This is a genomic window from Novacetimonas pomaceti (assembly GCF_003207955.1).
Classification (GTDB): Bacteria; Pseudomonadota; Alphaproteobacteria; order Acetobacterales; family Acetobacteraceae; genus Novacetimonas; species Novacetimonas pomaceti.
On the sequence record NZ_NOXG01000015.1, the window covers coordinates 1 to 57,671 of the forward strand.

At 62.1% G+C, this 57,671-nt stretch carries 51 protein-coding genes and 1 riboswitch (1 of these 52 running past the window's edge); of the genes, 17 read left to right on the forward strand and 34 right to left on the reverse strand.

Annotated features, from left to right (window positions below):
- Window positions 1-113 precede the first annotated feature (113 nt).
- From CFR71_RS11240 to CFR71_RS11260, 5 genes are all read left to right on the forward strand, one after another.
- Window positions 114-713 carry a gluconate 2-dehydrogenase subunit 3 family protein gene (locus CFR71_RS11240; RefSeq protein ID WP_207781374.1) on the forward strand — a complete coding sequence of 200 codons (600 nt, stop codon included), beginning with the start codon at window positions 114-116 and terminating at the stop codon, window positions 711-713.
- Between the two features lie 4 nt (window positions 714-717).
- The gene (locus CFR71_RS11245) at window positions 718-2,496 is read left to right on the forward strand and encodes a GMC family oxidoreductase (protein ID WP_110531142.1); all 1,779 of its coding nucleotides are present in this window, start codon (window positions 718-720) and stop codon (window positions 2,494-2,496) included.
- A gap of 10 nt (window positions 2,497-2,506) precedes the next feature.
- The gene (locus tag CFR71_RS11250) at window positions 2,507-3,838 is read left to right on the forward strand and encodes a c-type cytochrome (RefSeq protein WP_239020380.1); all 1,332 of its coding nucleotides are present in this window, start codon (window positions 2,507-2,509) and stop codon (window positions 3,836-3,838) included.
- Between the two features lie 3 nt (window positions 3,839-3,841).
- On the forward strand, window positions 3,842-4,489 hold the full coding sequence (locus CFR71_RS11255) for a GlcG/HbpS family heme-binding protein (RefSeq protein ID WP_239020381.1): 648 nt from the start codon (window positions 3,842-3,844) through the stop codon (window positions 4,487-4,489).
- Window positions 4,490-4,762: 273 nt separating this feature from the next.
- Window positions 4,763-6,001, forward strand: coding sequence for a cupin domain-containing protein (locus tag CFR71_RS11260; RefSeq protein ID WP_110531143.1), 1,239 nt, complete (start codon window positions 4,763-4,765; stop codon window positions 5,999-6,001).
- 135 nt (window positions 6,002-6,136) lie between these two features.
- On the opposite strand, the gene CFR71_RS11265 is transcribed toward CFR71_RS11260, so the two are convergent.
- The 21 genes from CFR71_RS11265 to CFR71_RS11370 all read right to left on the reverse strand — a co-directional run bounded on the left by CFR71_RS11265 (window position 6,137) and on the right by CFR71_RS11370 (window position 30,259).
- The gene (locus tag CFR71_RS11265; protein WP_239020382.1) at window positions 6,137-7,366 is read right to left on the reverse strand and encodes an MFS transporter; all 1,230 of its coding nucleotides are present in this window, start codon (window positions 7,364-7,366) and stop codon (window positions 6,137-6,139) included.
- A 39-nt stretch (window positions 7,367-7,405) separates the two neighbouring features.
- The gene (locus CFR71_RS11270; RefSeq protein WP_110531145.1) at window positions 7,406-8,482 is read right to left on the reverse strand and encodes an alpha/beta fold hydrolase; all 1,077 of its coding nucleotides are present in this window, start codon (window positions 8,480-8,482) and stop codon (window positions 7,406-7,408) included.
- 529 nt (window positions 8,483-9,011) lie between these two features.
- Window positions 9,012-9,512, reverse strand: coding sequence for a CBS domain-containing protein (locus CFR71_RS11280; RefSeq protein WP_110531149.1), 501 nt, complete (start codon window positions 9,510-9,512; stop codon window positions 9,012-9,014).
- Window positions 9,513-9,554: 42 nt separating this feature from the next.
- Entirely contained in the window at window positions 9,555-11,009 is a 1,455-nt protein-coding gene (locus tag CFR71_RS11285; RefSeq protein WP_110531151.1) for an NADH-quinone oxidoreductase subunit N, read from the reverse strand.
- A complete protein-coding gene (locus CFR71_RS11290) occupies window positions 11,006-12,517 on the reverse strand; it encodes a complex I subunit 4 family protein (protein ID WP_110531153.1) in 1,512 nt (503 codons plus the stop codon). The genes CFR71_RS11285 and CFR71_RS11290 overlap by 4 nt, the downstream gene beginning before the upstream one ends.
- The gene (nuoL, locus tag CFR71_RS11295) at window positions 12,514-14,412 is read right to left on the reverse strand and encodes an NADH-quinone oxidoreductase subunit L (RefSeq protein ID WP_110531227.1); all 1,899 of its coding nucleotides are present in this window, start codon (window positions 14,410-14,412) and stop codon (window positions 12,514-12,516) included. Before nuoL ends, CFR71_RS11290 begins: the two co-directional genes overlap by 4 nt.
- Window positions 14,405-14,728 (reverse strand): NADH-quinone oxidoreductase subunit NuoK, encoded by a 324-nt coding sequence (gene nuoK / locus CFR71_RS11300; protein ID WP_110531155.1) that lies wholly within the window; start codon window positions 14,726-14,728, stop codon window positions 14,405-14,407. Before nuoK ends, nuoL begins: the two co-directional genes overlap by 8 nt.
- A 1-nt stretch (window position 14,729) precedes the next feature.
- Window positions 14,730-15,233 (reverse strand): NADH-quinone oxidoreductase subunit J, encoded by a 504-nt coding sequence (gene nuoJ / locus CFR71_RS11305; RefSeq protein WP_110531157.1) that lies wholly within the window; start codon window positions 15,231-15,233, stop codon window positions 14,730-14,732.
- Between the two features lie 5 nt (window positions 15,234-15,238).
- A complete protein-coding gene (gene nuoI, locus CFR71_RS11310; protein ID WP_110531229.1) occupies window positions 15,239-15,751 on the reverse strand; it encodes an NADH-quinone oxidoreductase subunit NuoI in 513 nt (170 codons plus the stop codon).
- A gap of 26 nt (window positions 15,752-15,777) precedes the next feature.
- The gene (gene nuoH, locus CFR71_RS11315; RefSeq protein ID WP_110531159.1) at window positions 15,778-16,734 is read right to left on the reverse strand and encodes an NADH-quinone oxidoreductase subunit NuoH; all 957 of its coding nucleotides are present in this window, start codon (window positions 16,732-16,734) and stop codon (window positions 15,778-15,780) included.
- On the reverse strand, window positions 16,731-19,481 hold the full coding sequence (gene nuoG / locus CFR71_RS11320; RefSeq protein ID WP_110531161.1) for an NADH-quinone oxidoreductase subunit NuoG: 2,751 nt from the start codon (window positions 19,479-19,481) through the stop codon (window positions 16,731-16,733). Before nuoG ends, nuoH begins: the two co-directional genes overlap by 4 nt.
- The gene (nuoF, locus tag CFR71_RS11325) at window positions 19,478-20,785 is read right to left on the reverse strand and encodes an NADH-quinone oxidoreductase subunit NuoF (RefSeq protein ID WP_110531163.1); all 1,308 of its coding nucleotides are present in this window, start codon (window positions 20,783-20,785) and stop codon (window positions 19,478-19,480) included. Before nuoF ends, nuoG begins: the two co-directional genes overlap by 4 nt.
- On the reverse strand, window positions 20,782-21,273 hold the full coding sequence (gene nuoE, locus CFR71_RS11330) for an NADH-quinone oxidoreductase subunit NuoE (protein WP_110531165.1): 492 nt from the start codon (window positions 21,271-21,273) through the stop codon (window positions 20,782-20,784). Before nuoE ends, nuoF begins: the two co-directional genes overlap by 4 nt.
- Complete coding sequence (nuoC, locus tag CFR71_RS11335; protein WP_110531231.1) at window positions 21,260-23,026, reverse strand: NADH-quinone oxidoreductase subunit C/D; 1,767 nt, start codon at window positions 23,024-23,026, stop codon at window positions 21,260-21,262. Before nuoC ends, nuoE begins: the two co-directional genes overlap by 14 nt.
- 4 nt (window positions 23,027-23,030) lie before the next feature.
- The gene (locus CFR71_RS11340; protein WP_110531167.1) at window positions 23,031-23,666 is read right to left on the reverse strand and encodes an NADH-quinone oxidoreductase subunit B; all 636 of its coding nucleotides are present in this window, start codon (window positions 23,664-23,666) and stop codon (window positions 23,031-23,033) included.
- Window positions 23,663-24,088: an NADH-quinone oxidoreductase subunit A gene (locus tag CFR71_RS11345; protein ID WP_110531169.1), complete on the reverse strand. Its 426-nt coding sequence runs from the start codon at window positions 24,086-24,088 to the stop codon at window positions 23,663-23,665. Before CFR71_RS11345 ends, CFR71_RS11340 begins: the two co-directional genes overlap by 4 nt.
- Before the next feature lie 494 nt (window positions 24,089-24,582).
- Window positions 24,583-25,341: an ABC transporter ATP-binding protein gene (locus tag CFR71_RS11350; RefSeq protein ID WP_110531171.1), complete on the reverse strand. Its 759-nt coding sequence runs from the start codon at window positions 25,339-25,341 to the stop codon at window positions 24,583-24,585.
- Window positions 25,338-26,345 (reverse strand): FecCD family ABC transporter permease, encoded by a 1,008-nt coding sequence (locus CFR71_RS11355; protein ID WP_207781375.1) that lies wholly within the window; start codon window positions 26,343-26,345, stop codon window positions 25,338-25,340. Before CFR71_RS11355 ends, CFR71_RS11350 begins: the two co-directional genes overlap by 4 nt.
- Window positions 26,342-27,187 carry an ABC transporter substrate-binding protein gene (locus CFR71_RS11360; protein ID WP_110531173.1) on the reverse strand — a complete coding sequence of 282 codons (846 nt, stop codon included), beginning with the start codon at window positions 27,185-27,187 and terminating at the stop codon, window positions 26,342-26,344. The genes CFR71_RS11355 and CFR71_RS11360 overlap by 4 nt, the downstream gene beginning before the upstream one ends.
- 1 nt (window position 27,188) lies before the next feature.
- Window positions 27,189-29,288 carry a TonB-dependent receptor plug domain-containing protein gene (locus tag CFR71_RS11365; RefSeq protein WP_110531175.1) on the reverse strand — a complete coding sequence of 700 codons (2,100 nt, stop codon included), beginning with the start codon at window positions 29,286-29,288 and terminating at the stop codon, window positions 27,189-27,191.
- Window positions 29,289-29,407: 119 nt separating this feature from the next.
- Window positions 29,408-29,625: riboswitch (cobalamin riboswitch) on the reverse strand.
- Window positions 29,626-29,677: 52 nt separating this feature from the next.
- Window positions 29,678-30,259 (reverse strand): TetR/AcrR family transcriptional regulator, encoded by a 582-nt coding sequence (locus CFR71_RS11370; protein WP_110531177.1) that lies wholly within the window; start codon window positions 30,257-30,259, stop codon window positions 29,678-29,680.
- A 111-nt stretch (window positions 30,260-30,370) separates the two neighbouring features.
- On the opposite strand from CFR71_RS11370, the gene CFR71_RS11375 reads away from it, so the two are divergent.
- The 3 genes from CFR71_RS11375 (at window position 30,371) to CFR71_RS11385 (ending at window position 34,574) form a co-directional block, all read left to right on the forward strand.
- Window positions 30,371-31,693 carry a carotenoid oxygenase family protein gene (locus tag CFR71_RS11375; protein WP_110531179.1) on the forward strand — a complete coding sequence of 441 codons (1,323 nt, stop codon included), beginning with the start codon at window positions 30,371-30,373 and terminating at the stop codon, window positions 31,691-31,693.
- Entirely contained in the window at window positions 31,693-32,292 is a 600-nt protein-coding gene (locus CFR71_RS11380; RefSeq protein ID WP_110531181.1) for a hypothetical protein, read from the forward strand. The genes CFR71_RS11375 and CFR71_RS11380 overlap by 1 nt, the downstream gene beginning before the upstream one ends.
- A gap of 113 nt (window positions 32,293-32,405) precedes the next feature.
- Window positions 32,406-34,574 carry a prolyl oligopeptidase family serine peptidase gene (locus CFR71_RS11385; protein ID WP_239020383.1) on the forward strand — a complete coding sequence of 723 codons (2,169 nt, stop codon included), beginning with the start codon at window positions 32,406-32,408 and terminating at the stop codon, window positions 34,572-34,574.
- Between the two features lie 60 nt (window positions 34,575-34,634).
- On the opposite strand, the gene CFR71_RS11390 is transcribed toward CFR71_RS11385, so the two are convergent.
- On the reverse strand, window positions 34,635-36,050 hold the full coding sequence (locus CFR71_RS11390; RefSeq protein WP_110531183.1) for a PQQ-dependent sugar dehydrogenase: 1,416 nt from the start codon (window positions 36,048-36,050) through the stop codon (window positions 34,635-34,637).
- A 309-nt stretch (window positions 36,051-36,359) separates the two neighbouring features.
- Between CFR71_RS11390 and CFR71_RS11400 the strand changes: the two genes are divergently transcribed.
- Window positions 36,360-38,423, forward strand: a complete 2,064-nt coding sequence (locus CFR71_RS11400) for a S46 family peptidase (RefSeq protein WP_239020384.1) — start codon at window positions 36,360-36,362, stop codon at window positions 38,421-38,423.
- A 176-nt stretch (window positions 38,424-38,599) separates the two neighbouring features.
- Here CFR71_RS11400 and CFR71_RS11405 read toward each other — a convergent pair whose 3' ends face one another.
- The gene (locus tag CFR71_RS11405; protein ID WP_110531189.1) at window positions 38,600-40,021 is read right to left on the reverse strand and encodes a hypothetical protein; all 1,422 of its coding nucleotides are present in this window, start codon (window positions 40,019-40,021) and stop codon (window positions 38,600-38,602) included.
- On the reverse strand, window positions 40,018-40,872 hold the full coding sequence (locus tag CFR71_RS11410; RefSeq protein WP_239020385.1) for an ABC transporter ATP-binding protein: 855 nt from the start codon (window positions 40,870-40,872) through the stop codon (window positions 40,018-40,020). Before CFR71_RS11410 ends, CFR71_RS11405 begins: the two co-directional genes overlap by 4 nt.
- 221 nt (window positions 40,873-41,093) lie before the next feature.
- Between CFR71_RS11410 and CFR71_RS11415 the strand changes: the two genes are divergently transcribed.
- Window positions 41,094-42,305: a DUF2075 domain-containing protein gene (locus CFR71_RS11415; RefSeq protein WP_110531191.1), complete on the forward strand. Its 1,212-nt coding sequence runs from the start codon at window positions 41,094-41,096 to the stop codon at window positions 42,303-42,305.
- A 122-nt stretch (window positions 42,306-42,427) separates the two neighbouring features.
- Here the strand turns inward: CFR71_RS11415 and CFR71_RS11420 are convergent, their stop codons facing one another.
- Together CFR71_RS11420 and CFR71_RS11425 are read right to left on the reverse strand one after the other, a co-directional pair.
- Entirely contained in the window at window positions 42,428-43,012 is a 585-nt protein-coding gene (locus CFR71_RS11420; RefSeq protein ID WP_110531193.1) for a hypothetical protein, read from the reverse strand.
- Between the two features lie 282 nt (window positions 43,013-43,294).
- Window positions 43,295-44,239: a LysR family transcriptional regulator gene (locus CFR71_RS11425; RefSeq protein WP_110531195.1), complete on the reverse strand. Its 945-nt coding sequence runs from the start codon at window positions 44,237-44,239 to the stop codon at window positions 43,295-43,297.
- Between the two features lie 125 nt (window positions 44,240-44,364).
- On the opposite strand from CFR71_RS11425, the gene CFR71_RS11430 reads away from it, so the two are divergent.
- Both CFR71_RS11430 and CFR71_RS11435 read left to right on the forward strand, forming a co-directional pair.
- Window positions 44,365-45,417 (forward strand): aromatic ring-hydroxylating oxygenase subunit alpha, encoded by a 1,053-nt coding sequence (locus CFR71_RS11430; protein ID WP_110531239.1) that lies wholly within the window; start codon window positions 44,365-44,367, stop codon window positions 45,415-45,417.
- A 12-nt stretch (window positions 45,418-45,429) separates the two neighbouring features.
- A complete protein-coding gene (locus CFR71_RS11435) occupies window positions 45,430-46,374 on the forward strand; it encodes a PDR/VanB family oxidoreductase (protein ID WP_110531198.1) in 945 nt (314 codons plus the stop codon).
- Between the two features lie 58 nt (window positions 46,375-46,432).
- Here CFR71_RS11435 and CFR71_RS11440 read toward each other — a convergent pair whose 3' ends face one another.
- The 7 genes from CFR71_RS11440 to CFR71_RS11470 all read right to left on the reverse strand — a co-directional run bounded on the left by CFR71_RS11440 (window position 46,433) and on the right by CFR71_RS11470 (window position 52,336).
- On the reverse strand, window positions 46,433-47,029 hold the full coding sequence (locus tag CFR71_RS11440; RefSeq protein ID WP_110531199.1) for an NAD(P)H-dependent oxidoreductase: 597 nt from the start codon (window positions 47,027-47,029) through the stop codon (window positions 46,433-46,435).
- A 54-nt stretch (window positions 47,030-47,083) separates the two neighbouring features.
- Window positions 47,084-48,295: a PepSY-associated TM helix domain-containing protein gene (locus CFR71_RS11445; protein WP_338065940.1), complete on the reverse strand. Its 1,212-nt coding sequence runs from the start codon at window positions 48,293-48,295 to the stop codon at window positions 47,084-47,086.
- Between the two features lie 250 nt (window positions 48,296-48,545).
- Window positions 48,546-48,680, reverse strand: a complete 135-nt coding sequence (locus CFR71_RS17155) for a hypothetical protein (protein ID WP_275405113.1) — start codon at window positions 48,678-48,680, stop codon at window positions 48,546-48,548.
- 74 nt (window positions 48,681-48,754) lie between these two features.
- Window positions 48,755-48,886 (reverse strand): hypothetical protein, encoded by a 132-nt coding sequence (locus CFR71_RS17160; RefSeq protein ID WP_275399379.1) that lies wholly within the window; start codon window positions 48,884-48,886, stop codon window positions 48,755-48,757.
- 182 nt (window positions 48,887-49,068) lie between these two features.
- Complete coding sequence (locus CFR71_RS11460; RefSeq protein ID WP_207781377.1) at window positions 49,069-50,271, reverse strand: lytic transglycosylase domain-containing protein; 1,203 nt, start codon at window positions 50,269-50,271, stop codon at window positions 49,069-49,071.
- Between the two features lie 163 nt (window positions 50,272-50,434).
- Window positions 50,435-51,376 (reverse strand): 2-hydroxyacid dehydrogenase, encoded by a 942-nt coding sequence (locus CFR71_RS11465; protein WP_110531207.1) that lies wholly within the window; start codon window positions 51,374-51,376, stop codon window positions 50,435-50,437.
- A gap of 30 nt (window positions 51,377-51,406) precedes the next feature.
- Window positions 51,407-52,336, reverse strand: coding sequence for a LysR substrate-binding domain-containing protein (locus CFR71_RS11470; protein ID WP_110531209.1), 930 nt, complete (start codon window positions 52,334-52,336; stop codon window positions 51,407-51,409).
- 120 nt (window positions 52,337-52,456) lie between these two features.
- Between CFR71_RS11470 and CFR71_RS11475 the strand changes: the two genes are divergently transcribed.
- The 4 genes from CFR71_RS11475 (at window position 52,457) to CFR71_RS11490 (ending at window position 56,646) form a co-directional block, all read left to right on the forward strand.
- A complete protein-coding gene (locus CFR71_RS11475; RefSeq protein WP_110531211.1) occupies window positions 52,457-53,338 on the forward strand; it encodes a pirin family protein in 882 nt (293 codons plus the stop codon).
- Between the two features lie 180 nt (window positions 53,339-53,518).
- Window positions 53,519-54,088 carry an NADPH-dependent FMN reductase gene (locus CFR71_RS11480; protein WP_110531213.1) on the forward strand — a complete coding sequence of 190 codons (570 nt, stop codon included), beginning with the start codon at window positions 53,519-53,521 and terminating at the stop codon, window positions 54,086-54,088.
- A 339-nt stretch (window positions 54,089-54,427) separates the two neighbouring features.
- On the forward strand, window positions 54,428-55,213 hold the full coding sequence (locus tag CFR71_RS11485) for an alpha/beta fold hydrolase (protein WP_110531215.1): 786 nt from the start codon (window positions 54,428-54,430) through the stop codon (window positions 55,211-55,213).
- Window positions 55,214-55,962: 749 nt separating this feature from the next.
- On the forward strand, window positions 55,963-56,646 hold the full coding sequence (locus tag CFR71_RS11490) for a sulfotransferase family 2 domain-containing protein (protein ID WP_110531243.1): 684 nt from the start codon (window positions 55,963-55,965) through the stop codon (window positions 56,644-56,646).
- Window positions 56,647-56,877: 231 nt separating this feature from the next.
- On the opposite strand, the gene CFR71_RS16555 is transcribed toward CFR71_RS11490, so the two are convergent.
- The gene (locus CFR71_RS16555; protein WP_165832097.1) at window positions 56,878-57,042 is read right to left on the reverse strand and encodes a hypothetical protein; all 165 of its coding nucleotides are present in this window, start codon (window positions 57,040-57,042) and stop codon (window positions 56,878-56,880) included.
- A 416-nt stretch (window positions 57,043-57,458) separates the two neighbouring features.
- Between CFR71_RS16555 and CFR71_RS11495 the strand changes: the two genes are divergently transcribed.
- A protein-coding gene (locus tag CFR71_RS11495; protein WP_110531218.1) for a membrane-bound PQQ-dependent dehydrogenase, glucose/quinate/shikimate family crosses the window boundary here: on the forward strand, window positions 57,459-57,671 show its start. It continues 2,247 nt past the right edge of the window; the window shows 213 of its 2,460 coding nt (coding positions 1-213); it begins with the start codon at window positions 57,459-57,461; its stop codon lies beyond the right edge, outside the window.

Genomic DNA, 57,671 nt, shown 5'->3' on the forward strand with positions numbered 1-57,671 from the left:
GCATCGGGTTTTCTTATAGCTTACGAAAATTTCTTTTGTGCAAAACAGACTTTTTCATAATCTAACCCGATGTACAACCCTTCTGTGAGATTTCCGCGTCGACGGCCTGGGCGGTGCCGGGGCAGCAGACGCCTTATCGTCCAACATTCTTTACTGCCGCTGAATGGATGTTCATCAATGCGGCTGCCGACCGGCTTATTCCGTCCAATGAAGACGGGCCGGGGGCGGTTGAGCTGGGCGTTCCCGAATTCATCGACCGACAGATGGAAAGCGGTTACGGTCATGGCGAATTCTGGTACATGAGCGGCCCATTCGTAACGGACGTGGATTTTACCCTCGGGTATCAGCTTCAGTTCACGCCGCGCGAATTTTATCGCGCCGCAATCGCGGATATTGATCAGGCATGCGTGAACATGCACGGACATGTGTTTGCCGGGCTGGATGCGGCAACGCAGGACAGTGTGCTTGAAAAACTGCAGGCAGGCGCGCTCACGCTTGCGCATATTGCGAAACCTGCCGAATTTTTCATCCAGTTACTGGCGAATACAAAAGAAGGTTACTTTTCTGACCCGATGTATGGCGGCAATCGCCATATGGGAAGCTGGAAAATGATCGGTTTCCCCGGTGCGCGCGCGGACTTTGCCGACTGGATGCTTCAGCCGGGCAGGGTCTATCCGCTGGGACCGGTTTCCATACAAGGCGAAAAAGCATAATCCCATGACGACAACACTGAAATCCGTTGATGCGGTGGTCATCGGTCTTGGATGGACCGGTTCGATCCTCAGCATGGAACTTGCAAGTTCCGGCCTTTCCGTTGTGGCGCTGGAACGCGGCGCCTATCGCGATACCTCGCCGGACTGGACCTATCCCAGGGCAGCCGATGAACTGAAATATGGTATCCGGGGCGAACTGTTCCAGAGACTGTCAAAGGATACGGTAACCATCAGGCATGCGATCGATGGCACGGCGGTTCCGTATCGACAGCTTAATGCCTTTCTGTTGCCCAATAACGTGGGGGGCGCTGGCGTTCACTGGAACGGGCAGCATTATCGTCCGTCACCGGAGGATCTGAAATTCTACAGTCATAATGTCGAACGTTATGGTGCGAAATTCCTTCCTGAAGATATGACGATCCAGGATTACGACGTAACGTATGATGAGCTGGAGCCCTATCTTGACCAGTTCGAACGGTTATGCGGGACCTCGGGACAGGCTGGCAATATCGGCGGAAAGATCATCGCCGGGGGCAATCCGTTCGAAGGGCCGCGGTCACGCGGGTATCCCACGCCGCCGCTGCCCGATACGGAAGGCGCGCTGCGTTTTGCGGCTGCGGCGAAACAACTGGGCTATTCCCCTTTTCCGCAACCCGCCGCCAACTGCTCCCAGCCATGGACCAATCCGTATGGCGTCCGGTTGGGGCCATGTAACCTGTGCGGATACTGCGAACGGTATGGATGTTACCTTTATTCCAAGGCATCCCCGCAGACGACAATTCTGCCGGCGCTGCTGCAGAAATCGAATTTCGAGATGCGCACCCACAGCACGGTGACAAAGATCAACATGTCCGCAGATGGAAAGCGCGCGACAGGCGTGACCTATGTCGATGCGGCAGGCAGGGAAGTCATCCAGCCGGCGGATCTGGTCATCCTTTCCTCGTTCCAGATCAACAATGTGCGGCTGCTGCTGCTGTCAGGGATTGGCAAGCCTTATGATCCCCGCACGGGGACGGGCGTCATCGGCAAGAATTTCGCCTATCAGATGATGAGTGAATCCGCCCTGTTCTTTGACAAAGATGCCGCGATCAATCCCTTTATCGGGGCCGGGGCGGGCGGTCAGCAGATCATTGATGAATTCAACGCGGATCATTTCGACCATGCGCCGCATGGATTTGTCGGGGGCGGCTACATCCTGGGGGGCACAACGGGTGGGCGGCCGCTGCAGCAGCTCAATGTCCCGCCGGGCACGCCAGCGTGGGGCGCGAAATGGAAGAAGGCGGCGAAGGAGACCTATCTCCATTCGACACGTGTCCAGACGCATGCATCCGTAATGTCCTATCGCGATGCCTATGTCGATCTCGATCCAACCTATCGCAATGCGCTGGGCCAGCCGCTGGCGCGCATTACCTTCGACTGGCATGAAAACGAATACAGGATGACCAGGTTCGTAACGGACCGCGCGCTTGAAATCGTGGCGAAGATGAACCCGAAATCGCACACGGTTACCATGCGCAGGCCCGGGGATCGTTTCAATACACGCCAGTACCAGACGACACATATCACAGGCGGGGCCATTACCGGTGCCAACCCGCAGACCAGCGCCGTCAACCGTTACTGCCAGAGCTGGGATGTATCGAACCTGTTCGTGTTCGGGGCTTCGGCCTTTCCGCAGAACCTTGGGTATAACCCGACAGGCCTGATCGGGGGACTGACCTACATGGGCGCGCATGCCATCCGGGAACAGTATCTCAAATCACCCGGCCCACTGGTTTCCGCCTGAGGACAATGTCATGAAAGCGACATTCAGAAGACCGGCGGCCCGCCTTGGCGGGGTTGCCTTTCTTGTGGCCATGGGGCTTGCGCTGCAGCCGGCAGGCCGGGGGCATGCACAGACGCCGGCCCAGGCGGATTCCGCGCTGATCGAACATGGCGCGTATGTGGCCGTGCTGGGTGACTGCATGGCCTGTCATACCGTGCCTGGCAGCACGTCCTATAGTGGTGGCCTGCCTCTCGCCACGCCGGTTGGAACAATATATTCCACGAATATCACGCCGGACAGGCAGACAGGCATCGGTGCCTACAGTTACGAGGATTTTGAACAGGCGGTCCGGCACGGAATCCGCAAGGATGGGAAAACGCTTTATCCCGCCATGCCCTATCCGGATTTTCGGCATATCGATGACGCGGACATGCATGCGCTTTATGCGTTTTTCATGTCGGGCGTAAAACCCGTGCATCATCAGGACAACGCACCTGCCATTTCATGGCCCCTGTCGATGCGGTGGCCGCTGGCATGGTGGCGCTGGATGTTCGTCCCCGGCACGAATGTCCCATCCGCGGCGGTCGAGCATGATGCCCTAGCGGATCGTGGTGCTTACCTTGTCGAAGGCGCCGGGCATTGTGGCACCTGCCATACGCCGCGTGGCTTCGCGCTGGAACAGAAGGCATTCTCCCCACAGGATGGTAGCGCTTACCTGGCCGGAAGCCGCATCGACCACTATACCGTAAGCAACCTGCGCGGTGGTGACATCGTGGGACTTGGTTCATGGAACGAGGACGATATTGTCCGCTTCCTGCAATCGGGGCGCAACCAGCATTCCGCAGTTTTCGGTGGTATGGCGGATGTCGTGTACCAGAGCACGCAGCATATGAGCGAAGCCGACCTGCGTGCAATTGCACATTTCCTGAAGACACTTCCACCGCCAGCGGATAATCGGAAGTTTTCCTATGACCCGGCAGTGAAGCAGGCCCTTTTCAGGGGGGACGTCACCGAACGCGGGGCCCTGGATTATCTCAATAACTGCGCTGCCTGCCACCGGAGTTCTGGCATGGGGTATGAGGATACGTTCCCGGCGCTTGCGGGTAATCCGGTTGTGAATGATCCCGATCCTGCCTCACTTCTTCATATCGTGCTGACAGGGGCCACCATTCCCGGTACCCATGTGGCGCCCACGCATTACACGATGCCATCTTTCGGGGACAGGCTTTCCGATCAGGAAGTCGCGGATATCCTGACCTTCATCCGTTCAGGCTGGGGCAATCATGCCTCCTCCATCGATGCGGAACAGGTTGGAAAGTTCCGGAAACTCATTGCGCCCACCAATGAAAAGAAAACATTGTAAGGTATGAAGGCGATGAACACATATCAGGCTGGTTTGCCAGATGTCCTTGATGATCATGCAGGGAAGATGACCATGACAGGCGACCAGAAATACCGGATGTCGGGACTGCGTCGTTTCATGAGCCGAGGATTGACGCCGCGACAGCATGATGCCCGCAAAGGCATGTCGCGTTTGGGATGCACCATGGCGGCGGCAGCGGTTTTCTGTATGACCCCGATTTGGGAAAGTTGGGCTGCCCCACCAGAACTTCCCACGCGTCCGGTCCTGACCCTGGCCGTGGCCCAGCGCATCGCGGCAGCGGCGCAGGGGGAGGCCGAGCGTATCCATGCGACAGGCGTCATTGCCGTTGTTGATGACGCGGGGGAAGTCATTGTCCAGATCCGGATGGATAATGCCTATATGCGTGCAAGTGGAAAGCTGGCGCCGGAAAAAGCCAGGTCTGCCGTGATGTTCCGTCGCCCGACAGCAGTCCTTGAGGCCGCCATAGCAGGGAAACGTCCTGCTCTGGCCACGGCCCGTGGCTTTGTCATGATGAAAGGCGGCGAGCCAATCTTTGTCGGGGATCAGCTGGTGGGTGGGGTCGGTGTCTCGGTGGATACGCCGGATCACGATGAACAGATCGCGCAGGCCGGGCTCGCTGCCATAAAATAGGGAAATCATGGAACGGAATAGGATTACATGTTTCCGTTTCTGCCGGGGTCCCATGTCCTGAAACGGGGCATGGGACCCTGCCGTATGGGAATGGCTTCATAAAATCATGAATATATCTTAATATATACAATAAAAATATCACATCCATATGATTTGTATTTTATATTTTATTTAAAATAATTGCATGATGTTATGAATATTCTGGTTTTGTATCGAAATCTGGACTGAAACCCATTCATCATACATAATTTATTCAGGGAAGGTCTTGCTACCATGGACCCACTTAAACGCCGGGGCTTTCTTTCTGTTGCGGGGGCATTGGGTTTCGCGGGCGCGGCGAACGCGGCGACGTTTGGAAATCCCGACAGGCCACAGGAAGGGAAAATCAACGCAAGACTGCCCTCCAGCCTGACGGATCCGGGGCCAAAAAATCCTGCCCTGCAATCGCAGTTTCCGTCATTTCAGGATCCACCGGCCACTGACGTCAACGGGATGCCGTTATTCTGGGCCTCGTTCAACAATGCGCACAAACGCTATCAGGACGGGGGCTGGGCACGGGAGGTCACGCGGGAGGATTTCGCGCTTTCCGAGGACATCGCGGGCGTGAACATGCGCCTGTCCGCTGGTGGCATCAGGGAAATGCATTGGCACCAGCAGGCGGAATGGGCCTATATGATTGCTGGCAACTGCCGGATCACCACGCTGGATGAACAGGGAATCCCGAGTGTGGAGGACGTGCGTGCGGGCGATGTCTGGTATTTCCCGGCAGGTCTTCCCCATTCATTGCAGGGGCTTGGGCCGGATGGCGCGGAATTCGTCCTTGCCTTCGATAATGGCATGTCTTCGGAATTCAATACCCTTCTGGTTACGGACTGGATTGCCCATACGCCACCGGAAGTCCTGGCAAAGAATTTCGGCGTTCCACAGGATGTATTTGCGAATATCCCTGTAGATAACAGATGGATATTCCAGGGGAAGGTTCCCGGGGATCTGTCCGTTGACCAGAAAAATGCCGGTGTCCGGGCAGGGGGGCAGAAGGTCGTTTATCATCTGTCGGATTCAATGCCGGTCGCCCGCAATGGCGGTGGTCAGGCACAGGTCGCGGATAGCCGTAACTTCCCCATCTCGAAAACGATTGCCGCGACAATCGAACTTGTCAGGCCGGGTGCAATGCGGGAAATGCACTGGCATCCCAATGCGGATGAATGGGCGCTTGTATTGGAAGGGCAGGCGAGGATGACCGTATTCAATACCGGACCACGCGCCCAGACGGCGGACTTCAAGCCGGGAGATATCTGGTACATCAAAAAGAGCCTGGGCCATTATTTTGAAAATACCGGGAATACGGATTTCAAGGCGATCACGATTTATAAATCCGACCGCTTTGCGGAGGTATCGCTGTCCGACTGGCTGACGCATATTCCGCCCGAGATGGTCGCGCAGACGCTTAATCTGCCCCTGGAGGTCGTGCGTCGGTTCCCGTCAAACCAGCCGCATTTCATGCCTGCCTGACGCGCATCATCCTTGCCTGTCTGCATGTCAGCATCGGTCACGGCATATGGGCACGTAAGGCCAGACCGGTGTGACACATGCCCACGGCAACGGTCCTTACCCGCACCCCGTCATCGCGGGACAGGACTTCATGGCTCAGGGCTTTGTGGCTGTTTTCAGCGGAATCGGTTTTTCATGGCCAAGCAGGATCTCCGCCGCGAAAAGCATCAGGGCGGCAAGACAGAGCAGTGCCGCGACCAGGGCAAAGCCCCACCATCCCCGGATGCTGTAAAGGGCCGCCCCGCCAGAAGATCCCGCCGCCCCGCAGAGGAACACCGCCGTCATGTAGGCGGCATTCAGGCGGCCCCGTGCCCTGTCATCAAGGCTGTAGATCACGCGCTGGCTGACGATCTGGTTGGTCTGCACGCCAGCGTCGAGAAGAATCGCCATGACCGCAAGAAGGACGAGCCAGTCGCCATTGACCGCCCAGCCGGACGCAAGTGACGCCAGACCGACGATGCCCATCGCGCCCCATGTCGCCACCCGTGTATGGCCGGCATCCGCCAGCCGCCCGGCCAGGGGGGCGGCCAGCGCGCCCCCGGCCCCCGCCAGCGCGAAAAGGGCGATCCCGCTCTGCCCCAGGCCAAAACGCGCATGCAGCATCAACGGGGCCGCCGTCCAGAACATGTTGAATACCGCGAACAGGATGCCGTGATATGCAATGCGTCGTCGCAACGGCGCATATTCGACCAGCAGATGCCCGATGGACCACAGCAGGGTCCGGTAACGCATGCGGTGTTCCGGCATGTAATCCGGCAGCACGCGCCACAGGACGCCGCATGTCATCGCCATCGTAACCGTCGAAATCCAGAAAACGGCACGCCAGCCAAATGCCGCCGCAATGGCATTGGCCAGAGGGCGGGAGAACATGATCCCGGTGATCAGGCCGCCCATGATGTTGCCGATGACGCGCCCGCGCTGTGCGGGCGGCACGAAATGCGTCGCCAGCGGCAGCAGGATCTGCGACCCCACGGAACACAGGCCGACCGCGACAGAACACAGCATGAAGAGTGCCACGGATGGGCTGAGCGCCGCCCCGGCAAGACTGAGCACAAGGCCGCCCATCGTCAGGAGAATGAGCCGCCGGTTATCCGACCGGTCGGAAAGCGGGACGATCAGGAACAGTCCGGCGCCATATCCCAGCTGGGTCAGCGTCACGATGATCCCGGCCCATTCAGGCGAAATCGCAAGGTCATGGGTGATCGGCCCGATCAGGGCCTGGGCGTAGTAGATATTTGCCACCGTCAGGCCGCAGACGGTGGCGAAAATGCCTGTCATCGTCGGGGATAAACGGAACGGATCGCGTGCCGGCATGTCCTGTTTCACGGTTTTATCCTGTCGATCTCATTGTGCCACCATTGGTAATCAGTCCGTGGGCCAGCCCGGAACCGTAAGCAAGAACGCCTTCAGCCCGGCTTCCCAGACATCCGTGTGCATCATGGTCATGTGCCCGTAAAGCTGCGACGGATCGCGGATCATCAGTTCGTGAACATTCGCCCGGGACGGAAGGTGCAGCAGTTCAGGCGGGTTCAGCATGTCATCCGCGAAATTGACCGCCAGGACGGGCGCGGTGATCCGGTCCGATCCGGGCCGGGGATCGTAATCATCCGAACTCTGGAACTGGCGCAGGATATCGCAGGCATTCAGCGCGTGTGCCTGCCTGTCGATCGCAGCCCTTTCAAAGGGGGCGGCATCTTTCCGGTCGGGGATCGCGGCCTGAAGGCGCTGCGCGTTGCTGGTCATCAGCGCGAACAGGGGCGAGGCCGTATAGAGCCACAGATGCGGCGGACGCGCCGGGTCAGGATGTCCTTTGTTCCAGTCCGGATCATGTGTGATCGCCTCCATGATCATCTGCCGCCACAGCATGTTGCGACCGCTGACTGCGGCGGGCGATGAAGATACGGCGACCAGGGCGTCACTGTCCGCTGGATAACGCTCCGCCCACTGCCAGACCTGCATGCCGCCCATCGACGTGCCCAGGACAAGCTTTTCATGCACGATTCCGATCCGCGCCAGCATCTCCCTGTCGAGGGCCAGCTGATCGAGATAGCCGTAATGCGGGAACGCATCGCACAGACCGTCGGAGGGTTTCGTGGAATCACCGGCACCCAGCCCATCCGGGGCCACGATATAGAAATGCCGGGCATCAAGGGGCTTGCCCGGTGCGAAAAGCCCGGCCAGTCCGGATGGCGACAGCGGTTCATGCGCCGTGCCCACCGTTCCATGCAGGATCAGCACGGCATTGGTGATATGGCCGTCCCTGTCGCGTATTGGCGTGCCGGTTGTCAGGTAATGCAACCGGACGGGCGCCAGCGTTTCCCCATCTTCCAGTTGGTAATGATCAAGCGCTACGGTGCCGTCGTGTGTTGGTGGCATCCCCCGGGCCAGCGCGGGAATGGACAGGATGCAGCCTGCCAGGACTGCAAGATGTCTCAGCCTCAATTGCGTTCTCCCGTTATTGTGATTTACCGTATTTCAATGGGATCGGAACGGACGGCACGGCAGACATGCCTGTCATGGAGAAAGGGGATGCCTGAATCCAATGGTGTCAAATAAAGGAACGGATGTCGACAGTCCCCTCATGAAATGTTCCGTGATCATAACGGCCGGATGGCATGGAGGTGGTCCGCTTATTGCGAGGCGCGCCGCAGGTTTTCGTTCCGAAAGTCAGGAAAGGAAATTTTTGACAAGGCAACCTTTGAAAACGGCACGCGCATGTGTCGAGACTGTGTGAAGATAACCTGAAGATAAAAAATAACAAAAGTTTTTGGGTGGCGCCTTTTTTCAAAAAGGCGACGTCTTTCGAAGCTTTTTATAAAAAGCTTCACCAAAAACTTTTCATCATTCCAGTGTGTTGCCTGATCAACCTTTTTAAACAGTCATCTTGGATGAGAAAGTTAAAATCCATGCTGCATGAATGTGTAGTTGTACGCCTTCGCAAGGCATTGCGGTGAAGGTGCCGACTGGCAGGTCAGCCTTCCTTGCCCCCGGCTGGCATGGGCGGTGCGTCATTGGGAAACTGAACGGCCGCGTGATCGGTGCCAGTCACGTAATTCTGCAGCTCACGTGCTTCCTGTTCGGCATTTTCAGCGCGCAGCTTGACGATATCGCCAATACTGACCAGCCCGACGAGCTTCGCGTTTTCCATGACGGGCACATGCCGGTTACGGGAATATGTCATGCGGCAGGCAACGTCATAAATGCTGTCGTCGGGGGTCGCGGTCGGCATATCCCTTGTCATGACATCCTTCGCCTTCAGGGTCACGATGTCCGCGCCGCGCTGGGATAAGGCATGGACGATCCCCTTTTCCGATACAAGGCCAAGCAGTTGCGCGTCCGGGCCAAGAACGGGGGCGCCGCCGATATTGTGTCGCGCCAGCGTGGTCGCGACATCCAGAATGGGATCATCTGCGCTGACGGTAATGACCGTGCCTCCTTTTTGCGCCAGAATGTGAAAGACACGAGAGGACATGGGAAAATCCTTTTCATGTTCGGATAATCGAAATTGGTCCCGTCAATGCACCGTTCCATCCCGCATTCCGGACGCAACGGCAGGGGAGGGAAGAAACGGATGGAGGGCGCGGGCGGGAAAAAGTCCCCCGATCACCACGATTATGGTCAGAACGATGACAAGGGCCGTCAGTTCCGGGCGAACGTGCCGTGTCACGCGGACGGGTGGCAACGATGGGACCGACATCATGACGCGGATAATGTTCAGGTAATAATACAGCCCGATGATACTGCCGATCACAAGGACACACAGCAGCACGCCGCGCTGGTGTTCGACCCCGGTCGCTGCAACCTCGAACTTTGCAAAAAATCCGATCCCTGGTGGAATTCCTGCAAGCGACAGCAGCATGAGCGACATGGCCGACGCCAGGAAAGGGTGGCTGAAAAACAGTCCCTTCCACTGTGCGATCACCGTGCCATCCGGCCCGGCCGTGGTGGCAAAGGCGGTCATGACCGCAAATACGCCCAGTGTACTGGCGGTATAGGCCGCAAGATAAATCGTTATGGCCCGTGACTGCAGATGGCCGGGACAAATAAAGGCGATCAGAAGATACCCTACATGCGCAATGGACGAACATGCCATAAGGCGTGTGAGGCTGACCTGACGCAATGCAAGCAGGTTGCCCCCCATGATGGTCAGGACAATGACGACATACAGGATGTCATTGACGAATACCGGCTGCTCCCCCGTCCCGAAATAGCGCACAAGTGAAGAAAAGATCGCGATTTTCGAGACAACGGCCACAAACGCCGCAACAGGAACAGGCGCGCCCTCCATCACGTCGGGCAACCACATATGAAAGGGAACAGTGGAAAGTTTGAAGAACATGCCGACAAGGATCATGACCGTCGCGACAACGGACAACGCGGTCGGCACATCCCTACCCGCCACGGGTGGCATGAACCGCAGCGATCCCGTAACGCCATAGGCCAGGCCAATGCCGAACAGAAGAATGGCCGAAGACACCCCCGACAGGATCAGGTATTTCATCGCCGCTTCATGCCCCGCCATGGCGGGGCGACGCCCAAAGGCCACAAGCCCCATGAGGGAGATGCCCAGTATTTCCAGTCCAAGGAAAAAAGGCATGTAATTCACGCTGAATACCATGCTCAGCGCGCCAAGCGTGCCCAGCATGAGCAACAGGGGATATTCGTCCACCGGTGCGTCCCTGTCATGCATTGCATCGCACCATGACATCAGCAGGATGCACAGGCTGGAAAATACGATCAGGATGGCCGTACAGGTCGTCCACTGATCCTGGATGAACAGGCTGCCACCATCCTCAGGCAGCGTGCCTACATGCCGCCCCACGGTTGCAATTACCAGCAGCAGTGTCCCCACCGCGCATGAAAAACTCCGCCCCACCGACCGTCGCCACGCCGTTACAGCAAGCATGACCATGAGTCCCGCGCAGATCACCAGAAATGGCGTGGGCAGGAAAAGATCATGCCCGGTCATGGCGCGGAACCTTCCGGGCGGGGCATGGCCGTAACGGACAGGGGGGCGGGGGTGGAAAACGCCATGAAAGGCTGCGGATAAAGGCCCAGCACGATCATGAAGGCCATGACGCAGGCGAAAACCGCCATCTGCCGTGCCGGAAAGTCTCGTACGGGGCGAAGGTCGGCCCGTGGCGCCGCAAGGAATATGCGATTGACCATCCTGAGTGCATAGATGGCTGCCAGGATCAGCCCGGTGGCCGCCAGCGTCGCGATGACGGGACTGGCATGCCATATTGCCAGCAGGACAAGGAATTCCCCGACGAAGTTACCCAGTCCCGGCATGCCGAGCGACGCCACGGCAAAGAACAGACCCGTTCCGGACAGGCGCGGCATGGCGGCCCACAACCCGCCAATGCGGCGCATGTCGCGCGTGTGCAGCCGGTCCTGAATGGCGCCCGCGATCAGGAAAAGCGCGCCCGTGCCCAGCCCGTGGGCCAGCATCTGCACGATCGCCCCCTGCATCCCCATGGCTGAACCGTCAAAGATGCCAGACAGCACGAAACCCATATGGCTGATACTGCCATAGGCGATCAGGCGCTTGACATCGTCCTGCATGCACGACATCCACGCCCCGTACAGGATCCCGACGACGCCAAGCGCCATGGCGACGGGCGCGAAACGGCTGGCCGCATCGGGAAACAGCATGACATCGAAGCGGATCATGCCATACCCCCCGGTCTTGAGCATGATGCCCGCCAGCAGCACGCTGGCCGCTGTCGGCGCCTGCGTGTGGGCGTCAGGCAGCCAGACATGGACCGGCACGACAGGCAGCTTGACGGCAAAGGCGATGAAGAATCCCAGCATCAGCAGCATGGACAGGGCAGGGGACAGCGGTGTGCGCGACAGCGTGAAGTAATCGAATGTCAGCACGCCGGTCGCCCGGTAATGCGCCATGACCAGCCCAAGGATGGAAAGCAGCATGACCAGCCCGCTGCCCTGCGTGAACATGAAGAACTTCATGGCGGCGCGCTGCCTGTCCTCATGCCCCCATGTGGCAATCAGCACGAACATCGGCACCAGCATCAGTTCCCAGAAAAAGAAAAACAGGAACAGGTCAGTGGCAAGGAATGTCCCGATAATGCCCGTAAGGGTCGCAAGGAACAGGAAATGAAACGTCCCGGCCCCGGTTGTGTCCTGCCGGGGGACAAGGAATGCGCACAGAAAGCACAGGACAAGCGAAAGCCAGATCATCGACAGCGAAAGCCCGTCAATGTCCAGCCTGAATGCAATTCCCATGACCGGGATCCACGGCGCGGCAAAGTGTTCCAGCCACGGCCCGGCATGGTCCGTGTGACGGAATGTGACCATCGCCAGTACCAGCGTTTCCCCGATCAGGGTCGCAAGCACCGTCCACCATGACGCATCGCGCGCGGACGGGCGGCCGGAATGCGGCCGGATGCGCGCGGCAAGCCATGCCAGTCCCCCGCCCGTGACGGGCAGCAGCACAAGGACGGGCAGGGGGTTCATGACAGGACCGCCAAGGCAAGGCCCGCGCACAGCCCGCCTGCGATCCATGCCGCGTACCGCCGCATGCGACCGTCGTGCAACCGCTCCAGCAGGCGGCCCGCCCGACCGGCAGACCGACCCGCCCATACGCCCAGCATGTCCAGAAAACCCGTCCGCGCCCTGAAAATAAGGGTGCTGGTCACCTGCGTCATCCGCCCGGTTCCCATGATGGCGCGCCCGGGGATGGCATGTTGCGCCAGCCACGCCAGCAGACGCATGGGCCGTCCGGGCATGTCGCGCATGACAGACGCGGACCGTCCCCACAGCACCCATGCGGCCCACACTCCGGCAAGGGGGGCGGCCGCGCCCGCCAGCACGGGCCAGAACGGTTCGTCCACATGCGGCAGCAATGACGCAGGGTCAATAAAGGCGCTGAACAGGTGGGGACGAGGAAGCGGGGCAGGTATTTCGATCATGCCCCCACAAACGGAGAGAACGCACAGATAGCCAAGGGGAATGCTTATCAGGCGCGATGTCCGGCCCGTTGCCGCGGTTTCCGCCTTCCCGCAAAAGACGATGAAGACGCAGCGGAAAATATAAAGCGCGGTCAGGAAGGCCCCCAGCAGTCCGATCCCCCATAACGGATGGCCACCTGCGCCCCAACCATGCGTCAGGCCGAAATGGGCGCGCCATACGCCCGACAGGATCATTTCCTTGCTGTAGAACCCGGCAGTCACCAGAGGCAGGCCGGCCAGCGCGGACGCCCCCGTGACAAAGGCGGCAGTCAGTCCCGGCATGGCATGGCGCAGGCCGCCCAGGCGGAAGATATCCTGTTCATGCCGGGCGCGCATGATGACGGCGCCCGCGCTCAGGAAAAGCAGCGCCTTGAAAAATGCGTGGGTCATCAGGTGAAACAGCGCCGCCTGCCATGCCCCGCACCCAAGGGCAAGGAACATGTAGCCAAGCTGGCTGATCGTGGACCATGCAAGGATACGCTTGAGGTCGGACTGCGCCAGCGCCATGCAGGCCCCCATCAGCAGCGTCAGCGCCCCCAGCGCGGCCATAAGCGCCATGACGGGTACCGCCATGGCGAACAGGCCATGCAGCCGCGCGATCAGATAGACGCCCGCCGTCACCATCGTGGCCGCGTGGATCAGGGCGGAGGTCGGCGTCGGCCCCGCCATGGCGTCCGGCAGCCATGCCTGGAACGGGATCTGCGCCGATTTGGCAAGCGCCCCCACCAGTATGAAAAATGCCGCCATATTGACCCCGGTGGAGGAAACCTGCCCATTCGCGACCGCCGCCAGCACGGTCCCGATGCGCAGCGAACCCGTCGCACCCGCCAGAAGCAGCATCGCGCACAGCAGTGCCACATCCCCCATCCGCGTCATGTAAAATGCCTTGCGCGCGGCGGCGGTATTGGCGGGATTGTCATACCAGAACCCGATCAGCAGGTAGGAACACAGCCCGACCCCCTCCCACCCGATGAACAGGCACAGCAGGTCGGATGACAGCACCAGGACCAGCATGGCGGCGACAAACAGCGTCATGCAGCCGAAAAAGCGCGCGATCCCCGGATCGTCGCGCATGTAACCCGCGGCATAGACATGGATCAGCAGGCCCACGATCGTGACGACAAGGATCATGAGCATGGAAATCCGGTCCAGCATGAAGGCGATGTCCGCCGAAAATCCCGCAACGCGCATCCATGGCCACAGCATCACCTGCAATGCCCCCGTCGCGGGGCCGCGCAGGAGGATGGCGGACACGACGACGCCAAGGACGGCGGAAATCCCCACCCCGGCGCAGGCAATTGCCCCGATGCCACCCGCGCCCACACGCCCGGCGCAGGCGAATGCGATCAGCGACGCCGCAAGCGGGCAGAGGACCAGAAGGGGAAGAAGGATTTCACCCATGTTCCGCCCCCCGCAGAAGGTTGCCGCCATCGGCGTCCAGCGTCGGGCGGCCCCGCGCATGCAGGCACAGGATGATGGCAAGCCCCACCGCCGTTTCCACGGCGGCCAGGGCAAGGATCATCAGGAACATCACCTGTCCCGTCGCATCATGCCAGCGCGCGCCCGCGCCCACGAAGACAAGGGCCGTGGCGTTGAGCATGATGTCCAGCGACATCAGCATGAACACCATGTTGCGCCGGACCAGAACGCCCGCCAGCCCGATCGAAAACAGGATGGTCGCCAGCAGCAGCGTGTCATTGAAGGAAAATGGGTCCATGTCAGTAATGTCCCGCCCTGCTGCGCCCGATATGAAAGGCGGAGACCAGTCCGGCCAGCAGCAGGAATGACACCAGTTCGACCATCAGCACATAGCGCCCGAACAGGCCGAGCCCCACGTCATGCGCCGTAATGGCGGCGGAAGGGCGCGTCTGGACCCCGGGAAATGGGCCGAGGCAATAAAGGAGCTCCGCACAGACAATGGCCGCAAGGATCGCCGGTCCCCGCCAGGCGCGCGGGCGCAGCCATTCCTTTTCACGCGCGCTGTCCGGCTGGCCCAGATTGAGCATCATGATGACGAAGACGAACAGCACCATGATCGCGCCGGCATAGATGATGATTTCCAGCATCGCCGCGAATGACGCGCCCAGCATGACAAGCACGACCGCCAGCGCCAGCAGCGTCACCACCAGGTACAGCACCGCATGCACGGCCACCCGCCGGGTTATGACCATGATGGCCGCCACGACGCTGACGCCTGCGGCAAGGAGGGCCAGGGCGTGCATGATGGCTATGGCAGCAGGGAATGGAGGTCGACCGGCGGGCGTTCGCGTTCGGACGCGCCACGCGGCTTGCCGGGAATGGGAACGCCCGAAACATGGTGGAAACTGTAATCGGGGTATTTCCCGGTCCCGCTGATCAGCAGGTCTTCCTTTTCATAGACAAGGTTGGGACGCGCATATTCGCCCATTTCAAAATCGGGCGTCAGCTGTATGGCATAGGTGGGGCAGGCTTCCTCGCAAAAGCCGCAGAAAATGCAGCGGGAGAAATTGATCCGGAAATATTGCGGATACCACCTGCCATCGGCCTCGGCCTTCTGCAGGCTTATGCAGTCCACGGGACAGGCGACGGTGCACAGGTTGCACGCCACGCACCGTTCCCCCCCGTCGGGATCGCGCGACAGGATGATGCGTCCGCGATAACGCGGCGGCAGGTATGGTTTCTGTTCGGGATACTGTACGGTCGCGCGTCGGTGAAAGGCATGCAGCGCCGTCAGCAGAAGGGTGCGCAGTGTATCGAACATGGACAGGTGCCTTTGCATCAGGCGTGTCACAAGGACGCGCGCAGCATGAGGATGGTTCCGGTCGCCATGACATTGAACAGGGAAAGCGGCAGCAGGACCTTCCAGCCCAGCGCCATCAGCTGGTCGTAACGCGGGCGCGGCAGGCTGGCGCGCAGCAGGATGAAGAACGCCACCATGCCCGCGGTCTTGAGCGCGAACCACACGATGGGCGGTAGCAGCGGCCCGCGCCATCCCCCGAGATACAGCGTGGTCACAAGGCTTGAGACCAGGACGATCCCCGCATATTCGGCAATGAAGAACATGCCGAATTTCATGCCCGAATATTCGGTGTGGAACCCCGCGCCAAGCTCGTTCTCCCCTTCGGGAAGGTCAAAGGGCAGGCGGTGTGTCTCCGCGATGCCGGCAAGCATGAACACGCCAAAGCCGACGCATTGCGGGACGATGAACCACAGTCCGTCCTGTGCCACCACGATATCGCGCAGGCTGAACGATCCGGCCATCATGACCACGCCCAGCAGGGAAAGCCCCATGAAGACTTCGTAGCTGATCATCTGTGCTGCCGCCCGCATGCCGCCCAAGAGCGCGAATTTGCTGTTGGATGACCAGCCGGCCAGCACGACGGCATAGACCCCGAGCCCCATCATGCCGAGGATGAACAGCAGCCCCACATTCATGTCACCCGCGATGCCCGCGCGTATCGTGACCGGAATGACGGCAAAGGACAGCAGCACCGTCATCATGCCGATGGCAGGCGCAAGGATGAACACCCCCCGGTCGGCAAAAGGCGGCACCCAGTCCTGCTTGAACAGGATCTTGGTCCCGTCCGCCACGGCCTGGAACATGCCGCCCGGCCCGACGCGGTTGGGACCGTGACGGTCCTGCCACAACCCCAGCAGCCGCCGTTCGACCCATGTCAGCACGGTGGCGAGGCCAAGGATGAAAAGGGGTGTCAGGACAATGGCGCAAAGTAATGGATACGTCATGGCCTTTCCCCTTCGTCCGGTATCATCTCCAGCCGGGCCATGCGGGGGAAACGCAGGGCCCGCGCGACCATGTGCGCCGGACACAGGACCACGCCCGCAGGCAGCCCGGGCACGACTTCTACAGGCAGCGCATGCGCCCCGTCGCCCAGATGCAGGATCGCGTGTCCCGACCCGGCCATGCCGGCCGGCAGGCCCAGCGTTGGCGCGGCCGAACGCGCCATGACGGGGGGCGAGAGCATGCTCAGCTCCTCGCTGCCGAACAGGCGCGTTTGTGGCAGCACCAGAACACTGTCCGCCCGTGCGGCATGGGGGGCGGGAATATCCGTGGCACAGGCATGGGGGGAATGGGGCCCGGCCCCATCCTCCGCATCGCGGGGCAACAGCCGGATGCCGGACGCCCCGCCACGCATGGGACCACCGATTTCCTGCTGGAAACGGTTCAGCGCCTGGACCGAGTTCCATGGCGATGCCTGATAGCCCGGAACCAGCGCGGCGGGCATGTCGGGGCCGTATGCCCCCTCCATCGAACTGCTGAACGGGGTGTCGGGGCTGCTGGGTGGTGGTTGGTCACGCACGGTTATGTACGAACGGATGACGGTTCGCCCGCTGGCGCGATAGGTCTGGCTGCGCAGCTTCTGGCCGTTCATGCGGTAATCCGCCCCCGGCGCGGCCCCCAGCGCCGGGGCAAGGCAGGGAAACACCCCCGCCATCGCGGCAAGGACATCGTCAAGATCCCGCCAGCCGGTCAGGCCCGTCATGTGCGCCATGGCCGGGTCAGGGCTGCGGGCCAGCGCCCGTATCCAGCGCCATGCGGCCTGTATGGGGGCAGGGGGAAAGACCGCCTGGAAAAAGCGTTGCGCCCTGCCTTCCTGACTGACCAGCGTGCCGGTGCATTCGCTGAAGGCGGCGGCCGGCAGCACAAGGCCGGCCTGCGGGCACAGCGGCGTCGTGATGTGGTCGATCACGACGATATTGGGAACGGCCGCCACAAGTTGCGTCACATCCGCCGGGTCAAGGCGGCGGGTCAGGTCATTTTCCACGATGATCAGGGTGGAGATCCCGCCCGCCCGTGCCTGTTCCAGCACCGTTTCCAGCGTCAGGCCCCCCATCATCGCCAGCCCCATGCTGTTGCATTCCGGCAGGACCAGCGACAGGCCCGCCATGGGGGTCGCGCGCGCAAGGGCGGCGGCAATGCTGGCGGCGGCCCGCATCAGCGCGGGGGAGGCGTATTGCATGCCCGAGACAACCAGCGGCTTTCGCGCGGCCCCCAGCGCCTGCGCGATTTGCGTGGCAAGGCGCGCGTCGTCCGGCGCCAGATCCATGACCGGCGGGGCGGAGGGATCGATTTCATGGGCGATGGCAAAGCCCAGCCGCGCGATATCGTCGGGCGCCGCGCGGTGCGTCCGTGCGGCCACACCGTCCAGATCGGTTGGCGCGGGCGTCAGGACATGCAGGGTGGACGGGCACTCGCTCCCCAGCGTGCGCACCGCCGCATCCATCCAGCGTGGCACCCTGGCGTCGTCCGCCGCGTGGAAGGAGGGCTGGCGCACCGACTGCCGCAGCGACAGGCCAAGCCGGGGGGCCGTGGTACAGACATCCTCGCCCAGGACCAGCACGGCATCGGCGCTTTCCATCTCATGCAGGGTGGGAAGGGCGCCCTGATGCCGGGCGAGCAGGTCGTGGGCCAGTTCCGCGCAAACCTGTTCGCGCTGCGTCTGGCCGGTGGAAAAATGTTCCGGCCCCACCAGCGCATGCAGGCTGAAACATGTCTCGAGCGACGCGCGGGGGGAGGCGATGCCCACGATGCGTCCCCTTGGCGTTCCCGTTGCGGCCATGCGTGCGAAGGCCGCCATGGCATCGGCCATGGGGACGGGCACCTGCCGCCCGTCAATGGCGCGCAGTGGCGTGCGGATACGTGTTGGCGCATTGGCAAATCCATGGCCGAACCGGCCCCGGTCGCACAGCACGTAGCGATTGACATCGGCGTTATAGCGGTTGAGGACGCGGCGGAGTGTCTCCTCGCGCGCATTGACGATGGTATTGCATCCCACCGCGCAATGCACGCAGACCGACGGCGCGCCACGCATGTCCCATTTCCGGCTGTAGACGGCGGAAAACGGCCTGTCGGTAAACACGCCGGTCGGGCAGATTTCCACAAGGTTGCCGCTGAAGGCATTCTGTAGCGCGCCATCGGCGGCACGGCCGAAATACACGTTGTCATGCGATGCGAAGGCCGCCAGATCCTCCCCGCCCGCATAATCACGATAGAACCGCACGCAGCGGTAGCAGGCGATGCAGCGGTTCATTTCATGCTTCACGAACGGCCCGAGGTCCTGGTTGCGGTGGGTGCGTTTCGTAAAGCGGTAGCGGCGGGTGTCATGCCCCGTCATGACCGTCATGTCCTGCAGGTGGCATTCGCCGCCTTCCTCGCACACGGGACAGTCATGGGGATGATTGACCATCATCCATTCGATGACGCTGGCGCGGAAATCCCGGGCTTCCGGATCGTCAACGGAGATGATGGCATTGTCGCTGACGGGCGTCATGCAGGCCATCACGATGCGGCCTTTCGTGTCGTCCGGCCCGCTGAACTGTTTTATGGCGCACTGGCGGCACGCCCCGACGGAGCCGAGTTCGGGATGCCAGCAGAAATAGGGCAGGCTGGCCCCTGCCTCCAGACAGGCCTGCAGCAGGTTGATGCCGGTGCGCGTCGGACAGTCCCGTCCATCGATGCGGATGCTGGTCATGTCCGCGTCTCCGCCTGTTGTTGCGGGCAGCGGCCGTGGCGGATGTGGTCGGCAAAATCGGCGGCAAAAAGCTTCAGCCCACTGGCAAGCGGCGCCATCGCCCCCGGCGCATGGGCGCAGAAGGTCCGGCCCGGCGCGCCCAGCATGCGGGCATGGCGGCCAAGCTGGTCCAGGTCTTCGTCATGTCCCGTCCCGTCCTCGATCGCGTCGAGCAGGCGTTCCACCCACGGCAGCCCGTCACGGCATGGGGTGCACCATCCGCAGGATTCCTGCGCGAAGAAATGTTCAAGGTTGCGGATCATGCCGATGGGGCAGGTCCGGTCATCCAGAATGATGGCCATGCCGGTCCCAAGCCGGCTGCCCGCCTTTTCCACCGATCCGTAATCCATCGCGACATCAAGCGCCGCAGCGTCAAGGAACGCGGTGGACGCCCCGCCGGGCAGCAGGGCGCGCAGCTGGTATCCGGGGCGCATGCCGCCCGCATGTTCCTCGATGATCTGGCGCAGCGGCGTGCCGATCGGCAGTTCCCATGCGCCCGGCCTCGCCACGCGGCCGCTGACGCCATAGATCTTGGTGCCCCCGTCCTCCCCCAGGCCAAGGCCCGCGAACCATTCAGGCCCGTTGGCGACGATATGGGGCAGGTTGCACAGCGTCTCGACATTGTTCACCACGCTTGGCGCGCCCCACAGGCCGCCGGCCTGGGGAAAGGGCGGCTTGCTGCGCGGGGTGGCGCGGCGCCCTTCGAGCGCGGTCAGAAGGGCGGTTTCCTCGCCACAGATGTAGCGCCCGGCACTGGAATGGACATGGATGTCGAAACCGAAGCCGGAGCCAAGGATATCATCGCCCAGCCACCCCTGCTGTCGTGCCTCGGCAATCGCGTGGTGAAGGCGGGCGCGGGCCAGATGGTATTCCCCGCGCAGGAAAACGATGCCATGCCCCGCCTGCACGGCATAGGCCGCAAGGATCATCCCCTCGACCAGCTGCAGCGGGTTGCCTTCGATCAGCAGGCGGTCCTTGAAGGTGCCCGGTTCCATCTCGTCGGCATTGGCGATCAGGTATTTGCGGCGTTCGGCGGCGGGCTCCTTCGGCACGAAGCTCCATTTCTGCCCGGTGCCAAAGCCCGCCCCCCCGCGTCCCCGCAGCTTTGAGCGCGTCACCATGTCGATGATTTCGGCAGGCGAAAGGCCGCCAAGCGCCCTGCGCGTCGCCTGCCACCCGCCGGCACGTTCATACGCAGCACAGTCCGGCGGCCCGGCCGCGGGATCGATCATGGCGGTCAGGGGACGTTCGGAAACGGATGTCATGGCGTCTCCCTCAGCGTGGCGATCAGGTGATCGAGGGCCGCCATGTCCACGTCGCCATGCAGCGTGTCATCCACCAGCATGGCCGGGGCATGGTCGCAATGTCCCAGGCAGACCGTGGGCAGCAGCGTGATGGCGTTGTCCGCCGTGGTTTCCCCCGGCCGGATGCCCAGCGTCCGGCACAGATGGGCGCATAGCGGTTCGCGCCCCATGATCCAGCATGAAACGCTGTCGCACAGCATGATGACATGCCGCCCGACCGGCCTGCGGAACAGCAGGTTGAAATAGGTGGCGATGCCATCCAGGTCATCGTCCGACATGCCCAGCAGGGCGGCCACCTCGCGCAGGTGCGCGGTGCTGAGCCAGCCAAAGCGGTCCTGCACCAGCCGCAGCGCCGCGACGCTTGCCCCGCGCGGGTGCAGTTCCTGCGCCGCAAGGGCAAGGATTTCCGTCCGCATGGACGTGGGCAGGGGGGGCTCAGCGGTCGACATCGGCCATCACGAAATCGATGCTGCCCAGGATCGCGACCAGGTCCGCGATCATGATGCCGCGGCCAAGCAGCGGTATCATCTGCAGGTGGGCAAAGGATGGCGTGCGGATGCGCGTGCGGTACGACGTGGTCCCGCCATCGCTGATCAGGGAATAGGTATTTACGCCCTTCGTGGCCTCTATGCTGGCGCGGGCCTCCCCCGGCGGGATGACCGGTCCCCAGCTTGCGTTGAGGAAGTGGTGGATCAGGGTTTCGATATCATGCATCGTCCGCGCCCTGGGCGGCGGGGTGGTCAGGGGATGGTCGGCCTTGACGGGGCCTGCCGGCATGTTGTCCACGCACTGGCGGATGATGCGCAGGCTCTGGCGTATTTCCTCGACATGCACGGCGATGCGGTCGTAACAGTCGCCACTGGCGCCGGTTGGGATATCGAATTCAAGCTGGTCATAACAGGCATAGGGCGCATGCCTGCGGTAATCCCATGCCCGTCCCGTGGCGCGCAGCCCCGGCCCGGTGACGCCCCATGCGATGGCCTCTGCCGTGGTATAGGCGCCGATCCCCTTCGTCCGGGCGCGAAAGATGGGATTGCGCATGACCATCGCGTCATATTCGTCCAGCCGCCGGGGAAAGTCATTGAGGAATTCGCGGATCAGTCCTTCCCATCCCTGCGGCAGGTCCATGGCCACCCCGCCGATGCGGAACCATGCCGGGTGCATGCGAAAGCCGCATATCGCCTCGATGATCGCAAAGACGCGCTCACGGTCGGTGAACATGAAGAAGACCGGCGAAAGCTGCCCGACATCCTGCGCCATCGTGCCGTAGAAGACGAGGTGGCTGGCGATGCGGAACAGTTCCGCCAGCATGACGCGGATCATCTGCGCGCGGGGCGGCACGGTAATCCCGGCCAGGGTCTCGACCGCCATGACGTAGGGGAAATTGTTCATGACCCCGCCGAGATAGTCCACCCGGTCGGTATAGGGGATGTAGGTATGCCATGACTGGCGCTCCCCCATCTTTTCCGCGCCACGGTGGTGAAAGCCGATATCGGGCACGGCATCGACGATCCGCTCCCCCTCCAGCTGCAGGGCGATGCGGAAAACCCCATGCACGCTGGGATGATTGGGGCCGAGGTTGAGGAACATGAAATCGCTGTGTTCACTGTGCCGGCGCATGCCCCATGCGGACGGGTCGAAGCGCATGGCGTCCTGTTCACGCGCTTCGTGTTCTTCCGTCAGGCTGTAGGGCGGCATTTCGGTGGCGCGGGCATGATGGTCCTTGCGCAGCGGATGGCCGGTCCATGTGGGCGGGGTCAGGATGCGGCGCAGGCAGGGATGGCCATGGAAATCAATGCCAAACAGGTCCCAGACCTCACGTTCGTACCAGTTGGCGTTGGGCCACAGGTCACAGATGCTGGGCAGGGATGGCGCGGTTTCGCCAAGGGGCACCTTGATCCGTATTTCATCCGCGCGGGTGATGAGTGAAATCAGGTGATAGACGATCGTGAACGCGGATGCGGGCTGTCCGTCGCGATTGGCGCGGTCGCGTTCATCGATGGCGGTCAGGTCCAGCAGCATGAGGGACCCGGCATCCGCTGTCTTCAGCGCGGCAAGGGCGGGGCGCAGGTCGGCCGCCGCGATCCAGATGGTGGGAACCCCGTCGCATGTCTGCTGGGTGGCGAGGATGCCATCGGGAAGCCGGGCCGCGATCGTGCCCGCCAGACCCGGTTCGCGGGCCGGGGAAAGGAGGGCGGTCATGAAATCAGATCCCGTCGGGCGTGCGCAGGTCGCGCATGCCCTGACGCCCGGCGCGTTTTTCATCGCGCAGGCTGGGTGGCGTGACGGGTTCCGCGCCCTGCGGTCCCACCATCCAGCTGAGTGGCCTGCGGCGCGTGCCGATGGATTTCTGCAGCAGCATCAGCCCCTCCAGCAGCGCTTCGGGACGGGGTGGGCAGCCGGGCACGTACACATCCACCGGCAGGAAGCTGTCCACGCCCTGCACGACGCTGTAGATGTCGTACATGCCACCCGAATTGGCGCACGATCCCATGGAAATGACCCAGCGTGGCTCCAGCATCTGGTTGTAAAGATGCTGGATGACGGGGGCCATCTTGGCGAATACGGTGCCGGAAATGACGATCAGGTCGGCTTCGCGTGGCGTGGCGCGCAGGACTTCGGACCCGAAGCGGGCAATGTCGAAGCGACTGGTGAATGCCGTCGCCATTTCGACGTAACAGCATGACAGGCCGAAATTCAGTGGCCAGATGGAGTTCTTCTGTCCCCACGCCACGAAATCCTGCAACCGGCCCATGACCAGGTTGCGGCGCAGGGTTTCACTGAAACCCGGCGTGGGCTGCGTCCGTCCGGTGGCACTGGCGGAAGAAAGGGACCAGTTCATGACGGCTGATCCTTCCGCATCTCCGCGACAGGGCGCATGGGAACGCGCGGCCCCCAGTCCAGCGCCCCGGCACGCCACAGATAGGCAAGCGAAACCGCCAGAAAGACAATAAAGGCGAATGCCGCGGCATACCCGACCCATCCCGTTTCGCGCACGACCGTCGCCCATGTCATGAGAATGGCCGTTTCGACGTCGAATATGACGAAGAACATCGCCACCATGTAATACTGCACAGGTAGCCGCAGGCGTGCCGATCCCGTGGGCACGATGCCGGATTCAAAGGGTAGGGACATGGAACGGCCCATGTCCATGCCGCTTCGCCGGGTGCCAGTGATGGCGGACAGTCCCAGCATGCAGGCCAGAAGTATTCCTATGACGACAGCATAGGTAAAAATCGCCCACATGTCGGGAATGTTTTCCATGACTGACAGTTCCGCTTCTGTTTTTTATTCCGAACGGAGGTAATTTTCATAATGCCGTCTGCGGTGACGGGTGATAACCGGCCGTCGTTTTTGGGAACGCTGCATGTATCGCCCGATGTATTCCGGGCGGAGGTACGGGATGCCGGAATATGCGTCCAGTCGCCTATACGCGGCACGAAAGGGGAAGTTGCGGTCCAATCAGGCAGGTTTTTCAATTAAACAGGACGGGTTGTTCCTGCCTGGGGGAGGGATGCCAGAATCCTGTTTCAGGAATTTTTGAAAAATCCTTATAGGACTATGGTTCTTTAAAAAGTCCGTATCTGGAAACCGCTTGCCGGGAATTGCATCAAGCGCGGGTCAGTCCCTGAACCTGCCCCACCCATTTTAAAGAACCTGATGACCTGTCAGGAATTTCAGGATTGTCTTTGTTCTGCGGGAAAATAACGGAGTAAAGGCAGGCAGTTCGGATTACATAAGGCCCCCGCCGTCCGTTCTTACCTGTCCAGCGACCAGGGAATGACGGCATTTTCAATCCGCCTGACCTTAACGCCATAGACGGAGCGCATGAGGTCATCGCGCAATACCTCCGCAGGCGGCCCATGCCGCACGACGGCCCCGTTATCCATCAGCACCAGTTCGTCACAGAACCGCGCCGCCAGCACCAGATCATGAAGCACGACGATAATTCCCTTGCCCTGCGCCGCCAGCACGCGGAGCAGGTGCATCATTGACAGGGCATGCGCGGGATCCAGCGCCGCGATGGGTTCATCCGCAAGGATGACGGGGGTTGCGGTTGCCAGCGCGCGCGCCAGGTTCATGCGTGCGCGCTCCCCCCCGGACAGGTGGCTGGCGGGACGATCGCGCAGGTCCAGCAGGCCGGTGGCCGTCAGGGCGTCGTGGACCGCCGGGTGGCTGGCCGCCCGTTCCCCCGTCTGTCCATGCGGCAGGCGGCCAAGTGCCACGAGGGCACGTAACGGCATCGGCGGGGGCTTCTGCCCTTCCTGCGGTATGAAGGCAAGCTGGCGGGCGCGCTGATGGGCGGTGATTTCGCTGATGTCGCGACCGGCAAGGCGGATATGCCCGCTTTCGGGCCGCAACAGCCCTGCCAGCATGCGCAGGAACGTGCTTTTGCCCGCGCCGTTCGGCCCGATCAGGCCCATGACCCGCCCGGCCCGCAATGTCAGCGATGCCGCGTCGACCACCCTGCGTTCGCCACGCCGGAACGAGGTTCTTTCAGCCTGAAGCAGGATCATGACGCGTTTCGTTTCAGCATGATGACGCGGGCAAAGAAAATGGGCGCCCCCACCAGCGCCGTCAGCACGCCCAGTTGCAGTTCCGGCCCCACCGCCACGACACGCACCACCATGTCCGCCAGTACCAGCAGGCAGCTTCCACCCAGCAGCGAAGGCAGCAGAAGGCGCGATGGCTGGTGCCCCGTCAGGGACCGTAAAAGATGGGGCACGACCAGTCCGACAAACCCGATGGCCCCGGAAACAGCGACACACGACCCCACCGCCAGCGCCGCGCCCAGCACGATGCGCGTCTGGATGCCCCACGACCCACGCAGGCGAAAGCCAAGGCTTTCGGCCACGTCCTCGCCCAGTGTCAGGGCATCCAGCGCCCGGGCGGCGGAAAACATCAGGGCAATGCCGACAATAACGCCGGGCAGGCTGATCCACACATGGGTGAATGTCCGGTCCGTCAGCGATCCCATGAGCCAGTGCATGATTTCAAACGAGGCATAGGGGCTGGGCACCAGGTTGAGGGCCAGTGCCGTCAGCGCGGCCGTGAAGCTGCTGAGCGCGGCACCCGCCAGCAGCAGGACCAGCGTGCCGCCCTGTCCCACCAGTCCCATCAGGGTGGCCGCCGCCGCCAGCGCCCCGACCAGCCCCCCCAGCGGGAGCGCCACGATAGAAAGCTGCATCAGCCCGGTATAGAACACCAGAACCGCGCCAAGTGCCGCCCCCCCCGATACGCCCAGGACCCCGGGATCGGCCAGCGGATTGCGCAGGTATCCCTGCAACGCCGCCCCCGACAGTCCCAGTGTCCCGCCCACCATGATCGCAAGCAGGCTGCGCGGCAGGCGGAGTTCGCCAAGGATAATCGCGTTTGCCGTATGCCGGCCCGCCGCCATGTCCCCCAACGCATCCATGAAGGGCAGGCTGGTTTCCCCCCACATGAGGGAGGCGCAGAACAGGCCGGCCACCGCCACCGCAAGCACGCCATTGAGCAGGAAGTTTGCGGAAACTGGTTTCACGGCGACTTTTCCAGGTTTCGCCGCGCGTCGCGCAGCAGGGCAAGGCTGTCGAGTGTCTGGGGCAGGCCGCACAGCCACAGGCGGGCCGGCAGATCCAGATGATGGGAACCGGCGAAGGCGCGTCGTAATGCCGGATGGTCCAGCATCGACTGCGCCATGGAATTCCCCGCGCCGGAACGGTCAAGGACCAGCAGGTCGGGGGGACGGGCGATCAGCACTTCCATGGAAAACCGCGATGACTGCGCATGCCTCCCCACCGTGGCGTAATTGCGCAGGCCCGCATGCGCCAGCACGTCATCGGGCAGGGAACCGGCATATGTGACAAAACCGTTGGCGGCATAAATCGCGGCGGTCGGGTCGTCAGGGTGTCGGGGGATTGAAAGGGCGGCAAGGCGCGTAGCGAATGCCTCGGCCAGCGCGCGGCCGCGTTCCGGCGCCCCGATGGCGTTCGCCACCTGCATGATCTGGGCCGGGATGTCCGCAAGGCCCGTTGCCGGCGGCAGCGCGAGAACCCGCGCGCCGCTTTCCCGCGCGGCCTGCATCGCGACCGCCGCGCTGGCTGCGGTATAGGTGCTTCCCAGCACGACATCGGGATGGGCGGCGACGATGTTTTCCGCGCTCTGCCGGATGACGGGCACATGTCGCGCCTGTTCGCACAGCACGGAATCCCAGCAGTCCCGGGACAGCGGGCTAAGCCCCACGATCTGTTCGGGCTGCGCCAGCATGAGGACAAGCTGATCGGCGCAGAGGTTGAGCGACGCCACCCGTGGCAGGGCACGCGCCTGCGCCGTCCCGGCACACGCCACGATACCCGCCAGCAGTACCCACGCCGCCCGTTTCATGTCAGTAATTCAGCATGAAGCCACCATAGCCCGCCCGTCCGGGCTGGAGGTAGCCGATCGGTTCTTCATACTGCCGGTTCAGCAGGTTGTCCGCGCGGGCATAGACCGAGACATACCTGTTGACCCTGTAATTGGCCGCGACGTCGATCGTCACATAGCCATGGCCCTTGGCGCAGGTGCTGCATGTCTCGGTTCCGATGACCGGCAGGTCGCGCCATCCGCTTGTGTAAAGGATGTTCCCCGAAAATGTCAGATCCTTGATGGGCTTCCATGTCGTGTTGAAATTGAATTTGTGCTGGGGACGGCGCTGCAGTTCCGTCCTGTCCGTTTCATCGCGCGCATGCGTCCAGGTGTAGCTGAGATTGAACTCAAGGGTGCTGAGCGCCTTCCAGTTCAGGAACGCCTCCACCCCGTACATCCTGGCCCGCGCGACGTTGGAATATGAATAGTTGTAGTTGTACGAGGAATCGATCGAAAGGGAGGACTGGATCAGGTTGCGCGCCCGGTTATCATACCATGTCGCGCCGAAATTCAGCCGGTCATGCAAAAGCTTCTGTTCCACGCCGGCATCGTATCCGATCAGCTGCTCGGCCTTCAGGTTGGGGTTTCCCTTTTCGGAATACCCGACGCCAACCTGGTTGGCAAACAGCTGGTACAGCGACGGGCCGTGAAAACCCGACCCCGCGCTGGCCTTGATGATCGTGCCGGTGCCCGGAACATGGATCGCGGGCGCGACGCGCCATGTCACATGGTTGCCATAGCGGGAATTGGCATCGTAACGGATATTGGCGGCGCCATACAGGATATGGTTCCAGTTGCCCTGGTACTGCCCGTAACCCGCGGTCGTATCCATGCTGGCGGATGTGTTGTATCCGCTGTCCCACATGCTGGCGGCCGTATGGCTGGTATTGAACGTATCGTGGAAATGTTCCGCGCCGATCAGCAGCTGTCCATACTGCCGGAAATTGAACGTGCCGTGCCAGTCCACCTTCAGGCGGCTGGAACGGTAATAGTCGGGATCGGGGTTGACCGGGCTGCCATAGCTTGTGCCCGTTTCCGTCCAGCGGTTGCGGTTGGTCATGTATCCCAGGCCGATGACCTGATCAAACAGCCCCTTGAACGAGACGAGGTGGGCGGTCCCCCGGACGATGGCTTCGTTCTGGTTGTTCTGTTCCCGCACGCCCGAATCCCCGTACAGGGATTCACTCTGCAGGTCATACAGGGAATAGGAATGATTGTTCGCCTGTACCAGGCGCGCCGTCAGGCCAAGGTCAAGGTTGCGCGTGACATCGTAGCCCAGCCGGATATTGGCGCCACGGTTGTCATTGCGGTTGCCTTCATGCCGCTGGGCGCGGTCCGCGTGATAGGCGCGTTCGATATAGGTAGGGATGTTGTTGAACCCGTCCATCCGGTAATGGGACAGTTCGACATTGTAATGAAACCGCCCCTTGCTGCCCCGCGCGCCAAAGGTCTGGTTGAACGTGCCGTAACTGCCGCCCTCGATACGTACGAACGGCTTGAAACGGCCCTGTCCCTGCGTGGTCGTGATGTCGATCACGCCCGCCATGGCGTCCGCGCCATACAGGCCGCTTTGCGGGCCGCGCAGGATCTCGATCCGCCCCATGCCGTCGGTGACGAACTGGCCCGCGTCGAACATGCCGCTGGCGGAACTGCCATCGTTGATGTCCATGCCGTCAAGGCGGACCTTGACCTCGTTCGCGTTGTTGCCGCGCATGAAAATGGAGGTGCTTCCACCCGGGCCGCCGGTCTGCACGACGTTGAGTCCCGGCTGGCGCGTCAGGATATCGGCCAGCCCGCGACGCTGCTGCGTCTGGATCTGCTGTTCGGTGATGATGGTCATGCTGGTGCCGATGTCATCGACGGCCGTCGGCCTGCGCGCGGCACTGACGCTGATGAGTTCGGGCTGCCCCGCGTTGCCGGGGGAAATGACGGCCTTCGATTTCCCGGTCCGCACGACGTACTGCTTCGGGGCCTGTCTGGCCGGGGTCCGGGATTTCGCGGAATCATCCGCCTGCGCCACGCATGTTCCCATCGCCACGAACGTGGTCGATGTAATCAGGAGGGTACGAAAAATATGCATCAGGATCAGGTCTCGCGGTCAAGTCATCGTTGCCACGAGAGCGTGCCGCCATGCAGGCAGGGTTTGCCCGTCACCGCCTGACGTCACACCGTCAGGACACCCCGCCCGACAGTTCCCGGTTGCAACAAATGCGGACGGCAGGTCTCCTGGCTTGCGGCGTCGCCTTGCGCATGACCTTCCCGGGAAGATGCATTCCCAGTGGTCCGGACCACGATGTCCGGCGATGCGCAGGCATACCGCTTACAGTTGCGGGGACAGCCGAAGCATTGGATCGCAATCCGCACTTCGTTCCCTTTTACTCCTTCGACAAGAAGGAACCGTCGGCGTGTCTTCTGGTATGCTCCGCCCTTTCTGTCAACCCGATTGTATCGCGCGCGATCCGGTGGGGATCACCGCAGTGCCGCGGCAACCAGCGCGTCCAGCGTGGCGGGGCCGTCCTTTGTCCCGACAAGGGGGGAGAGCAGCCCGTCGGTCGCCAGGACGGCAAGGCCATGGACCTTGCCCCACAATCCCGCCATGACGGCCGCGCGCGAAGACGCCCCCGGCGGTCCCGCACGCCCGCCATCCGCCAGCGCGGCAAGGCAGGAAAAGGCCCGGGCGGAGGCACGGGCCAGCTGCCCATGGTCGCGGTCTATCGCGTCGCTGCGGAACATCAGGGTGAACAGGCCGGGATTGGCGAGCGCGAAATGCACATAGGCCAGTCCGACCGTGCGTGGCCCATGCGTCCGCGCCGCCTCCATCGCGTCGGCCAGTTCGTCATATCCCGTCGCCGCCAGCGTGCTGAGCAGTCCTGTCAGGTTCCCGAAATGCGGCGCCGCGGCCGTGGCGGATACGCCCGCATGGCGCGTGATGGCCCGCAGCCCCAGCGCGCCGATCCCCCGTTTCTCCAGCAGATGGCGGGCGGATTGCAGCAGGGCGGCGGGCAGGCCGCCATGGTGATAGGGGGACTTGGGCGAGGGGGCGGGCTTCATGGTCATGTGCGTCCTGGGATATCCTCCATCCCAGACTTTACACTGTATATTTCTGCTTGACGAGGGATGTTCCGCGCTTCAGTCTTTACGGTGTAAAGAATCGGGGCCGCCATGACTGAAAACCGGATATCCGTCACACGCGAACTGACAGCGGAGGGGCTTGAAATCAGGGGCGTCCTGCCGCCGGGCCTTTCTGGAACCCTGTACCGCAACGGTCCCAATCCACGTTTTCCCGGCGGGGACGCGCACTGGTTCCTGGGGGACGGGATGGTCCATGCCATGACGCTGGGGCCGGGCGGGGCGTCCTACCGGAACCGCTGGGTGGTGCCGGCCGGGCAGGCACGCCTGCTGGGCAAGGCGAACACGAACATCATCCGTCATGGCGGGCGGATGATGGCGCTGGAGGAGGCGCATGCGCCGGTCATGTTCGACCCACACCCACATCCACCCCCCGGCGCGACCGGCCCGATGCCGGCCGCATGGCATGTGGGGACGGCCCCCTTTACCGCCCATCCGAAGCATGATCCCCATACGGGGGAACTGGTGTTCTTCGGTTACGCGGCGGATGGTCCGTGGTCGGACGCCATCCGCTGCGGCACGCTGGCGCCATCGGGGCGGCTGACATGGGAAACGCGCATCAGGGCACCGTTCTGCAGCATGATACACGACATGGCCGTAACGCCGGATCATGTGCTTCTGCCGGTCCTTGCGCTGGTGGGAAGGGCGGACCGGACGGACCGTTCGGGGTTCGGGTTTGCATGGCAACCCGAACTTGGCGGCAGGCTTGCGCTATTGCGTCGTGGCGGGGACGGGCGGGACGTCCGATGGTTCGATGCGCCCCCCGGCTATGCCTTTCATATCGTCAATGCGTGGGAAGAGGGTGGCCGCCTGTTCCTTGATCTTCTGGTGTATGACGAACCGCCGCTGTTTCCGCGCGGCGATGGCGCACCCTGTTCCTGCGCTGGCGTCCGCCCGCAACGCTGGAGCGTTCCGCTCGATGGCCCGGGCGAGGCGCGCGTGACGGCGTTGCCGGACGTGACGGGCGAATTCCCCCGGATTGACGAACGTTTTGCCGGGTCGCGCCACGCGCGGTTCTATCTGGCCAGCCGTGCGCCGGGAGGCGGCGCGGGAAGTTTTCACGCGATCACCCGCATGGATGCCGAAAGCGGGGAGGGGGACGGGTTCGATTTCGGCACCGATGCGTCGGTCAGTGAGCCGGTATTCGTCCCGCGTGCCCCCGATGCCGCCCGGGACGAGGGATGGCTGCTGGCAGTGGCGTGGCGTCCCGACTGGCGGACATCGCGGCTGGTGGTCTTCGATGCCGGTCATATCGTGGACGGCCCCGTGGCAACTGTCATCCTGCCGCAGCGCGTCCCCGATGGTTTTCATGGCAATTTCATTCCCGATGCCCATCCCGGCCGGGGGATCGCCTGATGCAGGCGCGTGGCGGTATTGTCCCCCTGTTGATGGAGGCGGGCGGGATCATCATCTTTGCCGTCCTTGCCAGCATGGGGCGCACGCGCCTTGCGATCGCCGCCACGGTCGCGTTCGTGGCGTTCGATGCCATGCGCCGGGTTCGCGGTCATCTCGGCATGCCGCGCCTGTGGGTCCTTTCAAATGGCCTGGCCCTTGTGCTGGGCGTGGTTGACCTGTCGTGCGCGACGCCTTTCCTGTTCCGTTACGAATCTGTGTTCACCAACATTGTCCTCGCCGCGGCCTTTGCTTTGGGCGCCTTTGGACGGAAATCGATTGTCCAGACAATCGTGGAGGAACGGCAGGGCATGCCCATTTCATCGGACCGGGTCGGCCTGCTGGCCTTCTTTCGCGCCTTTACCCTGTTGTGGTCCGGCTATTTCATGCTCAAGGCCATGGCATATCTGTGGATGGCGGTTTACCTGACGCCCGAACGCGCCCTTGCGATACGCGGCACGCTGGGAACGGGCAGCCTGGTGGCGATGATCCTGCTGGGCCAGAGGGGGGCGGATGTCTTTCGCCTGTGCCGGCGCATGGGGGTTTTCCGGCAGGGGGCATGAGGGATCCTGCCGCGCCCCATCCCATGGGCCGTGCGATCCGGGCCGCCGGTTGACGGGGACGCGGGAAGTATCTACCGCTCGGGGTTCGTTGCGATGACCGAAGGTTTGATCCGATGCCGCGTCCGAAGCTCCTGCCGCTTTCACTGTTTGCCCTGTTCATGGGCTCCACGGCCTGGGCGGCCGATCCGGGCGCGCCACCGACCCCGGTACACCCGGTTTCACAGACCTATCACGGCGTGCGCGTGACCGATCCGTATCGCTGGCTGGAAAACAGTGACGACCCGAAGGTCATCGCATGGTCGGCGGCGCAGAACCAGCGCACCCGCGCCTATCTCGATCACCTGTCGCAGCGGCAGGTGATCTTTGACCGTCTGATGGCCGCCTATCGGGCGCAGTCGCCGTCCTATTCGGATTTCCATCTCGCGGGTGGTCATGTGTTCGCGCAGGCCATGCTGCCGCCGCACCAGCAGCCGGTGGTTGGCGTCATGAATGGCGACGCCAGTCCGAAAACGTTCCGCACGATCGTCGATCCCAACGTCATCGACCCGTCCGGGCAGACCGCCATCGACTGGAGCGTCCCGTCACCCGATGGCAGGCTGCTGGCCGTGTCCCTGTCGCGGAACGGGACGGAAGATGGGACCGTGCATGTATTCGACACGAAGACCGGCAGGGAGACCGCCGATATCGTGCCCCGCGCGCAATACCCGACTGCGGGCGGCAGCCTGGCATGGAAATCCGACAGCAGCGGGTTCTGGTACACCCGCTATCCCGGCGATGAACGGCCCGAGGCGGACCGCCATTTCTACCAGCAGGTCTGGTACCACAGGCTCGGGACGCCGGTATCGCAGGATGTTTATGTCGCGGGACGGGATTTCCCCAAGATCGCGGAAATCGCGCTGGACAATTACGGCGTAAGCCAGAACGCGAATGCCGTGCTGATCTCGGTCGAGGATGGCGATGGTGGCCGGTTCCAGCAATACGTCATCAACCAGAAGACCGGACAGGTGACGCGCATCAGCGATTTCGATGACCGTGTCGTCGCCGCCGCGATCGGTCCGGACGATCATATCTACCTCGTGTCGCGCAAGAACGCGCCGCGTGGCGAAATCCTTGAGGCAAGCGTCGATCACCCGGCGGTGGCGGATGCGAAACGGCTGATCGCGCAGGGCGATGGCGTCATCATGGGTGGGGCGGAATTTGGCGGCGCGCCGGTGATCGCGACGCGTGATGCGCTGTATGTGCGCGAAATGGTCGGCGGGCCGAGCCGTGTCTCGGTCTTTGCCCCCGACGGGAAGCCGAAAGGCGACCTTCCCCTGCCTTCGGTGATTTCGGTTTCGGACGTGACCCCCATTTCCCATGGGGACATGCTGGTATCCTTCAACAGCTACCTGACCCCGCATCAGGTGATGCGCTACCGCCCCCGCACGGGAAAGCTGAAGGCGACCCCGCTGTCGAGCACAAGCCCGATTTCATTCGCCGACTGCGAGGCCGTGCGCGCCACGGCGACGTCACGTGACGGAACCCGCGTGCCGATGACGGTCATCCGGCGCAAGGGAACCGAACGCGATGGCCAGAACCCGACGCTGGTTTACGGATACGGCGGATATGGAATTTCGGAAACGCCGCGCTTCCTCGGGGCATGGATGCGCGCATGGCTGGACGCGGGCGGCGTCTATGTTGATACCAACCTGCGCGGCGGCGGGGAATTCGGGGCGACATGGCACGAGGATGGCGCCCTGACGCACAAGCAGAACGTCTTTGACGATTTCGCTGCCGTCAGCCGCCAGCTGATCGCGGACGGATATACCTCTCCCACCCGGCTTGCGGCCCTTGGCGGCAGCAATGGCGGCCTGCTGATGGGGGCCGCGATGACGCAGACACCGGAACTTTACCGCGCGGTCGTGTCGCTTGTGGGGATTTACGACATGACGCGGATCGAACTGGACCCCAATGGTGAATTCAACGTGACGGAGTTCGGAACGGTCCGCGATCCGGCACAGTTCCGCGCCATGATCGCCTATTCCCCGTACCAGGCCGTCAGGCCGGGGGTGAAGTATCCGGCCGTCTTCATGGCGACGGGAACGCATGACGGGCGCGTCAATCCCGCGCAGTCGCGCAAGATGATCGCAAAGCTTCAGGCCGATACGGCATCGGGATATCCGATCTACCTTTCCATCAGTGACAAGGCGGGACACGGCATGGGCAGCGCCGTCAACGTGCGTCTGGGACAGACCGCCGATTACGTGGCGTTCCTGTTCGATCAGCTGGGAATGAAGCTGTAATCACGCCCCGATCGTGCATGACGGCGGCCTGTCCCGCCATCATGCGCGGCCTGATGGGTATCACTCGGTGGCAGGGGAAGCGCCCGGGGCAGCGTCTGGGGCAGTGTCTGGGGAAGCGGCAGGGGCGGGGGGCTGCGCCGGTTGCGTGCCGGTCACCCGCCAGACGGTGTTGCCCACGTCATCAGCGACAAGCAGAGCCCCGTCGCGATCCAGCGTCAGGCCCACCGGCCGGCCGTGGACATGCTTTTCGTCAGGGGTCAGGAAACCCGTCAGGACATCTTTGGGCGTTCCTGAGGGATGGCCGTCGACGAACGGGACATAGATGACACGATAGCCGCTTTTGGGCAGGCGGTTCCATGAACCGTGCTGCGCGACAAACAGCCCCTGCCGCCAGTCTTCGGGCAACAGGCTGCCGCCGGAAAATGCGATGCCAAGCGATGCTGTATGCGGTCCCAGCGCGTAATCCGGCGCGATCGCGCGCGCCACGAGGTCCGGGCGCCGGGGCTGTACGCGCACATCGACATGCTGCCCGTAATAGCTGTAGGGCCAGCCGTAAAAGGCGCCTTCCTTAACGGCGGTTATGTAATCGGGCACGATGTCGCTGCCGATTTCATCACGTTCATTGACCGCGACCCACAGCGCGCCCGTCGTGGGTTCCCATCCCAGTCCGTTGGGATTGCGCAGGCCGGTTGCGTATTCGCGCATCGTGCCGGACGCCAGGTCGTACTGGTAAATCGCCGCGCGTCCCTTTTCCGCGTCCATGCCGTTGTCAGCGACGTTGCTGTTTGAACCGACCGTTATGTAAAGCTGTTTTCCATCGGGACTGGCGATGACGTTCTTGGTCCAGTGATGGTTGTACCCGGCGGGCAGGTCCACCACCTTTACCCCCGGTTCGGTAATGCGTGTCTCGCCATCATGATAGGGAAAACGCATCAGGGCGTTGGCATTGGCGACATACAGGTCATTGCCCACCAGCGCCATGCCAAAGGGGGAATACAGGCCATCGAGGAACACCGTGCGCATGTCGGCATGGCCGTCCCCCTTTGTATCACGCAGCAGGATGATGCGGTTTGGGCTTTTTTCGCCCGCGCCGACCTGTCCCTGGATGAAGCGGGCGACGCGGCTTTTCAGCGTCCGGACATCCGTTCCGGGCGAATTGCTTTCAGCGACGAGGATATCGCCATTCGGCAGCCTATAGAGCCAGCGCGGGTGATCGAGGCCGGTGGCATAGCTTTCGACGCTCAGGCCCGGCGCCACGACGGGGTGCGACCCGTCGTGCCATCCGACAGGCGTGGCGATATTGACGGTCGGCATCAGGGTCTGGTTGGGCGCGGGAAGGGCAGGGTGCGGTCCGATGCCGGCCGTGACCGGCAGGGAGGCCTGTTCGGGATGGACGACGATTCTCCATCCCGCCAGCCCGATCACCACGATGCCGACCACCGCGCCGGTCAGGTAAAACCTGTAACCTGTCTTCATTCCGCACTCCTCGTTCATGCCCGATGCCGATATTGCGGCCATCGGGGCTGCGCCGCCCATCTCGTCGCGCTTCGGGCATCCTGTCATGCACAACAGACAATTCCCTTTGCAGGTTTCCTGTCCGTGGTCACATCATGTTCCCGCGTGGGAAAAGGCACAGGATATTTTTCCTTCCCTTGCGCGGCTGTCCGCCGGGCTTGCCAAAAACGCCACGTCATGATGTGGTATGTTATAATATTATATTTTATCGGGTGTCTTATGCTGTCAAAATCATTTCTCCTCGGGTCCGCATCCGTTTTCCTGGCCCTGGTGGCAACGGGTACCGCCCGCGCGGAAGAAGGCATGTGGACGTTCAACCACCTGCCTGTCGCAACCTTGCAGAAAACCTACGGGTTCGCGCCCGATGCCGCGTGGATCCAGCATGTCGTGCAGTCGTCGGCGCGGCTTGCCGAAGGGTGTTCCGCCTCCTTCGTGTCGGGGGACGGGCTGGTCATGACCAACCATCACTGCGCCAATTCCTGCCTCGCTGCGCTGTCTGACAAGACGCACGATTATTTCCGTAACGGCTTTTACTCCCACTCCCCCGCCGAGGAGCGCCAGTGCCCGGGCATGGAGCTTGACCGGCTCGACAACATCAGCGACGTGTCCGCCCGCGTGACCGACGCGACAAAGGGCACGAGCGGTGCGGCCTATACGGCGGCCCTCCAGCAGGTGGAAAGCGAACTGACGAAGGATTGCGTCAATGGCGATCCGACGCACTGGCGCTGTGACATGGTTTCGCTGTTCCATGGGGGGCAGACCGCGCTTTATCGCTATCGCCGCTATCAGGACGTGCGCGTCGTCATGGCGCCAGAACAGGGGATTGCTTTCTTCGGCGGCGATCCCGACAATTTCAGCTATCCGCGCTATGACATCGATCTTTCGATGCTGCGGGTCTATGACGGGGGCAAGCCGGTCCATACCCCGTTCCTGCAATTCGATCCCATGGGGCCAAAGGCGGGGGACCTGGTGTTCACGTCGGGCAATCCGGGCCGGACGCAACGCAGCCTTCCGGCATCTGCCCTGGCGTTCCAGCGCGATATCGTCAATCCCGCGATCATCGGATACCTTTCCACCCGCGAGGGGATGCTGTGGGAATATTCCCGACAGAGCCCCGGACACGCCAAGGAAGCGGAGGATGCGCTTTTCAGCATCCAGAACGGGCTGAAATCCTATTCCGGCACGCAGGCCGCGCTGCGCACGGGTGACATTGTCGCGCGCCGTGCGAAGGAGGATGCGGCCCTGCAGTCCTGGATCGATGCGGATGCGGGCCGTCGCAAGGAGTATGGCCAGCCTTTCCACGACATTGAACAGGCCATCGCGGTCGAAAAGACCCTCTTTCCCGCCCATCTGGCGCTGCGCATGGCCCTGCCGGGACTGGCGGAGGATGCCATGACGCTGGTGGACGGGGCGAGCGAGCGTGAAAAGCCGGATGCAAAACGGCATGCGGGGTACCATGAGGCGCAGCTTGGCGAAGTCGAGACGTCCCTTGGCGCGAAGGAGCCCGTCTATCCTCAATTGGAAACCGACACCCTTGCCCTTGGCCTGACCCTGATGCGCCAGACGCTGGGGGCGGATGATGAACTGGTCAGGACCGTCCTTGGCACCGACAGCCCGGAGGCGCTGGCCGCCCGGCTGGTGAAGGGGACGAAGCTGGCCGATCCCGCCGTGCGCGTGGCGCTGTGGAAAGGTGGGCAGAAAGCGGTGGAAGCGTCATCCGACCCGATGGTCGTTTTCGCCCGCAGGATCTATCCCGCCTATGCCCAGATGCGTGAACGGATGCTCAACGAAGTGACATCGCCGCTGCACAAGGCCGAAGGCGATATCGCGCGCGCCATCTTCGCACGGGCCAGGGCGGAGGGACATGCCGATGATATCTATCCCGACGCGACGTTCTCCCCCCGGCTGTCGTGGGGCACGGTCAAGGGATGGACGGAAAATGGCAAGGACATCCCGCCCTTTACCGATTTCGCGGGCATGTACCGTCATGCCACCGGCAGCGATCCGTTCGAACTGCCGAAACGCTGGCTGGATGCGAAATCCAAGGTGGACCCCGCGACCCATGTCGATTTTGTTTCAACGAACGATATCGTCGGCGGCAATTCGGGATCGCCGGTCATTGACCGCAATGGTCATGCGGTCGGGCTGATTTTCGATGGCAACCTGCCCAGTCTGGCGGGCGACCTCTATTACGACATTTCCAACAACCGGGCGGTTTCGACCGATACCAGCGCCATCATCGCGGCGCTGCGGGATGTGTATAACGAACCCACGCTGGTGCATGAACTGATCGACGGACATCAGGCGACGACGTCGGGCGCCACGAAGCCCTGACCGGGGTAAAGGCCGACCGGGGATTTTCGGCCCCGGGTCGGCCATTCTGGCTGCCTGTGGAGGCTGTCCGAAAAGGCAGCCCCGACAATTCCTGGAAATCATAAGAGTTTTTGGTGAAGCTTTTTGCAAAAAGCTTCAGGGAACATCGCCTTTTTAAAAAAGGCGACACCCTTTCCCTACAGCGCGGGAGGTTCGATGGGCCAGTCGGCGCGGGCAAGGGCCGCAGGCGCGAACATGGCGATCACGATGCAGAAGGGGACCAGTGCCGCCGCCGTCAGCCATGCCCATGACGGGACATGGTCGGGCCCGAGGAAAATCTCCGCGGCAAGCTGCACGCCCATTGTCGCGCTGACCGTGGAAAGCATCTGCGTAAGGCCGGGCCGCGCGGCCCGGGCCGCAAAGACCGTAAGGCTTGGCACATACGATGCCCCCATGATCGCGCAGATGACCGCAAGTGTCGCCGCCGGCGCGCGCGAGGGTGGCAATGCACCCCGTCCGATCGCGATGCCACATGCAAGGACCGACGCGATCACCGCCGTCTGTATCGCCTGCAGGAAATGCGTGCGGTACAGGCGACGCGCGAAGACGCTGCGATGACCGAACGGACCCAGCGTAAACAGGAAGGGCCAGTTCCGGCGGGCGACAAGCCATTGCGACAGGCTCATCGCGCTGAGCATGCAGATGAATTGCGGAACCGGTTCAAGACCGGCCAGGGCATCGTGCCATTGCGGCCAGCGTTGGTGTGTTGCCGCCACGATGGCTGTGGCGACGATCATGAAGCCGATGCTCATGGATATGGTGAGCAGTACCAATGTCATGGGGGCTGTCATGTTGAAGGCCTGTGGCACCGGCATGTGCCTCAGCCACGGCGGTTGCCAGAACACCACGCGCAGCACGCGGTCCAGCACGGGCGAGAGGAGACGGGCGCGTGACAGTTTCGCTTTTGCATCTGTATCAGGCAGGCGCGCCTGATTGGTCGCGGGGGTCGGGAAAGGCGCGTAGTGCAGTTCAATCAATGTCAGGATCACGCCGGCGATGATCAGGCCGAGTGCCACGAACCATGGGGCGGACAGAATCCTGTCCTGCATCTTTGGAAACAGGAACAGCAGGAAAACAAGCAGTGTCAGTGCCGAACGCAGCCAGCGAATGCGTGGGCGAAGTGTCTTTGGCATCCCCAGATTGCTGCCAACCGCCATAGGCAGGGAAATCGTCTCAAGCGCAAGCGTGTTGAGGATCGGCGCCTTCACGATCATCATGGGCAGCGCGAGAACCACCATCCCACCGCCCAGCATGATCAGTATCGCCCCGTATTCGCCCTTCAGCATGCGGGGATAAAAGGCCGACAGGGGGGAACGCACCTGTCGCCAGTATTGCAGCGCGAACGCGACAAACAGCATCTGCTGCGCCAGCCACCACCATTGCCCAAGGGCGGGCGACTGGGTGAAATAACCGTCATGCCACAGGACGTCATGCCTGTGCTGGACGATCTCGTACCCCATTACGCCAAGGTAGAACAGGGCAGCGGTCAGCGCCCCGTTTTCGCGGAACAGCACGGGAGAGGCATAGAGCCTCAGCGCATGGAGGATATCCTTCATCATCGCGACAGCGCGAGGAACAGGTGTTCAAGTTCGGGCATCGCCACGGCAATGCCGGCATCTGCCGCCGCCATGTCCAGCCCTTCGCGCCAGCCGCGCACCCATACGGGACCGTCCTTTTCCCCGGCCAGGATCTCAAGGCCCCATTCAGGGGGGGGCGTCGCGGAAATGGAGCGGATCGAATTCATGATATCGGGTTCCGCCATGTCGAAGCGGACCTGACCGTGGCGCATGATGACCACCCGGTCCGAGATGTTTTCCAGATCGGAAATGATGTGCGAGGAGATCAGGACGCTTGCCCCCTGTCGCCGTGCATATTGCGGCAGCAGACGCATGAAATCGTGGCGGGCCTGCGGGTCGAGGCTTGCCACCGGTTCGTCAAGCACGATCAGGTCCGGCATGAAGCGCAGCGCCAGCACGATGGCAAGGCGCTGCCGCTCCCCGCCCGACAGCGACCTGACGCGCGCGGTGGGGTCAAGTGCCGCCCATTCCTCCCATATCGGGTCCTGCGGATCGCCCGGCCGTTCGCGATACAGGGCAAGGTAATCCATCAGTTCGCGCACGCGGAACCATGTGAACCCGGTCAGGGCCTGCGGCACGAAACCGATCCGCGCGCGGGTCTGCGGCGCAAGTGCCTCCACCGCTTCGCCCCACAGCCGGATCGACCCGGCATCCGGCGTCAACAGCCCCAGCAGGCAGCCAATCAGCGTCGTCTTGCCGGCGCCATTCGGCCCCAGCAGGGCCGTGATCTCGCCCGGATGAACCGTCAGGTCGATCCCGTCGAGGACACGACGATTGCCATATGTTTTTACGAGACCCTCGATCCGCAACGGATCGTCCGCCAGAGCCTGCACGCCGTATCTCCACCTCGGTTTCCTTATCATTGTGATATGGAAACAAGGCGTCAAGGTTTCACTGATGGCGGCAAAAAAAGAAGGCGGCCGGACGGAATCGACCGGGCCGCCCCCTGTTTCGCGCATGGCGCGCAGGCCGGCATGTTCTGGTATAAGACGGGATCGCCGCCAGACGGGCCACCGACGCGGCACCATGAAGAGACCACCGGATAATCGAGGCGATGCAACAGACAAACAGTTCCGAACTGAAACTTCTGCCCGGACGTACCCTCAGCACGGAACAGGAAGAACTGGTCCACGCAATCCTTCGCTTCTGCCGCGATCATATCCATTCGGAACATGCGGTCCTTGTCATCCGTGGGGACGCGGGCACGGGCAAGAGCCTCGTCATCAACAGTGCGTTCGAAAAGATACAGGAGGCGGCACGTTCATCCGGCAGCCGCGATGTCCTGCGCGGCACGCATAATGTATTGCTGGTCAATCATCCGGAAATGATAAAGCTGTACAGGAACATATCAGAATCCCTTCCGGCATTGCGCAAGAAGGATTACGAACGTCCCACGACCTTTGTCAATTCCATGGACAGGCAGCATAAAAGGGCTGACATCGTCTTCATAGACGAAGCCCACCTGCTGCTGAGCCGCAGGGACAGTTACAACAGGTTCAATCATGACAACCATCTTCGGGAAATCATAAGGCTGAGCCGGATCGCGATCATCGTGTTTGATTCACGCCAGGTCCTGAAATTCAAGAGCTACTGGGACGACCAGCGGCTTGAACATCTGCTGCATGATGTCCCGCATGAGGTTTTCACCCTGACGACGCAGTTCAGGGTCCGGGCCAATCCCGATGTCATGGAATGGATAAGTGCTTTCTGCAACAGGCGGATCCTGCCACTTCCGGCCAGGCAGGAATTTGATTTCCGCATATATGATGATGCGCTGGAAATGTATCACGACATCTGTGCAATGAACGCCCGGTTCGGGCTGTGCCGCATGCTTTCGACCTATGATTACCCATATGTCCTGAACGGACAGGATCATTTCATCGAGGAGGGACGGTTCAGGCTGCGCTGGGACCGCGCACGGCCGGAACAGCGCCTGCCCTGGGCGGAGCGGGCGGACACGATCGATGAAGTGGGATCCGTCTATACGGTACAGGGGTTCGACCTGAACTATGCCGGCGTGATTCTCGGCCCCAGTGTCACCTATGACCCCCGGACGCAGCGGATCGTCATAAAACCCGACCGGTATGAAGATGGCGCGGCCTTTGCCGGCAGGGGCGCACTGGACAATCCGGAAGCCGTGCAGGAACAGATCATCCTCAATTCCATCAATGTCCTTATGACAAGGGGCACGATGGGATTATATATCTATGCCAGCAACGTGGATTTGCGAAGGAAACTTCACGACATGGCGTCCCGGCGGGCCTGACTGCGAGCATTACCACGGACGTGATATCCGTGGAGCGGCCGATAGACGCCCCACGGCATGGCCAGCCCCTCATGGCTGCCCGCCCGCATGGGGCAGGGCCGCCGTGAAAGGACAGCCATTTTTCAGAAAGGTTTCGACGAAGCCCCGGATACGTGATCCACGCTCATGTCAACCGCAGGGGTCAGGGTCCGTGCCTGCGGGGAAGGTGACGAGACCGCAACCCCTCCCGAAGAAAGGCGGGCATTGCATGTGGAATCACCACGCGTCGCCACCTGAACGACCGGGGCGGCCTGTCCCTGCTGACTGCTGCTGACCGTCTGCGCGCAGGGCGTTCCGTTTGCGCCCCACGTGATGGTTGTCACGGTCTGGTACATGGTCGCCTGTGGCATCCTGCCATGCGCGTCAACCGCGCGGACGGGAACGGGCATGCGCCCTGCAGGGGCGGAGACGACCTGATTGACCAGCCCCATCATCCGCCGCTGCTCGGCCTCCATTGCCGCGAATTCCTGATCCATCATCCGGTCGATCGCATCGAACATCGGCGGCGCGGCGGATTGTGCGGGCGTCAGCATGCCGACAGGATGCCCGGCCGCATCCACGACCATAAGCGTCTGGGCCTGCGTCGGCTGGGTGTACAGGACGCCGCCAAGCAGGGCGGCGGGCAGGGCAGCCGCGATGTATTTCGCGGTGGAACTGAAGAAAGGCATTTTCCCGGTCCTTCGTCAGGAAAAATCAAGAAGAATGTTGATACGGCACAAACCATGGAAGGTCGCGGGTTTCCGGCCTGATCGCCATGTATCCAGCCATGTTCCCGTCCTTGTCCTTCCATTGTGGAAAATATAGGGCGCGTGGTCGCCGCGTCAATGCTTCGCCAGTTGCGGCTGTCACGCAAATGCGCGGCAGGGAGAGGCAGGCGATGCTTCGTGCATGCCACATGAATCCTCATCCACGCCATGATTGTCGGACAAGGCATCCGGCAATGACAGGATTCATGTAACCGGGCCGGCGGGAGCGTCGTCCTGCGTCATTTTCCGCAAATATTGGGTCATGATGTCGCGGATGATGTTCCCGACCATATGCGTGGTCCGCGACAGCTGGCGGGTACGGTCCTGCACCACCGCCAGCGTCAGGTGGGGGACATCCGCGCCGGACAGGGGCATGAACGCCAGTTCGCCCCGCATGACTTCGGACATCACATCCAGATAGCTCAGGAAACTGATGCCAACACCTTCTGCCACCAGTGACTTGATCATCTGTACATTGTTCGCGCGGGCCGCGACCATGGGCACGACATGCTCCGCCGCCGCCAGTCGGGAAAAGACGGAAGACAGCGCCAGCGGCGGTTCCGGGACGATCACCGGATATGGCGCGCATTGCGCCAGGCCGAGCGATCCGCCGCGCGCCAGCGGATGCCCGCGCGGACATGCAAAGCCCAGCGGAAAGGCAACGCGGCTTCTGACCAGCAGGTCGCGCATCTCCTCCGGGTCAAGCACAAGGGCGATGTCGCCTTCGCCCGACAGCAGCGCCTGACGTATCCGCTTGTTTTCCAGAATGCTGATGTTCAGGACCACCCCCGGATGCCGTGCCTGCACCCTTGCGATCAGTTCCGGCAGCAGGACGCGTGAAAGGGCTTCGGGGGCGAGCAGGTCCACCTGTCCGCGCCTTATGCCTTTGACCTCGTCAATCTGGCGGGTCAGGTCGTCATAATCCGTCATCCAGCGCCGGGCGCAGCCATACAGCAACTCGCCCGCGGCGGTCAGGCGCATTCCCGTGGGCAGGCGTTCGAACAGCGGCGTCTGGAGCTGATCTTCCGCCAACAGGATGTGGCGGTTGATGGCCGATCCCGCGATCCGCAGTTCCTCGGCCGCCCTGCGGATGGATTTCTGGCGCGCCACCTCCATGAAATAGGTCAGGAAACGGGAAAAAGGATACATGCGTTCTCATTATGAGAATGAAGAATGATTAATTATGATATATCTGAGATGCGCACACATGTGAAATGATCTTCGTGGAAAAACGGCCGGGACCGCTGTCGGCCATGTTCGCTGGAGAGATCATCATGACAAATGCCGCGTGTTCCCGTTCGACCGACGCCGCGTCCCTGCCGCGCGACGTGACATTCGACGCCGATGACTGGAACATCCTGGCCCGCTGCTGGCATCCGGTCGCGCTGGTGCGCGATCTGGGGGACAGGCCGATGGGCGTGACGCTGCTGGATGCGCCGCTGGTGATTTACCGCTCGGGCGCGGACATCGTGATTGCCGATGACCTGTGCCCCCATCGTGGCGTGCCGCTCAGCATGGGAAAGGGCGACGGTCAGACGGTGGCATGCGCGTATCACGGCTTCCGTTTCGGGGCGAAGGGACGCTGCGTCAGGGTGCCCGCCCATCCCGATGCCGCCATTCCCGCGAAACTCAACCTGCGTACCTATCCGGCGGTCGAACGCTACGGGCTGATATGGACCTGCCTTGTTCCGGGCGGGGATACGAAGATACCGCCGATGCCCCATTGGGATGATCCCGATTATCAGCAGATCAACTGTCCATGGATCGACATTGCCGGGTTTGCGGGACGGCAGGTCGAAGGGTTCATCGATGTCGCGCATTTCGCCTTTGTCCATACCGACACGTTCGCCGATCCAGACAATCCTGTGGTGCCCCCCTATACCCCACGCATGACCCATGACGGGTTCGAGGCGGAATATCGCAGCAGCGTGGGCAATTACCCCATCGGCAAGTCCGATCGCGGACGGCCGGGGTTCGAATGGCTGCGTCATTTCCGGGTGCATGTCCCGTTTGTCGCGACGCTGGAAATCCATTTCCCCGATAATGGCCGGCTTGTGATCATGAACGCGGCCTCGCCGGTGTCGGCGCGCAGGACCCGGATGTTCGCGCCGATGTGCCGCAACTTCGACAAGGACCTGCCGCTGCAGGATGTCTATGACTTCAACCTGCGGGTGTTTGAGGAAGACCGTGCCCTGGTGGAGGCGCAGAAGCCCGAGAACCTGCCGCTCGACCCGACGCTGGAGGCCCATGTCATGGCCGACCGCAGTTCCATCGCATACCGCCGGGCATTGCGCACGATGGGGCTGAGCCAGTTTTTTACCTCCTGAAGGCCGGACGTCATGACCTCCTTTCTTTCCGCCGTGATCCATGATGTCGCGCGCGAAGGCGCCGACTGCATCCGCCTGCGTCTCCTTGCCGCCGAGGGGAGGGCGCCGCTTCCATCTTACGAGGCCGGGGCGCATATCGACGTCGTGACGCCTGCGGGTCCTGTGCGCCAGTATTCCCTGTGCGGCCTGCCGGACGCGCCGGGTACCTACGAACTCTGCGTCAAGCGCGATGCGGCTTCCCGCGGGGGATCGGAATCCCTGTTCACACAGGCGAAAACGGGAATGGGGCTGGAAATATCCGCCCCCCGCAATGCCTTTCCCCTGCCGGAGGCCAACCGGTACATCCTGATTGCCGGTGGCATTGGCATCACGCCCCTGATGGCGATGATGCAGACGTTAAGGCACAGGGGGGCGGACTGGCGGCTTTATTACTATGTCCGCGATCCTGCGAACGCACCGTTCAGGCAGGATCTGGCGCAGGACATTGCATCAGGGCGGGTGACGTTGGCCACCAGCCTTCGGAACGGCTATCCCGACGCGCTGGAGGCACCTGCGCCCGATGCCGTCGTCATGCTGTGCGGTCCCAACGGTTTCATGGATGCCGTTTCTTCCCATGCCGTATCGGCGGGCTGGCGTCCCGATCAGGTGCGCAGGGAACATTTCCAGCCCGTGGAACAGCCCGTCGGGGAGTCTGACCGGCCGTTTGAAGTGGTCCTGTCGCGCACCGGCCGGACGGTAAGCGTCCCAGCGGGACAGAGCATCGCCTATGCCCTGCTGGATGCGGGGATCGATGTTCCCCTGTCCTGTGAACAGGGGATGTGTGGTGCGTGTGTCGTCCCGCTTCTGCAGGGGGAGGGGGATCACCGCGACATGATCCTGACGCAGGACGAACAGGAACGCAGCATCGCCCTGTGCTGTTCAAGGGCGCGCGGCTCCTCCCTCGTGCTGGAACTCTGAAGGGCTGTTTGCAGACTGCTTCCGGGACGCCGCGGCCATGGCGTATGTCCGGCCGCGTTCAGGCGGCGCAGGCCTGGGCGAACACCGTGGTCAGGTGGGCGCGATACCGTTCGATTGTCGCATCGACCGTGGGGGACTTGATGACGTTGTTCGCCATGAAGGTCGGCAGGCGGGACATTCCCAGGAATTCGTGTGCCTTGTGAAAGGGGAAGAAGACTCCGTCGATGCCTTTCCCCTCGAAAAACTGCCCGGGGTCGGTAAAGGCCTCTTCCGGCGCGTTCCACGTGGTGGAAATCATGTATTTCTTGCCCTGCGCCAGCCCACCGGACCCGTATTTGCGTTCGGGGTGGGCGCGGCTGCGTCCATCGTTGGCATACAGGCTGCCATGGCCGGCCGTCAGGACCTCATCAAGGTATTTCTTCACGATCCAGGGCACATCCATCCACCAGCCGGGAAACTGGTAGATGACGGCATCGGCCCACAGGTAGCTTTCGACCTCCGTCCCCACGTCGTAACCTGCGTCGATCGTTGTCCGGCGCAGTTCAAAGCCCGCATGGGACAGGTGTTCCGTGGCGATGTCATGCAATGTCGTGTTCAGGCGGCCATGCGAATGGCCGAACGCTTTCGCGCCGTTCAGTAGAAGAAGTTTTTTCATCCTGTCCTGCTGTTGCGTGTTCAAGGGGGGCCGGGAATACCTGATACCATCATATCACACGCCCGGCGATGAGGGCGTCATGCCGCTGTCGCCGCGCTGCGCCGCGCGGTGTGCCGTGGCGCGCCGCCGCAGGGTCCACATGACCACGCCCGAAATCGAAAAGAACACAAGCCCCATGCCCGTTACCAGCACGGCGCCTTTCCAAACCAGAGCCACGGGCGCGGGAGACGCCAGCCGCGCCTCATGCAGCGTGTGCAGCCACTGGAAGCTCCGTTCTCCCGCGCGCTGCTGCCTGGGATCGCGGCTGATGCGCAGGATATCCGTTTGTGGATTGTACTGCACCGTCGCCGGATGGTTGGCGCCATAGGCGGGCAGTACCACGTCGAATGACTGCTGGTCGGGACGCGCCCCCAGCTGTACCGACTGCAGGTGCGCTTCGGGCATGCGGGCCTTCAGCGCAGCCAGTGCCGCATCCAGTCCCTGCTCACCGGGTTCGTGTTCACTTCGGGCGCCGTCCATATGATGGCCATGGTGGCCCGTGGGCGCGGGACGGTGAACCCCGAACAGCGGACGGGAAAAGGGAAAGGCCAGGACGGAACCGCTGAGCGCAAGGAACAGCAGCATGAACGAAAGCCAGAACCCGATGGTGACATGTGCCTCCCGCCACAGGCGCAGGCCACGCGCGCGAGGTGAAATCAGGATGGCCCTGCGCCATTTCCCGGCTTTCCACAACGCAACGCCCGGGCGCCACCAGAGGATCAGCCCGGTGACCGCCATGCCGCCGAGGAGGAGGCCCATCATCCCCGTAGCACTCTGCCCGTAAGGCAGGAGGAACAGGTCGGCATGGAGATTGTGCAGGAAACGCAGCCACGACGGGATCACATATGTCCCGATGACCGCCGGGTGAACCGGATTGACGAAGACTTCGGACGTGGGATGGCGTTCCCCCGGTGGCCCGTAGGTGACAAGCGCGCTGTCACCGGGATGGGCGGCGGGGTTGTAGCGCAACGGGATCATGTCCGGTGGCGCGCTGGCGCGTGAAGCCGCGATGATCGCCTCCGCCCCGGCCTGCGGCCCGGTATCGCTGATATGGGGCGGTCCCGGCAGCAGGAGGGGAATGACGATCAGCAGCGTCCCGGTCAGGCCCTGCAGGACGAGGGGGAGCATGAGAAAAAGCCCGACCCAGCGATGGATTTTACGAAGCACCCTGCGACTACCTCTTGGCCAGATCCTGACATGTCCGGCGACGCTAGCAGGCATTGCCATGTGCGCCAACCATCGGGGCCACAGGATTCAGGTATAGAAAAGTATCAGTCCGTGCCGTTTCCTGCCGCGCCTGTCCGTATGGGCATGAAAGGGGGCCGGGATCAGGAAAAAGGTCCCGCCGACCATGGCGGATATTATGATGGGCGGGACGGTTCGCGCACGATGGCCGGGTGTGACGAAGATGAAGGTTTCCGGAAGCGCAAACGAAAAGCCCGGCCTTGGGACCGGGCTTTTCGCGATATTGCATCTGTCATGCAAGGAAGATGAGGGCTGTCGACAGCGCGAACGCCGCCGCCAGCATTGCCGGGCCGATAATGTCCCAGCGGTTGAGATTCCCCCTGCGGAACATGTCAGTACGCACGGGGCGATGCGAATATTTCAACATTTGAACCTCCCGAACATGAAGGTGAACGGGCATGCGAAAGCCGGGCATTCATGCGCCGGGGTATGACGACCGGTTCAGATCAGGGTCAGCGCGATCCACAGGGCCAGTGTCAGGACGATGATGCCTATTCCCAACAGGTCCATTGTGTTGCGATCGGATCGGTTTCCCGGCTTTCCGGGTGAATGGTAACGAGTTCCCATTGTCATGGTGACCTCCCAGCCGGAAAAACATCTCTCCGACTGCTGCCGATATGGGGTGGCGCGACTGCCGGAAAAGGGGTGGCCGCCGCTTCGTCGGGCTGGAAATCCGATCACGAATCCGGGACTGCAATGGCGCCTTTACGTCGCGCGGGAATGCCGCGCATCCGTCGCGTTGGTGGCTTTCGTCCTCATGTCCGGGCGGGCACGGCAAAGCAGGCCATGGCATGGGCATGCAGGGTCTGGCAGGCGGCGGATGCGTCGGGGGCGGCAAAGCCGGTCAGGCGCGCGCGATAGAGCACGCCTGTCCCGGTCGAGACGGGCATGACCACATCCGACAGCCGTCCGCGCGTCATTCCGATCATCTGGCGTGTCTGGCGCAGCGCCTGCTGGGCCTCGGTATCGGTGGAAAATGCCCCGACCTGCACGGCCCATCCCCCGCCGGGGGCGGGGGTATAGCTTACGGCCTGAACCATGCCTGTTCCGGCCAGGGTGCTGCCGGTGTCAGGCATGGCCTGATCCGGCATGGCGGCGCTGTCGGCCATGACCGTGCTGTCGGGGATGGAGGGCGTGCGTTGCGGCGCGCCATCGCCATTCCCGTCATGGGGCGTGTCCTGATCCATCAGGCACGGCGCGGCCGGGTCATAGGCGGCATCGGCGTTGCGCAGGCAGCCATCCGCCGTGCGCGACAGCGATGCCGGAACGTCGCCCCGGATGGCGCGGTCCTGAATCGTGCCGGCCTGAGCCGTGCCGGCATCATCGGGCGGAACATAGGCGGCATTCGCATCCACCCCATCGGCACGGGCAAGCATCGTGGTCCCGGCGGGCGCCATGATCGTCGCGGAGGGGGAGACGCCAGCACCCAGATTGGGCGTGATGGCGGCGACATACTGTACGGTTTCGTCCGGCAGGGGATTGCCATTGCGGCGCCATTCATCCAGCCGGTCCGGCCCCGCGTTATAGGCGGCCAGGAAATCGGGTGCGCCGAAACGGTCATACATCTGCCGGATATAGGCCGCGCCGGCCATGATGTTGTCATGGGGATCATACGGGTCGCCGCCCAGCCCGTACTGGGCCTGCATGTCGGAATAGGTCTGCGGCATCAGCTGCATCAGCCCCATTGCCCCGGCTTCCGATATCGTCAGCTGACCTTGCAGATATTGCCTGCCGCCTGATTCCTGCTGCATCACCGCGCGGATCCATGAATCCGGCACGGAAAAGCGGCCTGCGGCTTCCTGGATATATGGTCCCCACGGATCATCGGCACTGCCTGGCGCGCGATAGATGCGTTGCCCCGCGGACAGGGGGGCGGGCGTGGAAGATGGCGATGTCGCGGCGCATCCCGCCAGCCCAAGCGTAAGGACAACCGCCATTCCCGCCCTGTAACCGATCATCTTCTGTAACCGATCATCGCGCCATGCTTCATCATCCTGTCCGGGGCGGATAATTCCGCGCCACGGATGCCGGACGGACATGACCGGCTTTCATTCCATAAATAACACAAGCGCGGCGAAATTATGATCTTTTGTGACCATGCCATTCGTCAGCGGCAGGCCATCAATAGCCCCGTTCCGGCCTGTACAGCAGTTCCGGCGTCCCGCCCCGTTCGATATCCGCAATGACCCCCGCCAGATAGGAAACCTGCCCGATGCGTGACGCTTCGGCGGCCGCGTGGGGGGTGATCGTGATGGCCGGATGATCCCACAGGGGTGAATCGGGGGGCAGGGGTTCGTGCCGGAACACGTCAAGGATCGCCCCCGACAGGCGTCCTTCATCAAGGGCTTCCATCAGGTCGCCCTCACGGAGCTGGTCGCCGCGGCCCACATTGACCAGCCCGGCGCCCCGGGGCAGGTGGGACAGCAGTTTCCGGTCGATCAGGTCCCTGGTCCGTGGCGTGCTGGGCAGGAGGGAGACGAGGATATCCGTCCGCGAAAGGAAATCGGCGATCCCATCATCGCCCGCGAATACCTCGATCCCGCTCAGGTCCCTGGGGGTGCGCGACCATCCGCGCACGCCAAAGCCAAATGCCGACAGCCGGTGGGCGACCCGCGTGCCCAGATGCCCCATTCCCATGATCCCGACCGTCGTGTCCCGCGCACTCCGGGTTGTCAGGTGGCGATGGAAAACATGGCGTTCCTGCTGCAGCGCCCATGTCCGCGTTTCGCGCATCAGCGACAGGCAGGCCCACGTGACATATTCCTCCATCAGGGTGGCGGTTTCCTCCCCCCCCATCCGGACCAGCGGGATGTCATGCGGCCAGTCGGGATCCCGCAGCAGGTGGTCAATGCCCGCGCCCGCGCATAAAATGGCCTTCAGCGCGGGGAAACGGGCCGCCGTCCCGTGACCCGGGTCCCATGCCAGCAGGTAATCGACACAGGATGGATGCAGGTCCGCATCCTCGTGCCAGACAACGCGCAGGTCGGGCATGATCCGGGAAAATGCCTCCTTCCATTGCGCGAAGTCCTCATGCGGGTCAACCGCGACCGCCAGCGTCACCATACTGCCATCACCACCATGTCTCTCGGTTCCTTATTCGGATGGGTCATGAAAAGCCTGTGACGCAAGCCGCCGCTGGGTGGCGCAGTCCTCCGCCATGAAATCCAGAAGCGCCCTGACCGCCGGCACCAGCCCACGGCGGGAGGGAAAGACGGCATGGACCACGCCCGCCTGTGGCTTCCATCCCGGCAGCACCTGGACCAGGCGTCCCGCCTCGATATCGTGCCAGACCATCATGGTGGGCAACTGCGCGATACCCACCCCTGCCAGCGCGGCCTCCCGCAGGACGGCGAAGTTGTCGGTAATCAGGCGCGGTTCATGAAATACCGTCGCCGTCTGGCCTTTCGTATCCGTCAGCAGCCATGAATGGGCGCCGGGACGCGTATTGAAATCGAGGCTTGGCAATCCGTTCAGGTCGGCCGGGGACATAAGCACGCGGGGCACAAGGCCCGGTGCCGCGATCAGGCACTGCGTGCTGGTATCCAGCACCCGCATGACAAGGTCCGATGGCTCCAGCGGGGGGAAACGGACGCGGATGGCGAGGTCGAAGCCTTCCTTGAGGATATCGACGCGGCGGTTCGTGCTTTCGAGCTGTAGTGTCACGGCAGGGTAGCGGACCATGAAACGCGCAAGGATCGCGCCGAACTGGAAGTTGAGCAGCGTGATGGGGCAGCTCATGCGCAGGACGCCGCACGGTTCCGCCTGAAGCTGTGCCACGGACTGTTCCGCGGCCTCGGCCTCGGCAAGCATGGCGACACAGTGTTCGTAAAACCGCTGGCCCGGTTCGGTGACGCAGAAATGTCGCGAGGAACGCTGTATGAGGCGCGCGTTCAGGCGTTCCTCCAGAATCCGGATCCTGCGGCTGAGGCGCGATTTCTGGATGCCGCAGGCCCGCGCCGCGGCGGAAAAGCCGCCGTGCCTTACGACCTGCACGAAATAAAGGAAATCGTTGAGATCCTGCATCGTCCTTTTAATAGAACGCAACGTCTGATCTGGCAATCTTTCTGGAACGATGTGGACAGGCCATGTTGAACATCGAAGGCGGCGGGATCAGGCGGTTCCGTCGATAAAAGGAGAAGCGCCATGCAGAAGAAGATTCTTGGCCGTTATGGAAATGACCGTGGCCACTGGGTGGGGGATGGCTTTCCGGTCCGCTCCCTTTTTTCCTACACCGGATTCGGGGAACATCTCAGCCCCTTCCTGCTGCTTGACTATGCCGGTCCGCACCGTTTCCAGCCGACCGGGGGGCGCCGGGGGGTGGGCGAACACCCGCATCGCGGTTTCGAGACGGTGACAATCGTTTATGACGGGGAGGTCGAGCACCGGGATTCGTCAGGCGGCGGCGGGATTATCGGCCCGGGCGACGTGCAGTGGATGACGGCCGGCAGTGGCATCCAGCACGAGGAATTCCATTCCCCGACATATGCAAAAACCGGCGGCGATTTCCGGATGGTCCAGCTGTGGGTCAACCTTCCCGCCAGGGACAAGGACACGCCCCCGGCTTACCAGACCATCACGGCTGCGGACATTCCATCGGTCGCGTTGCCCAATGATGCCGGAACCCTGCGGGTGATCGCGGGGGACATGGGCGACGTGCACGGGCCCGCCCGGACATTTTCGCCCCTGAACGTCTGGGACGGGCAGCTGCGGGCGGGTGCGCATGCATCCCTGACCCTGCCACGGGGGCATAATGCCGCCATCGTGTGCCTGGAAGGGCGCCTGATCGTGGACGGGCAGCAGGAACTCGACAGCGCGCAGTTCGTGCTTTTCGACAGGGAAGGGGAGGATGTGACCCTTCAGGCCGTGGCGGCGACCAGCTTTCTGGTCCTGACCGGCGAGCCGCTGAACGAGCCGGTGGTCGGTTACGGCCCCTTTGTCATGAACACGCAGGAACAGATCCGCCAGGCCATCGAGGATCTGCGCGGTGGACGTTTCGGAAAGATCCGGGGACAGGAGGCTGTCTGAAACCGAAAAAACAATAAAAATTCCGGTGCGCCGCTTTTTCAAAAAGCGGCGTTGCCCAGAGGATTTTTGAAAAACTTTACCGGGACCATCTTGTGGCTGCCGCCCTTTCCAGGGCCATGTCCCGGTCTTCCCGAAAGCCATGTTGGTTAAAAATAATTATCAGGCAAGGATATAATTGAAATGACAAATCAGTCTTCCCTGCATTTCGTCACCCTTCTGGGAAGCCTGCGCAAGGCTTCCTTCAATGCTGCGGTTGCCCGCGCGCTGCCGGAACTCGCGCCGGAGGGGGTGTCGATTTCCCCGCTCGGCTCCATTGCCGATTTTCCCCATTACAGTCAGGACACGCAGGATGCGGGATTTCCGCCGCCGGTCCTGGCGATGGCCGAGGCCATCAGGAACGCTGATGGCGTCATCATCGTTACGCCGGAATATAACTATTCCGTGCCCGGCGTGCTGAAAAATGCCATCGACTGGCTGTCGCGCGTCACGCCGCAGCCTCTGGCAGCCAAGCCCGTGGCGATCCAGACGGCCTCGCCCGGCATGATCGGGGGGGCGCGCGCGCAATATCACCTGCGCCAGAGCCTGGTTTTCCTGAATGCCTTTGTCCTGAATCGGCCGGAAGCGATGATCGGGCAGGTCGCGGGCAAGGTGGATGCGGATACGCTGGAGCTGACCGATGGCGTGACGCGTGAATTCCTTGCCACCCAGCTGGCCGCGTTCAGCCAGTTTGCCCGGAAACTGCGGCCCTGATCGCCTGACGCTGCCTGTCATGACTGGCGGCTCTCCTGCCTGATGGGGAACCGCCTTCATGCGTCCGGGGACAGTGCTGCCGTTTTCATCGCGACGCGACGCCGCCGCATGCCGTGATCGTGGGGAAGGGCAGTAAAGCCGGTCCACTTGCCAGCTTATATGGCAATGCTTTCCCGCATGGGCGATGCGGAAGGGACACGGCCGCGCATGGGTATGGAAATCGCGATGACGGGCTGGACATGCCCCGTGCGGTGGCCCCACAAAGTTATGAAAGGCAGGCCGGGGCCGAGTATTCTAGGATGCCTCCGAAACCTGACAGGAACCGGAGTGCGTCCCCCTATGCTGCTCAATACGATAGAACTTGGCCCCGAAAATGGCGACCGGTCGCAGCCCCCCGTCGTCTTCCTTCATGGCCTGTTCGGGCGCGCGCGCAATTTCGGGTTTTTCCAGCGACGGATCGCCGCGACACGCCGCACCCTTGCCCTTGATTTGCGCAATCATGGAAACAGTCCCCATGGCATGATGGATTATCCCACCCTTGCCGGTGACGTGCGCGAAACGCTGGCGGCGCATGACGCCCTGCCCGCCACCATCATCGGCCATTCGATGGGCGGGAAGGTGGCGATGATGCTTGCCCTGACATTCGTGGCGGATGTCCACTCCCTCCTGATCGCGGATATCGCGCCGGGAAAGGGCGGGTTTTCACAATCGCAGAGCCTTGCGGGGAAGATGGCGGATCTCCGGTTTCCCGACTTTCTGGATCGGGCGGCCACCGATGCCCTGCTGGGGAAGGTCATTTCCGAAAAACCTGTCCGTGACCTGATGATGATGAATATCGACATGGGGGAACATCCACACTGGAATATCGGAATTCAGGAAATCGCCGCCTCCATGCCCGCGATTGTCGGATGGCCGGAGATGGGGAACGGCATCCATTATGATGGCCCCACCCTGTTTGTCGCGGGCGGGCGTTCGCATTACATAACACCTGACAACTACCCCGCCATGCGGCGGCTTTTCCCGAATTACCGGCTGGAAATCATTCCCGATGCCGGTCACTGGGTTCATGCACAGGCCCCGGCAGCCTTCCTGGAACTGCTGGTGAACTTCCTGTCCGAAGGGTAGGGGAGTGCGCGGCTGACAGGCCGGCCCCGACACACGGCGGGATATGCAGATCATCCCGTGGCTGAGACGATACACACAGTCGGAATACGCGCCCCGATCGGCCCTGGACCGGACGGGACAGAGGGAGAGAGCGCCCTTCGTGGGGGAAAGGCCGCCCCGATCATTACGATCGGCGTTCTGATTCGCGCCGGGACGATGGAAACGTAACGGACCCGAGGTTACGGGCGTGTAACAATTCCATGACAAAGCATGCATGAAGATGTATTTCAAATGAATGTTTTGTCGTCTGATATGTTTTGATAAATTAACGAAAATGGTTCCTTCCCGCAGAGGGTTTCATACCTCGGCGGTCCTGATATTTCGTTAACGAAATCAATAATATAAATCGATATCATGTTGCAGGACCGTCCTGTGGCGACAAGTAACAATAAGACACGATGTCAAAACATTTCTTCAAATAAGCCGAAGCTATACTATTATTTCCGGAAGTTTTGAACTGTATTATTCAAAATGGTCCATACTTTTTTGGAACATAAAGTAACAACGCAGGATGCATGACTCGATTTTCTTGGGCGTCATGATACACAGTTCGGCGTGCCTGAAATACGCCACGCCGAACGTGTCGCCCGACCGGGAGAAAGTCATTCATGAATGTTGATAATCCGCCCTCCCACTGTTCAGGAAATTTTCTTCGTCCGGCTTCCGGCCCGTCCCTGTCCCAGGCCCTTTTTAATTCCGCGACCCGGACGATGGGGTTTCCCATTGCGTCGGATTTTCATGAATGGGCGGCCGACTGCGGCCTGCATATCCCCCACGGGCGCAAGCGCCGGGCCCGCATGGCCATGATCGCGCAGCGGGGGCTGCTTTTCATCCATGTGCCCAAGAACGCGGGCACCTCCATCGCCATGGCCCTTTACGGGCGGACGATGCTTCATGAAACGATGAATTTCTTCATGAAAACCGCGCCGGAAAATGTCAGGAACCTGCCCAGCATCGCCATTCTCCGCGATCCCGTGTCACGCTTCATCTCCTCCTATGGTTATGCGCGCGCCGGTGGGACAGCCCACAGGCAGGTTGTCGATACGTTCCGTGATCGCTACATGGCGTTCCGTTCCGTGGACGATGCGCTGGATCATGTCGAAAATGCCCGCTCCATCTACAGGGTGGACCATATCTTCCGGCCGCAGTCATGGTACGTCTGCGGGCGTCAGGGCGACGTTCTGGTCGAAAACCTTATCCCCATGCAGGCTGTCTCCCAGCTGCCGCACCTGTTTTCCCAGTTTCGTGATCTGCGTATCAAGCGGCTTAATGAAAGTCGCTGCGGCGATGTTACGCTGACGGCGCGCCAGAAAAAGCGCATAGAAACCCTGTATGAGCAGGATTTCGTCCTGTACGACAAAAGCCTTGCGAAGTACCTTCCGGAATCGAAATGACAGGCGGGAAGCCGTCCCGGGATTTTTCTGATATGTCGGAAAAATCATGAAAAAACCCAGGCATTCCTCAGGCGCGTTCGGCTCTTGTGGCAATGTCCCCCATCGCGGGGCGATCGCATTCGGTCCTTGTCAGGAATAATATCGACAGGTGCTCTACCTTTCACGAGTAGGTGACTGATCCGGAAGTCATCTTGTGAAATGTCCTGTGCCAATGAAGGCTTTTCCAGGAATCTATTTAAAAAACGTTGGGGAATTCGGCATTTCTAAAACAGGAAGTGCCCGGAAACTTCCTGTTTTCAAAAATTTTCCGGTAATTTCCGGCAGGATATCCCAATGACGCACGATGGCGTGGCCTATGCCTGTCCGTGCTTCGTCCCCATGCGGTCGTATGGCCATGCGGCTGATGTTTCCTCCATAATTGTTCCGCCGTAACCTGGCATTCCTGACAGCGGTTTCAATATCGGGGTTCTGTTTCAGGCATGTGTGTCAGCTTCGCGGTCCGTCCTGTCTGATCTGCCGGGAAATCACCTCCGCCGTTTCGTGCGTGATGGACCCGGATGGCATCCGTAATCGTGTCCGTGCCGTGCTGTCTGGCAATACGCATTCCCCACGGAAGACCCCGTTTTTTCAATACCTGTCTCAGGAATGAGACAGGTGGCCTTTCATGAAACAAACCTGTGTGAAGCCACCATGATGCAGCATGGCGTTTTGCCGTGTCTCCATGCTGAACAGGGCTCACTGGCCGTCGGGAAAGGGAAACATCATCCCCGCCATTCCGCGCGGCCCATGAAAACTACAGAAAGAAACATGGCATGCGGGAAACAAATGGAAGGTTGTTATCAGTAATAACCTCGGTCTTGCTGGCTCTGGTCGGGCTTTTCCTGTTCTTTGGGGGTGCCCAGCTGCTTTTCCTTGGCGGTTCGTGGTTCTATGTCCTCGCGGGTGGCGTCATGCTGGCGGCGGCGGTCAGCGGCCTGCGCAAGCCGAAACTGGCGGTCGGCCTTTATGCCGCCCTTCTGCTGGTG

Bases quoted from the DNA above. Each gene is read 5' to 3' on its own strand.
- CFR71_RS16555 (WP_165832097.1), bottom strand. From the start codon at position 57,042: ATGGCCATACGACCGCATGGGGACGAAGCACGGACAGGCATAGGCCAC.
- CFR71_RS17155 (WP_275405113.1), bottom strand. From the start codon at position 48,680: ATGTTGAAATATTCGCATCGCCCCGTGCGTACTGACATGTTCCGCAGG.
- CFR71_RS11465 (WP_110531207.1), bottom strand. From the start codon at position 51,376: ATGGTGACGCTGGCGGTCGCGGTTGACCCGCATGAGGACTTCGCGCAA.
- CFR71_RS11490 (WP_110531243.1), top strand. From the start codon at position 55,963: ATGGGGTTTCCCATTGCGTCGGATTTTCATGAATGGGCGGCCGACTGC.
- CFR71_RS11280 (WP_110531149.1), bottom strand. From the start codon at position 9,512: ATGTCCTCTCGTGTCTTTCACATTCTGGCGCAAAAAGGAGGCACGGTC.
- CFR71_RS11250 (WP_239020380.1), top strand. From the start codon at position 2,507: ATGAAAGCGACATTCAGAAGACCGGCGGCCCGCCTTGGCGGGGTTGCC.
- nuoF (WP_110531163.1), bottom strand. From the start codon at position 20,785: ATGACATCCGTTTCCGAACGTCCCCTGACCGCCATGATCGATCCCGCG.
- CFR71_RS11445 (WP_338065940.1), bottom strand. From the start codon at position 48,295: ATGGCAATGCCTGCTAGCGTCGCCGGACATGTCAGGATCTGGCCAAGA.
- CFR71_RS11375 (WP_110531179.1), top strand. From the start codon at position 30,371: ATGACTGAAAACCGGATATCCGTCACACGCGAACTGACAGCGGAGGGG.
- CFR71_RS11350 (WP_110531171.1), bottom strand. From the start codon at position 25,341: ATGATCCTGCTTCAGGCTGAAAGAACCTCGTTCCGGCGTGGCGAACGC.
- nuoH (WP_110531159.1), bottom strand. From the start codon at position 16,734: ATGACGTATCCATTACTTTGCGCCATTGTCCTGACACCCCTTTTCATC.
- nuoL (WP_110531227.1), bottom strand. From the start codon at position 14,412: ATGGGTGAAATCCTTCTTCCCCTTCTGGTCCTCTGCCCGCTTGCGGCG.
- CFR71_RS11460 (WP_207781377.1), bottom strand. From the start codon at position 50,271: ATGATCGGTTACAGGGCGGGAATGGCGGTTGTCCTTACGCTTGGGCTG.
- nuoI (WP_110531229.1), bottom strand. From the start codon at position 15,751: ATGTTCGATACACTGCGCACCCTTCTGCTGACGGCGCTGCATGCCTTT.
- nuoG (WP_110531161.1), bottom strand. From the start codon at position 19,481: ATGACCAGCATCCGCATCGATGGACGGGACTGTCCGACGCGCACCGGC.
- CFR71_RS11415 (WP_110531191.1), top strand. From the start codon at position 41,094: ATGCAACAGACAAACAGTTCCGAACTGAAACTTCTGCCCGGACGTACC.
- CFR71_RS11470 (WP_110531209.1), bottom strand. From the start codon at position 52,336: ATGCAGGATCTCAACGATTTCCTTTATTTCGTGCAGGTCGTAAGGCAC.
- CFR71_RS11475 (WP_110531211.1), top strand. From the start codon at position 52,457: ATGCAGAAGAAGATTCTTGGCCGTTATGGAAATGACCGTGGCCACTGG.
- CFR71_RS11385 (WP_239020383.1), top strand. From the start codon at position 32,406: ATGCCGCGTCCGAAGCTCCTGCCGCTTTCACTGTTTGCCCTGTTCATG.
- CFR71_RS11405 (WP_110531189.1), bottom strand. From the start codon at position 40,021: ATGATGAAGGATATCCTCCATGCGCTGAGGCTCTATGCCTCTCCCGTG.
- CFR71_RS11420 (WP_110531193.1), bottom strand. From the start codon at position 43,012: ATGCCTTTCTTCAGTTCCACCGCGAAATACATCGCGGCTGCCCTGCCC.
- CFR71_RS11440 (WP_110531199.1), bottom strand. From the start codon at position 47,029: ATGAAAAAACTTCTTCTACTGAACGGCGCGAAAGCGTTCGGCCATTCG.
- nuoC (WP_110531231.1), bottom strand. From the start codon at position 23,026: ATGACCGCCCTCCTTTCCCCGGCCCGCGAACCGGGTCTGGCGGGCACG.
- CFR71_RS11425 (WP_110531195.1), bottom strand. From the start codon at position 44,239: ATGTATCCTTTTTCCCGTTTCCTGACCTATTTCATGGAGGTGGCGCGC.
- CFR71_RS11285 (WP_110531151.1), bottom strand. From the start codon at position 11,009: ATGACCGGGCATGATCTTTTCCTGCCCACGCCATTTCTGGTGATCTGC.
- CFR71_RS11485 (WP_110531215.1), top strand. From the start codon at position 54,428: ATGCTGCTCAATACGATAGAACTTGGCCCCGAAAATGGCGACCGGTCG.
- CFR71_RS11290 (WP_110531153.1), bottom strand. From the start codon at position 12,517: ATGAACCCCCTGCCCGTCCTTGTGCTGCTGCCCGTCACGGGCGGGGGA.
- CFR71_RS11480 (WP_110531213.1), top strand. From the start codon at position 53,519: ATGACAAATCAGTCTTCCCTGCATTTCGTCACCCTTCTGGGAAGCCTG.
- CFR71_RS11370 (WP_110531177.1), bottom strand. From the start codon at position 30,259: ATGAAGCCCGCCCCCTCGCCCAAGTCCCCCTATCACCATGGCGGCCTG.
- CFR71_RS11360 (WP_110531173.1), bottom strand. From the start codon at position 27,187: ATGAAACGGGCGGCGTGGGTACTGCTGGCGGGTATCGTGGCGTGTGCC.
- CFR71_RS11345 (WP_110531169.1), bottom strand. From the start codon at position 24,088: ATGGAAAACATTCCCGACATGTGGGCGATTTTTACCTATGCTGTCGTC.
- CFR71_RS11380 (WP_110531181.1), top strand. From the start codon at position 31,693: ATGCAGGCGCGTGGCGGTATTGTCCCCCTGTTGATGGAGGCGGGCGGG.
- CFR71_RS11390 (WP_110531183.1), bottom strand. From the start codon at position 36,050: ATGAAGACAGGTTACAGGTTTTACCTGACCGGCGCGGTGGTCGGCATC.
- CFR71_RS11435 (WP_110531198.1), top strand. From the start codon at position 45,430: ATGACCTCCTTTCTTTCCGCCGTGATCCATGATGTCGCGCGCGAAGGC.
- CFR71_RS11245 (WP_110531142.1), top strand. From the start codon at position 718: ATGACGACAACACTGAAATCCGTTGATGCGGTGGTCATCGGTCTTGGA.
- CFR71_RS11365 (WP_110531175.1), bottom strand. From the start codon at position 29,288: ATGCATATTTTTCGTACCCTCCTGATTACATCGACCACGTTCGTGGCG.
- nuoK (WP_110531155.1), bottom strand. From the start codon at position 14,728: ATGGACCCATTTTCCTTCAATGACACGCTGCTGCTGGCGACCATCCTG.
- nuoJ (WP_110531157.1), bottom strand. From the start codon at position 15,233: ATGCACGCCCTGGCCCTCCTTGCCGCAGGCGTCAGCGTCGTGGCGGCC.
- CFR71_RS17160 (WP_275399379.1), bottom strand. From the start codon at position 48,886: ATGACAATGGGAACTCGTTACCATTCACCCGGAAAGCCGGGAAACCGA.
- CFR71_RS11255 (WP_239020381.1), top strand. From the start codon at position 3,842: ATGAAGGCGATGAACACATATCAGGCTGGTTTGCCAGATGTCCTTGAT.
- nuoE (WP_110531165.1), bottom strand. From the start codon at position 21,273: ATGTCGACCGCTGAGCCCCCCCTGCCCACGTCCATGCGGACGGAAATC.
- CFR71_RS11430 (WP_110531239.1), top strand. From the start codon at position 44,365: ATGACAAATGCCGCGTGTTCCCGTTCGACCGACGCCGCGTCCCTGCCG.
- CFR71_RS11340 (WP_110531167.1), bottom strand. From the start codon at position 23,666: ATGAACTGGTCCCTTTCTTCCGCCAGTGCCACCGGACGGACGCAGCCC.
- CFR71_RS11260 (WP_110531143.1), top strand. From the start codon at position 4,763: ATGGACCCACTTAAACGCCGGGGCTTTCTTTCTGTTGCGGGGGCATTG.